General features: G+C 51.9%; 50 protein-coding genes and 1 tRNA gene. 27 read left to right on the top strand and 24 right to left on the bottom strand.

Going from position 1 to position 51340, the window contains the following annotated elements; genetic code table 11:
• Window positions 1-544: GtrA family protein (locus KIS30_02030; GenBank protein ID MBX8645524.1), on the top strand; the 544-nt coding region annotated here is incomplete at its 5' end.
• A gap of 7 nt (window positions 545-551) precedes the next feature.
• On the opposite strand, the gene KIS30_02025 is transcribed toward KIS30_02030, so the two are convergent.
• Complete coding sequence (locus KIS30_02025; protein ID MBX8645523.1) at window positions 552-2744, bottom strand: DUF2079 domain-containing protein; 2193 nt, start codon at window positions 2742-2744, stop codon at window positions 552-554.
• Window positions 2745-2914: 170 nt separating this feature from the next.
• On the opposite strand from KIS30_02025, the gene KIS30_02020 reads away from it, so the two are divergent.
• Entirely contained in the window at window positions 2915-4720 is a 1806-nt protein-coding gene (locus tag KIS30_02020) for a hypothetical protein (protein ID MBX8645522.1), read from the top strand.
• Here the strand turns inward: KIS30_02020 and gatB are convergent.
• From gatB to KIS30_02000, 4 genes are read right to left on the bottom strand one after another with little or no spacing between them, the layout of a single operon-like run.
• Window positions 4703-6091, bottom strand: coding sequence for an Asp-tRNA(Asn)/Glu-tRNA(Gln) amidotransferase subunit GatB (gene gatB, locus KIS30_02015; protein MBX8645521.1), 1389 nt, complete (start codon window positions 6089-6091; stop codon window positions 4703-4705). The two genes, KIS30_02020 and gatB, sit on opposite strands and share 18 nt — an antisense overlap.
• Window positions 6084-7430, bottom strand: coding sequence for an Asp-tRNA(Asn)/Glu-tRNA(Gln) amidotransferase subunit GatA (locus tag KIS30_02010; GenBank protein ID MBX8645520.1), 1347 nt, complete (start codon window positions 7428-7430; stop codon window positions 6084-6086). The genes gatB and KIS30_02010 overlap by 8 nt, the downstream gene beginning before the upstream one ends.
• Entirely contained in the window at window positions 7431-7706 is a 276-nt protein-coding gene (locus KIS30_02005; protein MBX8645519.1) for an aspartyl/glutamyl-tRNA amidotransferase subunit C, read from the bottom strand. It abuts the gene before it with no gap.
• A 6-nt stretch (window positions 7707-7712) separates the two neighbouring features.
• Window positions 7713-8144, bottom strand: coding sequence for an Lrp/AsnC family transcriptional regulator (locus KIS30_02000; GenBank protein ID MBX8645518.1), 432 nt, complete (start codon window positions 8142-8144; stop codon window positions 7713-7715).
• A 118-nt stretch (window positions 8145-8262) separates the two neighbouring features.
• Here KIS30_02000 and KIS30_01995 point away from each other — a divergent pair.
• From KIS30_01995 to KIS30_01985, 3 genes are all read left to right on the top strand, one after another.
• A tRNA-Asn gene (locus KIS30_01995) sits at window positions 8263-8334 on the top strand.
• 227 nt (window positions 8335-8561) lie between these two features.
• A complete protein-coding gene (locus KIS30_01990; protein ID MBX8645517.1) occupies window positions 8562-9371 on the top strand; it encodes a hypothetical protein in 810 nt (269 codons plus the stop codon).
• A gap of 82 nt (window positions 9372-9453) precedes the next feature.
• The gene (locus tag KIS30_01985; GenBank protein MBX8645516.1) at window positions 9454-10329 is read left to right on the top strand and encodes an NAD-dependent epimerase/dehydratase family protein; all 876 of its coding nucleotides are present in this window, start codon (window positions 9454-9456) and stop codon (window positions 10327-10329) included.
• A gap of 38 nt (window positions 10330-10367) precedes the next feature.
• Here KIS30_01985 and KIS30_01980 read toward each other — a convergent pair whose 3' ends face one another.
• Entirely contained in the window at window positions 10368-10859 is a 492-nt protein-coding gene (locus tag KIS30_01980; protein ID MBX8645515.1) for a hypothetical protein, read from the bottom strand.
• 191 nt (window positions 10860-11050) lie between these two features.
• Between KIS30_01980 and KIS30_01975 the strand changes: the two genes are divergently transcribed.
• From KIS30_01975 to glmM, 6 genes are all read left to right on the top strand, one after another.
• Window positions 11051-11854 carry an electron transfer flavoprotein subunit beta/FixA family protein gene (locus tag KIS30_01975; GenBank protein MBX8645514.1) on the top strand — a complete coding sequence of 268 codons (804 nt, stop codon included), beginning with the start codon at window positions 11051-11053 and terminating at the stop codon, window positions 11852-11854.
• 5 nt (window positions 11855-11859) lie between these two features.
• A complete protein-coding gene (locus KIS30_01970) occupies window positions 11860-12834 on the top strand; it encodes an electron transfer flavoprotein subunit alpha/FixB family protein (protein ID MBX8645513.1) in 975 nt (324 codons plus the stop codon).
• Between the two features lie 86 nt (window positions 12835-12920).
• Window positions 12921-13469 (top strand): DinB family protein, encoded by a 549-nt coding sequence (locus KIS30_01965; GenBank protein ID MBX8645512.1) that lies wholly within the window; start codon window positions 12921-12923, stop codon window positions 13467-13469.
• Window positions 13470-13554: 85 nt separating this feature from the next.
• The gene (locus KIS30_01960) at window positions 13555-14754 is read left to right on the top strand and encodes an acyl-CoA/acyl-ACP dehydrogenase (protein ID MBX8645511.1); all 1200 of its coding nucleotides are present in this window, start codon (window positions 13555-13557) and stop codon (window positions 14752-14754) included.
• Between the two features lie 2 nt (window positions 14755-14756).
• Window positions 14757-15980 (top strand): alkaline phosphatase family protein, encoded by a 1224-nt coding sequence (locus tag KIS30_01955; protein MBX8645510.1) that lies wholly within the window; start codon window positions 14757-14759, stop codon window positions 15978-15980.
• Between the two features lie 276 nt (window positions 15981-16256).
• Window positions 16257-17603: a phosphoglucosamine mutase gene (glmM, locus tag KIS30_01950; GenBank protein ID MBX8645509.1), complete on the top strand. Its 1347-nt coding sequence runs from the start codon at window positions 16257-16259 to the stop codon at window positions 17601-17603.
• 12 nt (window positions 17604-17615) lie between these two features.
• Here the strand turns inward: glmM and KIS30_01945 are convergent, their stop codons facing one another.
• The 8 genes from KIS30_01945 to KIS30_01910 form a co-directional block, all read right to left on the bottom strand.
• Window positions 17616-18602, bottom strand: coding sequence for a sodium:calcium antiporter (locus tag KIS30_01945; protein MBX8645508.1), 987 nt, complete (start codon window positions 18600-18602; stop codon window positions 17616-17618).
• A gap of 44 nt (window positions 18603-18646) precedes the next feature.
• Window positions 18647-21043 carry a thermopsin gene (locus KIS30_01940; GenBank protein ID MBX8645507.1) on the bottom strand — a complete coding sequence of 799 codons (2397 nt, stop codon included), beginning with the start codon at window positions 21041-21043 and terminating at the stop codon, window positions 18647-18649.
• A 156-nt stretch (window positions 21044-21199) separates the two neighbouring features.
• Entirely contained in the window at window positions 21200-21586 is a 387-nt protein-coding gene (locus tag KIS30_01935) for a translation initiation factor IF-5A (protein MBX8645506.1), read from the bottom strand.
• Between the two features lie 60 nt (window positions 21587-21646).
• Entirely contained in the window at window positions 21647-22666 is a 1020-nt protein-coding gene (locus KIS30_01930) for a ribosomal biogenesis protein (GenBank protein MBX8645505.1), read from the bottom strand.
• Window positions 22667-22754: 88 nt separating this feature from the next.
• Entirely contained in the window at window positions 22755-23519 is a 765-nt protein-coding gene (locus tag KIS30_01925) for a 2-phosphosulfolactate phosphatase (GenBank protein ID MBX8645504.1), read from the bottom strand.
• 5 nt (window positions 23520-23524) lie between these two features.
• Window positions 23525-24526, bottom strand: a complete 1002-nt coding sequence (mtnA, locus tag KIS30_01920) for an S-methyl-5-thioribose-1-phosphate isomerase (GenBank protein ID MBX8645503.1) — start codon at window positions 24524-24526, stop codon at window positions 23525-23527.
• Window positions 24527-24551: 25 nt separating this feature from the next.
• Window positions 24552-24770: a hypothetical protein gene (locus tag KIS30_01915; protein ID MBX8645502.1), complete on the bottom strand. Its 219-nt coding sequence runs from the start codon at window positions 24768-24770 to the stop codon at window positions 24552-24554.
• A complete protein-coding gene (locus KIS30_01910; GenBank protein ID MBX8645501.1) occupies window positions 24767-24979 on the bottom strand; it encodes a hypothetical protein in 213 nt (70 codons plus the stop codon). Before KIS30_01910 ends, KIS30_01915 begins: the two co-directional genes overlap by 4 nt.
• A 268-nt stretch (window positions 24980-25247) precedes the next feature.
• Here KIS30_01910 and KIS30_01905 point away from each other — a divergent pair, with 268 nt between their 5' ends.
• Together KIS30_01905 and alaS are read left to right on the top strand one after the other, a co-directional pair.
• Window positions 25248-26366, top strand: coding sequence for a DUF763 domain-containing protein (locus KIS30_01905; protein ID MBX8645500.1), 1119 nt, complete (start codon window positions 25248-25250; stop codon window positions 26364-26366).
• A gap of 35 nt (window positions 26367-26401) precedes the next feature.
• Window positions 26402-29083: an alanine--tRNA ligase gene (gene alaS / locus KIS30_01900; protein MBX8645499.1), complete on the top strand. Its 2682-nt coding sequence runs from the start codon at window positions 26402-26404 to the stop codon at window positions 29081-29083.
• A gap of 17 nt (window positions 29084-29100) precedes the next feature.
• On the opposite strand, the gene KIS30_01895 is transcribed toward alaS, so the two are convergent.
• Complete coding sequence (locus KIS30_01895; GenBank protein MBX8645498.1) at window positions 29101-29442, bottom strand: VOC family protein; 342 nt, start codon at window positions 29440-29442, stop codon at window positions 29101-29103.
• Window positions 29443-29558: 116 nt separating this feature from the next.
• Here KIS30_01895 and KIS30_01890 point away from each other — a divergent pair, with 116 nt between their 5' ends.
• The 5 genes from KIS30_01890 (at window position 29559) to KIS30_01870 (ending at window position 33058) form a co-directional block, all read left to right on the top strand.
• Window positions 29559-30620, top strand: a complete 1062-nt coding sequence (locus KIS30_01890; protein ID MBX8645497.1) for a carboxypeptidase regulatory-like domain-containing protein — start codon at window positions 29559-29561, stop codon at window positions 30618-30620.
• A gap of 23 nt (window positions 30621-30643) precedes the next feature.
• Window positions 30644-31291, top strand: coding sequence for an HAD-IB family phosphatase (locus tag KIS30_01885; GenBank protein ID MBX8645496.1), 648 nt, complete (start codon window positions 30644-30646; stop codon window positions 31289-31291).
• Entirely contained in the window at window positions 31288-31926 is a 639-nt protein-coding gene (locus tag KIS30_01880) for a hypothetical protein (GenBank protein MBX8645495.1), read from the top strand. Before KIS30_01885 ends, KIS30_01880 begins: the two co-directional genes overlap by 4 nt.
• A 63-nt stretch (window positions 31927-31989) precedes the next feature.
• A complete protein-coding gene (locus KIS30_01875; protein MBX8645494.1) occupies window positions 31990-32466 on the top strand; it encodes a hypothetical protein in 477 nt (158 codons plus the stop codon).
• Complete coding sequence (locus KIS30_01870; protein ID MBX8645493.1) at window positions 32444-33058, top strand: methyltransferase; 615 nt, start codon at window positions 32444-32446, stop codon at window positions 33056-33058. The genes KIS30_01875 and KIS30_01870 overlap by 23 nt, the downstream gene beginning before the upstream one ends.
• On the opposite strand, the gene gatE is transcribed toward KIS30_01870, so the two are convergent.
• Window positions 33003-34871, bottom strand: coding sequence for a Glu-tRNA(Gln) amidotransferase subunit GatE (gene gatE / locus KIS30_01865; GenBank protein ID MBX8645492.1), 1869 nt, complete (start codon window positions 34869-34871; stop codon window positions 33003-33005). The two genes, KIS30_01870 and gatE, sit on opposite strands and share 56 nt — an antisense overlap.
• On the bottom strand, window positions 34861-36153 hold the full coding sequence (gatD, locus tag KIS30_01860; GenBank protein ID MBX8645491.1) for a Glu-tRNA(Gln) amidotransferase subunit GatD: 1293 nt from the start codon (window positions 36151-36153) through the stop codon (window positions 34861-34863). The genes gatE and gatD overlap by 11 nt, the downstream gene beginning before the upstream one ends.
• A 132-nt stretch (window positions 36154-36285) precedes the next feature.
• On the opposite strand from gatD, the gene KIS30_01855 reads away from it, so the two are divergent.
• Window positions 36286-37020 (top strand): M48 family metallopeptidase, encoded by a 735-nt coding sequence (locus KIS30_01855; protein MBX8645490.1) that lies wholly within the window; start codon window positions 36286-36288, stop codon window positions 37018-37020.
• A 4-nt stretch (window positions 37021-37024) separates the two neighbouring features.
• Here KIS30_01855 and KIS30_01850 read toward each other — a convergent pair whose 3' ends face one another.
• Window positions 37025-37894 (bottom strand): DMT family transporter, encoded by an 870-nt coding sequence (locus KIS30_01850; GenBank protein ID MBX8645489.1) that lies wholly within the window; start codon window positions 37892-37894, stop codon window positions 37025-37027.
• Window positions 37895-37994: 100 nt separating this feature from the next.
• On the opposite strand from KIS30_01850, the gene purD reads away from it, so the two are divergent.
• From purD to KIS30_01835, 3 genes are all read left to right on the top strand, one after another.
• Window positions 37995-39341, top strand: a complete 1347-nt coding sequence (gene purD, locus KIS30_01845; protein MBX8645488.1) for a phosphoribosylamine--glycine ligase — start codon at window positions 37995-37997, stop codon at window positions 39339-39341.
• Window positions 39280-39957 carry a haloacid dehalogenase gene (locus KIS30_01840; protein ID MBX8645487.1) on the top strand — a complete coding sequence of 226 codons (678 nt, stop codon included), beginning with the start codon at window positions 39280-39282 and terminating at the stop codon, window positions 39955-39957. The genes purD and KIS30_01840 overlap by 62 nt, the downstream gene beginning before the upstream one ends.
• A 73-nt stretch (window positions 39958-40030) precedes the next feature.
• The gene (locus KIS30_01835; protein MBX8645486.1) at window positions 40031-41815 is read left to right on the top strand and encodes a PDZ domain-containing protein; all 1785 of its coding nucleotides are present in this window, start codon (window positions 40031-40033) and stop codon (window positions 41813-41815) included.
• Window positions 41816-41882: 67 nt separating this feature from the next.
• Here the strand turns inward: KIS30_01835 and KIS30_01830 are convergent, their stop codons facing one another.
• A complete protein-coding gene (locus tag KIS30_01830) occupies window positions 41883-42347 on the bottom strand; it encodes a GNAT family acetyltransferase (GenBank protein ID MBX8645485.1) in 465 nt (154 codons plus the stop codon).
• Between the two features lie 112 nt (window positions 42348-42459).
• The gene (locus tag KIS30_01825; GenBank protein ID MBX8645484.1) at window positions 42460-43218 is read right to left on the bottom strand and encodes a serine hydrolase; all 759 of its coding nucleotides are present in this window, start codon (window positions 43216-43218) and stop codon (window positions 42460-42462) included.
• 60 nt (window positions 43219-43278) lie between these two features.
• On the opposite strand from KIS30_01825, the gene KIS30_01820 reads away from it, so the two are divergent.
• Window positions 43279-43911: a class I SAM-dependent methyltransferase gene (locus KIS30_01820; protein ID MBX8645483.1), complete on the top strand. Its 633-nt coding sequence runs from the start codon at window positions 43279-43281 to the stop codon at window positions 43909-43911.
• Window positions 43912-44054: 143 nt separating this feature from the next.
• Window positions 44055-45563 carry an RtcB family protein gene (locus tag KIS30_01815; GenBank protein MBX8645482.1) on the top strand — a complete coding sequence of 503 codons (1509 nt, stop codon included), beginning with the start codon at window positions 44055-44057 and terminating at the stop codon, window positions 45561-45563.
• Between the two features lie 31 nt (window positions 45564-45594).
• Here KIS30_01815 and KIS30_01810 read toward each other — a convergent pair whose 3' ends face one another.
• Complete coding sequence (locus tag KIS30_01810; GenBank protein MBX8645481.1) at window positions 45595-46869, bottom strand: HD domain-containing protein; 1275 nt, start codon at window positions 46867-46869, stop codon at window positions 45595-45597.
• Window positions 46870-46995: 126 nt separating this feature from the next.
• Between KIS30_01810 and KIS30_01805 the strand changes: the two genes are divergently transcribed.
• Window positions 46996-47718: an RAD55 family ATPase gene (locus KIS30_01805; GenBank protein ID MBX8645480.1), complete on the top strand. Its 723-nt coding sequence runs from the start codon at window positions 46996-46998 to the stop codon at window positions 47716-47718.
• Window positions 47719-47720: 2 nt separating this feature from the next.
• Here the strand turns inward: KIS30_01805 and sepF are convergent, their stop codons facing one another.
• From sepF to KIS30_01790, 3 genes are all read right to left on the bottom strand, one after another.
• Window positions 47721-48095: a cell division protein SepF gene (sepF, locus tag KIS30_01800; GenBank protein ID MBX8645479.1), complete on the bottom strand. Its 375-nt coding sequence runs from the start codon at window positions 48093-48095 to the stop codon at window positions 47721-47723.
• A 242-nt stretch (window positions 48096-48337) separates the two neighbouring features.
• Window positions 48338-48955, bottom strand: a complete 618-nt coding sequence (locus tag KIS30_01795; protein MBX8645478.1) for a hypothetical protein — start codon at window positions 48953-48955, stop codon at window positions 48338-48340.
• A gap of 109 nt (window positions 48956-49064) precedes the next feature.
• Entirely contained in the window at window positions 49065-49580 is a 516-nt protein-coding gene (locus tag KIS30_01790; protein ID MBX8645477.1) for an RNA-binding protein, read from the bottom strand.
• Window positions 49581-49692: 112 nt separating this feature from the next.
• Here KIS30_01790 and KIS30_01785 point away from each other — a divergent pair, with 112 nt between their 5' ends.
• Complete coding sequence (locus tag KIS30_01785) at window positions 49693-50607, top strand: DUF973 family protein (GenBank protein ID MBX8645476.1); 915 nt, start codon at window positions 49693-49695, stop codon at window positions 50605-50607.
• 526 nt (window positions 50608-51133) lie between these two features.
• Window positions 51134-51340: hypothetical protein (locus KIS30_01780; GenBank protein MBX8645475.1), on the top strand; the 207-nt coding region annotated here is incomplete at its 3' end.

The following is a 51340-nucleotide window of genomic DNA, read 5'->3' as shown; positions in this document are numbered from 1 at the left end:
GAGCGTAACATCCGGCAGCTACAAAGTGCTGCTGGAAATACTCGCGACAGCGAACCTTAGCGTATCTGAGATTCCTTTCTCATTCGGAACCAGATACAGCGGCAGAAGCAAACTTGGATTTACAGAACTGCTGAGATACATAGGACTGGTTCTCCGCCTCTCGGACTACAGAGTGGCAAAATTCATTGCCGTAGGTCTGGCCGGAATGGCGGTAAACGAAGGATTGCTGTTCCTGCTCGAGCCTCATGCACCGCTGCTTCTTGCCTCAGCGGCGGCCGTCGAAGCGTCGATTATATCGAATTTCATAATGAACAACTCGTGGACCTTCAGAAAGAAGGTTAGCGGCGCGATACTCAACAGGCTTGCCAAATACAATGCGGTGATGATCGCCGGAGCGTTGCTTAACATAGGCGTACTGGGCATACTGGTCTTTCTGCATTTTGAATATCTTGCTGCGAACTTTGTGGGCATAATCTTCGCGTTCGGCGCCAATTATCTTGGAAGCGAGAGCGTCGTCTGGCGCTTCGAACTTCCGCTTGGGTGATGCAGTCTCATGCAGAATTACGCTGAACGAAGATGTAATTCAGCAGTATGCTTCCGGCAGGAACGCCGCCACGGAGCAGCAGGTATCCTCTGAACTCGGTTAGTGAAGCGGGCTCGGTGCAATTGAAGTGAAAGGTCACATTGCCGAAACCGCCTTCCGGAATCGAGGATGAGCTGAGATTCGCAGAATAGTAATCTGAAAAGCCGAAACTGTTGCCGTTCATGTAAAGCACCGGGAGAGAGACATTGCCGTTGCCTGATTCTATCATCATGTTGAACGTGATATTGTAGCTGCCTGGGAGCAGCGTCATATATGGACCGTACCAGATGTTGCGGCTGTTTACGTCCGAGGGCCGGATGGCATAACCGTTTCTGCTTCCTATCACGCTTCCGGACATGCTGCCCGGATATTTTTCAACAAAACCTGAAAGGCCGATGCGTAAATCATGATAATCCAGTCGGAAAGACGAATTGAACGTCGATGCCATGAAAGTATAAGCATGGCCTGCATAACCGCGTCGGAACAGGTAGACCGTGCCGGGATATCCACTGCTGTAGACATATGCAACGAGACCGTAAACACTGCTGTTGAAGATGCTTCTGACAATGAACGTGGGCATGGATGGCAACTGCGAACTGTCCGCAAAAACATATTCCGGAAGCGTGGTGGCATTGAACGGGAGATAAGGCATGAGCGAGCGTGAAAAGGGAATCCACAGTGCCGAGTAGGCGTGAAGATTCGAGTCCACCAGCGGAAAGAGATTATCCGAGGCGAGGACCGTGGACCCCTCCTTTACCATCGATGCAATCCTGGCTATGTCATGGAACGAAGGGTTGGAGGAGTAGCTCAGATTATAACCGGAGTTTACGCCGAAATTTGATGTGTTCAGCGGGCCCATGACGAGATTGAAAAATAGTATGGAGAGAAGCAGGGGTACGAGAAGATGCCGGCCATGTGCGAACATGCTCGGGCCCTGCCTGCTCCGGTGCTTCGGAGTGATCTCCTGATTGATCTCCTTCCTGAAATAGGCTATAAAGAGTATTACGCAGGCAAGGAGCACCGGAAGGGACAGCACATATCCGTTCTGACGCAGGAAGACTGCGGACATACCAGGCAGCAGCGAAAGCGATGCAAAAACGATGATAAAAGGCAGGAGCAGCGTCGATCGGCGTGTGTCCTGCTTCAGCCTCTCAGCCCCCAGGACAGATGAGACAATCAGCGGAGGGAGGGCAATAAATGCGTATTGATAACCAAACATAATTGAGAACTTGGGATAAAGGAAAACAGACTCTATGAACCAGGGAAGGCTCATAATAAGTGATCTACCGGAAAGCAAGGGCAGAAATGCGACGGACGCCAGGAGAAGGAGCCAGTAGACCGAGGATGCAAAAAATATCTGAGGCAAAAGAACAGGATGCACGAAATAAGAGGATGCAGTCGTGCCGCTGCCGCCCGGGGCCATGCCCAAGGTCGCATTAATGACGGTCTTCTGCAGGACTATTATAAAAATAAATGAAGCTGCGCACGCCAGGAGGAAGTGAACAGGCCGTTTTCTGAAGAACGGAATTCGGGTTGCCGGCGCAGGGTGCGGCGCCATTGCGCAATACAGGACTACTGCCGCGGCAAGAAACGGAAATATCTCGAGCGTAGCGCTGCCGAGCGCGAGAATCGCTGCGGCGTATCTGTATCTGCCCGAGGAATAGAGCAGGTAAAATGAGAAGAATTCAGCAGGGATCATCGATTCCCAGTGGAAATCATAGAAGACACTGGAAAGTGTGCCCATACCGAAGAGGAACAGCAGAACGAATGCAAAAGCGGCCCGCCGCCCGTGTCCGCTGCGTAGAGCAATGAAATAGAGCGGAAACGAAGCAAGCGCGACTGCAAGCGACTGCACGGTGAACAGTGTGACCGGAGACTGATACAGAGCGTAGATGAACGCGACGGGCAGAGCAACATAGGAACTATTTATTTCCAGATATGACAGAAAACCGCCGGTGGAGTAGTCAGCAGTTTCGAACAGCAAATGACCGTGCAGGGTGGACCACAGCATCTGCTGCATTATGCCGAAGTCCCAGTTCGATGTGAAGAAATTGTAATATCTCAGCAGGCTGAGATATGAGATAACCGCAGTGTACGACACCGTCAGGAGGACTAGCGGCAGGAAATCATTTCTCCGCAGGAAAGAGAGGAAACGTCTCATTTGCAGCGCTTCTCCTTATCACTGAACACTATTTAGCTCTCGTGCGAATGTGCGAATCGGCATATAGGAACAGTGTGCTCGCCGGTGCTCTAACTTAAGTACCAAGAAAAATTGATTCATCAGCGCGCAGGAAACAGAGTTCGGCTCTCATGCATGGAGTGTTGCACTCATTGAACGGTAGAAGGAAGAAACTCATGGCGGCGGCTGTCGCGGCAGTCGCGATAGCATCAGCAGCAGGTATTTTCGTGACTCAGTTCGTCGAACATCCGCAGCTGAATGTGTTCCCCGGCAGTGCGCTCGCGGGTAACACAGTGAAAATATTCCTTGGCCTTCCGCCTGCAACACCGATGAGCACTTTTAAACTGTATTCAATAAACTACGGGGACGGAAACACAACACACAGCATCAACTCAGAGCACGTGTACAGCAGACCCGGCATATATACAGTTACGGCGACCTACGCCTGGAACGGTCAGAGAGGAGAGAGCACGACACATGTCTACGTCCATCCTTCATCCTTTACGGCTGAACCTGTCCGCCTCGGCGACACGGCAGCATATGCGATTCATGGCACTCTGACAGTATACAACCCTTTCGGCATAGCGACAATACCGTTCAACATGTCCGGCGTTAACAGCACCCTTACCGTTGACAGCCTCTTCATGCGTCTCAGCGGCAATGCATCATATGCTGTTGAGAACGGTATCGTGACGGTGCATGACGGACTGGGAGTCCCGCACGAAACCTATGTCATTGATGCCGACAGCAACATGACCGGAAAAGGATATGTGAAAGGAACCGCCGCCGGGCTTCCGGTGAATTTCACGGTAATTGTCACGACCGGCTATGACGCAAAGACTTTCAACAGCATTAACGGCAACTATACCGTAAAGCAGGACGCCGGCACATCGACCAGCATATCACTTCAAATTGGAGGGAAGCTTGTACGGCTCGGAGGGGGGCAGATGCTCGCTACTGACGCTTATGCCAACCTGACCGGAGGTATGCCGTGGCAGAACGAAATGCTCTCGGCCATAGGTGAAAACGGTTCGTTCGTCATGACCGCGTCACAGATGTCGAAATACTCCCGCGGCTTTACGGGAGATGTGGAAATGGGCCTTAACGGATCATATCACGGATTCAGATGGAGTGCTGCCCTCTTTGATCCGTCGCTCATCAATCCTGCAATCAATGTGAATATCACATCCGGAAGCTCGTTTTCCGAACAGCTGAAGCTCGACAGCCTTTCAGCTTTTCCGCTGTTCACAAACAACACCTTCCGCTCAGTGCACAGCGGAACGACTGTGATATCTTCATCGGATGCGGCCAGAACCAGTGTGTCAAACGGGAGTGTTCCCGCGGCGGCAGGCGGCGTGTACTGGAGGGAGCAGGACAGGGGTCAGTATACGCGCTGGAACGGCAGCGCTCTACCCATGATCGGTACGACAGACGGCATACTCAATATTACGAAGGCATATGATTTTGCGCTGAACGGGACATCGCTCGGAACGTACATCAGAACGGCTGCCGGGGCACGGATGGTCAGCGCGGAATATAATTTCACACGATCGTCGTGGTACATGCAGTTCGGAAATGCGACTGGAAAAGGGTATGCCGTGACCGTCACATCAAGCAACGGTACAATGACAGCCCGGGGACTGAACGATACAGTGAACATGTCCGGAGTGTCCGCATTCGGCACGAACGTGCTGACGCTCGCCTCGGCAATGCAGATCGTCAACGGAAGCTCGCCCGGTCGTTACTTCTTCAGCAGCTCCGGCACTCCGGAGATGAGCAGCATATCGATTTCATCAGCACCATATCTTCCGCAGACATCTGTCTTTCTTCCGCTGCCTCCTTCCAGCACTGCATTCGCATATACATTTACATCAGCGACAGGGCAGACAGTGGCAGTGGACGGCACAGACGGTCAGATCATGTTTTTTGAGAGCGGAACATCAGTTTCTCTGCTCTGAGCCTTCATCAGATTCACCTTCTGCCTCGTCCAGTACGCGTTTCAGGGCGGAGATGATATCCGCAGACGTGGCCTTTCCGCGCGTCTCCTTCATGCACAATCCGACGAAATAGTTTATCACTTCGGTATTCCCTTTCCTGTATTTACCGGCTGCTTCCGGATGTCCTGAAACCACGTTGGCTGCCACAGCATCTATCGCACTCCTGCCAAGCCAGCCTTCCGACAGTTCCTCGATTGCAGGATGGATGCTTCCGCCGTCGAACAGCGTTCTCAGCAGGGCAGTAGCGTTCCGGTTGCTAAGCCTTGAAGAACTGTACGCAACTGCAATTTCCAGCAGCCCTCCGAGCAATGGCCCGATAGCAGACGAATGCAGCTTCCTGTAGTTCAGCTCTGCCTTTATGTCCCTCGCGACAAAAACAGATGAAAATCTTGCTCCGCATCGTGCCACCAACTGGTTGTATGCATTCAGAAGATGTCTGTCGACAATGATTGTTCTGGCATCTGCCTCGGACGACCCCTCACTTCTCAATCCGGCGAGTATCAGAAATGGATTTTCGTGCCGCTCATAGTTTACACTGCCCGGGTGTACAGGGCGTATGTCCGGATCGGGCAGATATCTGTAGTCCTCCACCGTCTCCTTATATCGTAGCGGGGCAGTGGACCCGTTCACTGCATCAAAATGCCGCGTTTCCTGCAGAACGGATGCGCCGCGGGAAAGTAATTCCGACTGGCGGGATGCTTCAAAATCCAGCGCCTTTACTACTCCGCTCAGCGAATTTATGTTTTTCACCTCCACCCTTTTTCCGCCCCCGGCGGAGATGTTGGTGTCGACTTTAAATGGCATTTCCTCCCTCGAAATCTGAAGATATTCAAGCGCAAAGAGCACATCCGTAAGCAGCGCCCTGGCTTCGGCACTGCTCTTCAGATCCGGCTCGGTGACGAGTTCGAGAAGCGGAACGCCGGATCTGTTGAGATCTACGATTCCTTTAGCAAGATCGTATTGCCCCGGATCCTCCTCAAAATGGATCTCACGGAGGCCGCACTTTCCTATTGCTCCGCCGTTTGCAAGCGGTTCAGCGGTACGCTGATAATTACTGGGAAGGTCAGGATAGAAGTAATGTTTTCTCATGGTCACAACAGGTTTATTGGAAATCTCCATACCGAAGACGTCGGCCAGCTGCATGCCTGCCCGCACGGCTCTAGCATTCGGAGGCATCGGTTTAGCGCCGGGCTGCCCCGCACATACAGGACAGACATTTGTGTTTGGCGGTGCCTCGAGAAAAGAAGCGCTGCATCTGCAGAACATCTTGGTTTCAGTCATTGGATAAATGTGTATCTCCAGCCCTATTTTCAGGTCCTTGAAGTCACTCACGCCGCACCACCCCCGAAAGCACATTCATTGCTGAGACTACCTTCTCATCGCTGTTGCGTTCACCGATCAGCTGAAGGGAAACCCCACCGTTCAGCGGAATGCTCCCTGCCGGAAGACCGCACACATTAGGTAAAACGGTGAGTATGTCGGTTGCATACATCAGCAGCGGATCGGCCAGCCGTTCCCCCATCGGATAGGGCGTCACAGGCATGGCAGGAAGAATCATCAGATCGCATGTAGACATCACTGAGGCAACCTCTTCAATAATGGCGGCCCTCGCATTCATAGCCTTTTCATACCATTCGCTCTTTCCCTCAAGCGACGTGATGTAAGTGCCGAGAAGAATGCGTCTCCTCACCTCCGGACCAAGAACAGACCTGCTGCTCTTCATCACCTCTTCTGCACCGGAACCTTCGCCCCTGTAACCGAATTTCATACCGTCGTATCTCTGCATAGCGGAGGCGAATTCTGAATACATCGTGAGATAGTATGCAGGCAGCACAGTCCGTGCACTGCTGAGCTGGATTTCATCAATTTTTGCGCCAGCGCCTCTGAGTCTACCGACAGTCAGTGCAAAGGTTTCCCTGACGTCGGCTGCACAGAGATCAAGAAGGTTTGACGGAAGGGAAAGACAGGCTCCGGATATCTGGAAGTCATTTAATGACTTCACGCAATCTGTTCGTGCAGAGCCGTATGTGGCCTGATCGAGTTCGTCGTACCCTGAAATTGCATCCATGATGCCTGCAAGCAATGCGGTTCTGCCTTTCGGAACAACCGGTGCAGGAGATTCAAGGCTCATGGACATATCCACGAGTCCGTGCCGTGACACCTTTCCGTACGTCGGCTTAAATCCCTCAATACCGCAGAATGATGCGGGACATCTCACTGAACCCCCCGTATCGGAGCCCATTGCAGCATCTACAAGTTCTGCCGCAACGGAAGCTGCGGAGCCTGACGAGCTTCCGCCGGGCACCCTCCCCGGGAAAATAGGATTCTGCGTAGGTCCAAACGCCGATGTTTCTCCGGATGAGCCACAGGCAAATTCATCCATATTCGTTTTACCGAGTATCAGTGCCCCCCGGCGTTTCAGGCGCTCCACGACAGTAGCGTCGTACGGTGCAATGTAATGCTCAAGGATACGTGAGGCGCACGTCATCCTCTCGCCCCGGACTGCCATGTTATCCTTTATGCCGAACACAACGCCGCTGAGCGGTCCTTCGTTCGCCTGCGTTTCTCCGCTGCAGAGGCTTATGAAACAGTTCAGTGTATCTCTCGATGCGTTGGCCTTCATCTGCCTGAATCTGACGCCGTGACGCCCTTCTGCCGGTGCCGTTTCCATTCAAAGTCCCCGCGGCACGTTGAGGTTCCTGCCCTCTCTGGCCGGAAAGCCTGAAACAATAGATTCTCCCTCCGCAGCGTTTGTTGTGCAGCCGCCGTCTTCCCTTGGCTGCTGACCTTCCCGGGGGGCTGATCTGTGAGCGGGATAGTCCCTTACAGAGGAGAAGAATTCGAGTATTGCATTCATTTCGGAAGAAAGGCGCTCAGCTTCGGGCGCTTCAACATGCAGCATCGAAAGCCTGGCGATTCTCTCCACATCCTCTTTTCTGATGACCATGCGGCCTCATCCCTTCACGTAGCTGAATATCGAACACGTTTCCGTACCGCTGACGCCCTTTATGGAGCGGAGTTTGTCTATAACAATGCTGCCGATGTCTTCGAGCGTGGTCGCGTGGATTCTTGCAATCATGTCCCAGCTGCCCGATATGAGATACAGTTCCTCGATGCCGGGTATCGCTGCAATGCTGTTTGCCACATCGCGCTGAGACGACGTTCCGGGCATGAAAGAGATGAGCACGAAAGCTGAATGTGATTCACCGATCTTGCTTTCGTCCACTTCAACAGTATAGCGTCTTATCACGCCCAACTTTTCCAGCCTGGTGAGTCTCTGCCTGATGGTGCTCCTGCCGGTGTGCAGCTTTGCCGCCATGGCCGAAATCGGCATTCTTGCATCCTGCCTGAGCAGAGAGAGCAACTCGCTATCTTTTCTGTCCATTATTAGATCAACCTGTTGAAAGGAGGTGCATGCACAATACATTTTGACTCATTTCAACGACAGAATATTACAAAGGTAATTAATATTAGTGCTCTCTGCTTCATGCTGAAAATGCAATGGCTCCGTAGTCCAACGGGCAAGATATCTGGCTGTTAACCAGGTGATGACCGTTCGAATCGGTCCGGAGCCGCATGGCATTAGTATCCCGGGCAAATAATAGTCCGGGACCGATGGCCTTCAGAAGCGATGCCTTTCATGGCATCTGTTCTTTCCTTCGTATTTTGTAACTCGAGTGTATTTAATTCGATTACCGAATTTTACGGTTGTATAAATATGTGAAGTTCATATTAGCTGGCATCAGTACAAACGGCTTCACTATCACGGGGGCATTACAAAATAGACGAGGTGCGAACGATTGTGCTCAATAGACTCGGCCTGACAAAGTATGAGAGAGAACTCATTTCGGCACTCGTTAAACTGGATTATGGGACTGTGAACTACCGGGACGCGATGCATCTTGCACATATACCTTACGGCAAGGTTCACGCCGTAATGAATTCGCTCAAGGAAAAGGGTTTCCTGGAAGAAACTGGCGGGAGGCCAAAGGAGTACAGACTCAGACACATAGGTGACGTCATCGAGGATTACATCGTGAAACCGTTGATTTTCGACCTTTACGGTTATCCGAGGGACGAAAACACCTTTCAGGACATATGGGTAAAGGAGATTTGCTCCTCTATACCGGTCATCAGAGTCAATCAGGACGGTGCAGAAGAGCCGATTGAGATGTTGTCCGGCTTGGAGGAGATACGAAAAGCTGAAATCAGGGAAATAGAGAATGCAAAGGAGGAGGTGCTGATGTGCTTTCCAAGAGGATATTTCCTCGACAGAAAGTTCAGCGATTACGTTCATACCGGTTCCAAAGTCAGTATGGAAGTAATCACACCTTTCACTCCAATGGAACTCATGGGACACACATTCCAGGCTCAGTCGAGAAAGGTGAGGAAGATGCTCAACAACGATGCTTCAAAGTTACGGTTACATTATTTCCTCAACAGAAACGTCAAAGACAGATTCATTGTTGTGGACGGCAATTTTGCGGCAGTAGGAAGCGAAGTGTCTCCTGTGCTCACTCACATATACTCGAAAGAACACTGTTCAGCGCTGAAAGAGAGATTCCTCGAGATAAGGAAATATTCGAAAGAGATCAACCTCTGGCCGGCATAGGATACGGCCGCCGGAACAGGCAGGATATTAGCTGACGGTGCCGTGCAATAATTTTAATGACATGCGCTCGATGCCTGATAGTATGGAAGAGAAGATTTTCATCACGGGGATATGCGGGTTCATTGGTTCTCATCTCGCCGCCGAAGCAATCAGACAGGGTTACGAGGTCTCGGGTCTTGCGCATTGCGACAAACCTGTTCCGGGTGCCACTGTGACTGTCGGCGATATCAGAGAGCGCGAGCTGGTGCGAACTGCCTCCAGGGGAGCCGATTATTTCCTGCACCTGGCGGCCGTGACTTCAAATCTTGAATTCGAGTCGAAGACCAATTACAGTTTTGACGTCAATGTCGGCGGATTCTTTTCTGCTATTGAGGCAGCAAGGACAAACAGGTGCAGCAAGTTTCTGTATGCATCAAGCGCAGCCATTTACATTGATTCATTTTCGGAGAAGAGCGCAATACCGTTCGATGCGCAGAAGAACCATTATGCAAAGACGAAAATGATGAACGAGATGATCGCGGAATCGTACACAAAGGTGGGAGGTTTGAACACGTTGGGACTGCGTTTCTTCAATGTCTACGGCCCGGGCGAGAATGATAAAGGCAATTATGCCAGCATAATTTCACAGTTTGTGTCTGCATCGAAAACCGGCAAGGATCTCGTTATCTACGGAGACGGCAGCCAGGCACGGGATCTCATACACGTGAACGACGTGGCAGCAGTGACGTTGAAACTGATGAAATCTGACGCCGGCGGGGTGCTTAACGTGGGCACGGGCAAGGCGACATCATACGAAGAGATTGCCGGCATGATAAACGGTGCGAAGAAGGTTCATGTGAGGAATCCGCTTTCGAGTTACCAGCATCTGACCAGGGCCGACACGGCTGAGCTTCTCCGGCACATAGGACGGCACCGGTTCATCAATGTAAACGATGGAATAGCGACAATGCTTTCCTGATTGAAAACGTGGCCTGCATCCGTTCAGTTGCGTTTCCTTTACTTCGCTGTCCCGTTCGTAGTGCCTTGTGCTGCAGCCGGAGCCTTGATAGCAGAGGATGGCTGCGGCTCGGCAGTAGTCTTGACCTGCGTGGGTGCTGCGGCCGGCTTGGGCGTTGATGGTGGGACAGGCGGCTTGTTCAACAGGTTCAATTTCGACTCGAAATCGTCCAGTCCAAGATTCGCAACCCAGTCGATTAGCATGCCGATCAACCCTCTTGCACCGACGATTAATCTCACATTTGCAGATCTCAGAGCTGATGCTGTCTCAGGATAAATGCTGTCTGCAACAACAGCATCGACGTTGAGCTTTCTTATGATATCCACCCACTTCTGAGGGGTCGGAGGAGTTGCAAAACCCTTCCTGATCTGCGTAAATGAAACTGTGTCGTCTATAATCTCAGCAATGGTGTAAAATCTGGAAGTCTCAAAGACCTTTGGCACGGAGCTAATAGTGCCGTTATCGTTGTCCGAAGGAAGTAACAGCTTCATCAGATATGTTCCTGCCCTGCAGTGATGCAATCGTATAATAATGCCGGAGTTTACTTAAATTTGTCGTGCGGATTCTCTCACCTGCATTATGGCCCTGTGCAACCTTGCGGCATGAATGTCATTTAATAACAGAGACAGACAGGCAACCCTATTTAAGCGCGCCATTCTTACAGCGCGAACGGTGATGCTGTTTGAAGATTGTCGTCCTTGTGAAGGCAGTTCCGGAAGTCCGGAATGTGCGGCTCACGCTGAAAGACGGTGACATAGATCGCAACGAACTCAACTACGTCATTAACGAACAGGACGATTATGCACTCGAAGCGGCTCTGCAGCTGAGGGAAAAGAGCGGAGGAGAGGTCATCGTTCTGTCCATAGGAGACGAAGCAGGCAGAAAAGGCATCACACAGGTGATCCGACAATGCTATGCAAAGGGAGCAGACAGGGGCATTATGATGCTCGACACATCATACGGCGACTGGGATGATGAGGTGAAGGCCGGAATTGCATCAAAGGTCATTTCTGCGGAAAAGCCGGACATGATCATCGGCGGTTCACAGTCGTTTGACACGGCAAGCAGCAGATTCGGTCCGATGGTTGCGGAGCTGCTGGACATGCCTCATGCAACACTCATCACGGGACTCAGAATGGAAGAGGGCGGCCGCGTCACAGTATACAGAGATCTTGAGCAGGGTATACAGGAGATCGTCGAACTGTCATTGCCCTGCCTCGTCACTGCTCAGACTGGCATAAACACGCCGAGGTATGCTTCACTGAACAAAATCATTGCCGCAACTAAGAAGGAGATAAGCACTCCCGGCCTGCAGGAATTGCAAATCAGCAGAGAGCAGATAGAGGAATGGAACAGGGTCAGAAAAGTTTCCGTTGCGTTTCCTTCTGAAAAAGCATCCAGCACTGTGTTTATTCAGGGAAAACCGGAGGAAGAAGCTGCTCAACTGGTAAGACTCCTCGGTGAAAAGGGACTCATACAGAGGTGATGACAGTGGCCGAAATACTCGTTGTGGCGGAACAGAGGGAAGGAGTGCTGAAGGATGTTTCGCTTGAAAATATTGCGCTTGCAAGAGAGCTTGCAGGCGAATCAGGGAAAGTCGCTGTGCTTGCTCTGGGCAGCGACATAAAGAGCGTCGGGGAGAAGCTTTCGCTGACGTCCGCCGACACCGTATTGATTGCAGATGACGCGCATCTGAAAGACTACACGTACGACGCCTACAGGCACGTGCTCAAGACGGTCGCCGGCGAGAGAAAACCATCCGTCATCATTGGGGGCCACACATCCCTTGGCATGGATTTCTTCCCGGGCGTCGCCATTGCGCTTGGCCTACCCGTGGTCACGGACTGCGTGCGTGCCGTCAGGGACGGCAGCAGGGTGACAGCAACAAGACAGCTTTATGGAGGGAAGCTGGACGGTGAATTCTCTGTTGAAGGTCCATGCATCATTACCGTGAGGCCGGGAGCGAACAAGCCATGTGCAGAGGGAACAGCCACGGTGTCAGCCGTCGGCATAGATTTCAGCAGCATGAAGAACAGAACAGCGGTCAGGGGTTATGAAAAACCTCCCAGAGAAGACGTAGACATAGAGAAGGCCAGGATCGTCGTTTCGGTCGGAAGAGGTATTGAGAAGAAGGAGAATCTGCCAGTATTCGAAGACCTTGTGAACAGCCTGAGCGGCGCGGTTCTGGCAGGCTCACGCCCCGTGATAGACAACGGCTGGCTGCCGAAAGGAAGGCAGGTCGGCGTTTCTGGAAAAACTGTCAAACCCAAACTGTATATTGCACTTGGCATCAGCGGCGCCATACAGCATCTGTCCGGCATGTCCGGCAGCGATTTTATTGTGGCGATAAACAAGGACAGGGACGCTCCGATATTCAAGGTTGCAAACGTAGGCGTGGTGGATGACATATTCAAGGTTGTTCCGGCGATGGTGAAGGAACTGCATAACCAGGCGCAGACAAAATGAAGTGTGATGTGCCCGCGACGGCCGGAATATGGTTAAAGTGAATCATATCGCGAGTCTAATTAAGGCAGCAAAGCACTTGTGGGAGCATGACTGGTCATTCCAGGGATTCAGTTTCAGTGCATCTGACTCCGTTGCAGGCACGCAGCCTCTTTGCATACAACAGACGTCTTTTTGAACGGTATACCAGACGCATCCGCCGTCTACCGTGGAATGATGTGAGCAGGCACAGAGGAACGGGACATCAGTCGCTGTTCGCAACTCTCGTCCACATTCTCAACGCTCATGAAGTGTGGATTGGGTATATCCTGCAGGGCCGGAATAGTGATCAGGAGCTCGAACAACTCTTCAGAGACACAGTAAGGAAACCAGTGGACTGGCGTGGATTCAACACTTACAATAGTCGCGTCTGGACTATAGTAGATGCGTACATCGGCGGACTGAAACCGCATGATATGGCACGGCCCGTTCATGCATTCTGGATGGCGGGAAAATATACAGTGTCGGATGGTTTGATGCAGACCACGTTTGAGGAAGCGCATCACATTGGCGAAATCATAGGTGTTCTATGGCAGCAGGATATTGAGCCTCCGCACATGACATGGATAGAGTTAGGACAGGCGATTTCGGGCAAGTAGACGCGAGCCATAACACCACTTGCACATGCCTCTCGATCGGAAAAGCATTATAATCGGCAGCATGTTTGCTGGTCCGGTAGATTAAATGGATTTTTCGCTTTCAGATGAAGAGCAGTTGTTTCAGAAAACAGTTCACGATTTTCTCAGGGACAATCTGGCACCGGTTGCAAGGGAGATTGACAGCAGCCATCGCATACCCGAAAACCTCCTCCGAAAGATGGGCGAAATCGGTTTGCTCGGCACAACCATACCAGAAAAGTACGGCGGTCCAGGCGGTTCAATCACCATGGCCACACTCGGAGCGATGGAGATCGGAGCAGCGGATCCGAGCATGGCCACTGCAGTTTACTACCTCCTTGTGACGGGATGGAGTCATCTCACATCGAAGCTTGGAAAGGAGGAACTGAAACAGTCTCTTCTTCCGAAGGTGGCCGGCGGCAGGGAATTCCTGGGCATAGCCACAACGGAACCTGGTGGCGGTTCTGATCTCGCGGCTATGAAGACGAATGCTAGGCGGGAGGGAAAACGTCTCATCCTGAACGGCGAGAAGATTTACATCAGCGGCGTGTCGGAAGCGAAGCGCATGGGCGGTGGCCATCTTACGCTGATGAAGACAGATCCGTCTCTGAAGCACAAGGGTCTAACATTTGCCTATGTGCCGATAAACTCAAAGGGCATAGAGACAACGATTCTGGACAACATGGGCAGGATGGGAATATCCACCGGGATCATATCATACAGGGAAGTCGATGTGCCGGAGGAGCATATAATCGGCGAATACAACAGGGGATTTTTCCACGCTATGGCCGGCTTCAACTATGCGAGGACGCTCGTATCGGCGGCATGCGTAGGCGCAGCACAGTGGGCTCTTGAGACAGGTGCCGAGTACATCAAAAAGAGAAGCGCTTTCGGTTCCCCGCTTGCCAAATATGAAGGCGTGTCTTTCGAATATGCAGATCTCGCAGTGCAGATTGAGATGGTCAGAAACCAGGTACTGAAGGCCGCCACACTGCTGGATGCATACGACAGCGGTAAAAATGTGCCTATAAACGAGATAAATATAGCAGTCTCGGCTTCAAAACTCACCGCTCCGCCTCTTGCACTCGAAACAATAAAGAAAGTTATGATGTGGCATGGCGCGCTGAGCTACACAAAGGACACCTATCTGGAAATGGCGATGAGGGGCATCCTCTCATACATGGTAGGGGCGGAGGGAGCGCTGAATATCATGCGTCTCGTCATAGTGAGGGATTTGCTTGGACCGGAATTTCTGCCGTACAGGTGAGCATGCGCGGAAATTATGATAGAATGCTGTCCGCGGTGGACAGTAACGGATGGTTGAAACCAGATTACAGGAGCATGTGCCTGTCAAATCTGGCAGCCTATGTCAGTGCGATACTTACGCGAAAAGACGGAAAGCTTCCGGAAGAACTGAATGGTCAGAAAGGAAAGAACAATGTCATACTGGTCATTGCAGACGGGATGGGTCTCCTCAACATCGGTGACAGATTGAAAGAGCTTCCGTTTCTACGAAATTTGACCGGGGAGGGCAAGGTACTGCCTATGACTTCGGTATTTCCCTCAACGACCGCGGCATCCCTTGCCAGCATTTTCACCGGACTTGAGCCCGTGACGCACGGTCTACTGGAATGGAACCTGTTTCTGGACGAAGCCGGCATGATAATCGAGACACTGCCATTTAAGGCTCAAAACCCCGCAGAGCAGGAACAATTTCTGCGTCTGAACCTACAGGTGAATACACTGTTTGAAGGAGAGCCCGCCTCCGCGCGTCTCCAACGTGAGGGCATTGATTGCACAACCTATCTGCCTGAAAACATAGCGGATAGCCCGTTCTCCGTTGCGGTGCAGGACAAAGCTGTCAGGAGGGGATATGACAGGCTGGATGATACAATCTCCGAGCTCGTTCACAGGGATGGAGAAAGGACATTCAAGACAGTTTACTATCCAGAAGTCGATACAGCGGGCCATGTTTACGGCCCTTCGTCGTCAGAATATCTGGAGGAGATGAGGACGGTCGACAGTTTCCTGTCAGAACTGGCTGCCGCAAGCGATGACGATACGGTCGTACTTCTGACTGCAGATCACGGTCAGATTGAGATTGAACCGGCAGACACACTGTACCTTGATGAACTGGAGTGGTTTGACGGCATGCTAGCGTTGCACAGCGGCGGCAAAAAGATAGCACCTTATGGTTCACCCCGTGACGTGATTATTCGTGCAATCGACGGCAACATGACATGCTCCATTCTCAACGAAAAACTAAGTGAGTTTGGAGTTGCAAAGACAACGGGCTGGATGACAGGAGAAGGATATTTCGGCAACGGAAGGAAGGCGCGTGAGTTTGAAGCCAGAGCCGGAAGTGCATGGTTTATTCCTCATGCCGGGAAGACTGTGTGGTACAGGCATTATGACAATGAGCGCATGGCGTTCAGGGGCATACATGGAGGACCAACTCCCGGAGAAATGATGGTCCCGCTCGCAGTCATTTGACGACAGGGGTTATGATTTATGTTACAGAAATTGAACATGAGCTGCACCAGGCAGCAGATAAATACACCGAACACGTCCGGGACGCGTCAAGTTTTGACGCGTAATCAACAGACATAATCGTGTAATCGCAAAACACTGAGATCGACCAGATTTAACCAGGTGAAGGATCTGCACTTCTGCAACACTGAATCTGACTTAAAAATCCAGGCGACCCAACGGCGCTGCATCCGTTAAATAATAGATGTTGCATAATTTGCACCCGACATGACAGCGAGAATGAAGCTCTTTGGAACAAACGGAGTAAGAGGAGTCGTCAACGAGTTCCTGAGTCCCGATTTTGTCATGAAAATTGGCAAATCCATCGGCACAACGATGAAGGGAAATATTGCTGTCGCCACTGATACACGAACTTCAAACATTATGCTCAAAAACGCACTGGTCTCGGGCATACTTTCCACCGGCAGTTCGGTAGTGGACACAGGCGTTGTTCCGACGCCCGCCCTCCAGTATCACGTCAAGACAGGCAGATATGCTGGCGGGGTGGTTATCACGGCATCACACAATCCTCCTCAATTCAATGGCGTCAAGGCCATAGCCGCGGATGGAACGGAATCGAGCAAGGAGGAGGAGAACAGCATCGAAGACACATACTACTCCGAGAAATTCAGCAGAGCCGCATGGAATGGAGTAGGGTCGTACAGCGCACATGAGTCGTGTTCTATGGATTACATCCATGCGATCGTTTCGAAGGTGAAGAGAGAAGCGATAAGCAGCATGAAATTCACAGTGGTGCTGGACTGCTCAAACGGGGCTTCATGCTACACCGCACCATATCTTATGGAATTGCTGGGTGTCAGAGTCCTGACGATCAACGCATCGCCGCAGGGAAGCTTTCCCGGACATGAAAGCGAGCCCACCCCGGACAATCTGAAGGATCTTGTCAGGATGGTTAAAACAGCAGGCGCCGACATGGGTATAGCACATGACGGGGATGCAGACAGAGCTGTATTTGTCGACGAGAACGGGAGATACATACCGGGCGAGCTGAGTCTCGCCCTTACAGCGAAAGAGATGGTGAGAAAGAAAAAGGGCGGCATCGTGGTCGTTCCGGTGAGTACGCCGAGCGTTGTGGAAGAGGCAGCGAGGGAGTTCGGAGGCAGGACAGTCTACACCAGGGTCGGTTCGCCCGTTGTTGCGAGAAAGATGATGGAAACAGGTGCGATAATCGGCGGCGAAGAGAACGGGGGCATAATAAATCCGGACATGCAGTACTGCAGGGACGGGGGCATGACCTCCGCAAAGATGCTCGAAATTGTGGCAGAACACGGGACACTGTCGAAACTCATAGACGAACTGCCCAGATTTTATACGGTCAAGCTGAAGGTGGAAGTGCACGGAAAACAGCTTGACACAGTGATGGCAGAAGTGAAGAAAAATGTCCGTTCTGCGAAAATAGACGAAACAGACGGTCTGAAGATATTTCTCGACGACGGATGGGTGCTTGTAAGGGCTTCAGGCACGGAGCCGCTGATAAGAATCTTTGCAGAATCAGTGGATGAGAAGAAGGCCGGGATGCGTGCCGATGAATACCGGAAACTAGTTGAAGAAATTGTAGCGCATTAGCCAGATGCCGGGTCAGAATATTGTAATGACGCTCACGATGTAGGCGATGAAGAAGGGAAGACCTATTGCCATGGCGTAGAACGGCATTTTTCCGCGCCTGGAAAACAGGAAGAATACCAGCGACACAATGGTTGTGGCCAATACACTGAGATACACCTGCGCATCGAGCTCCCACGGAATGAAGAACATTGCCATTCCGGGGTAGAACGTGGCATAGAGAACCTTTTCTCCGATGATGGAGCCGATGGCGAGGCTGTTTCTCCCGCGGTATGCCCAGATCATTGCTGAAAGCGTTTCGGGTATGGCAGTCGCGACGGGTATGACAAGAATGGCAACCACCAGCGGAGAAACGCGGTGTATGCCGGATATCAGCGTGATCGCCTGAACCATCAGATTCGCACCATAGTAGAGAAGAAGCGCCGAAACCAGAAGCTGCAGAGCCGCGAGGCCCCAGTGGTTGCGCAGATGCATAAAGTATGGAATCTCTGTACCCTCTTCCATGGCAGCCGATCTGCGGCCGGCCATTGTCCTCACGTACATGAGGTAAAAAAAGAGGAAAATGAAACCCATGAGATACTGCAGGTAGACAGAGTGAATGATGCCCGGCAGCAACGCGAACGGGAAGAGGAGGAGGACAAAGACGAACGGTATGCTCAATGATCTGTCCACATCAATGCTGTGTGTTTTCCTGCCGGAGAGTGTGAAGGCGGCAAGGATCGAGCAGAAGACCAGGAAATAGGAAAGAGAGGATGTCATGAAAGGCTCGCCGAATATCATGCCCAGGCCAATCAGGTGCCCGGACGTTCCACCGTGAATGAACACGGCGATGATGAAAAGAGCGAGCTCAGGTATGGATGTAAACAGAGGAGCAACTATCGCACCTGTGAAACTGTGCGACCAGTTCAACCTGCTTCCCGCGTACTCTATCGCGTTGACGAACATCAGCGAAGAGAAGAATACGGCTACGAGGCTTGCGGCGAGCAGCAGCGTCGCGTCCATGCAGCTTCAAGACGGACGGTCTTTAAATTAATTGCCCGCAGCATTCAAAGTGAGGCCATATCAGGCATGATGACACTGCTGTAGCTGCTTGAGTTCGGAGCGCCAAGGACGAGCGGTACGTAATCGCCTCCGTTGTGAATCCATCCACCGTCGTTGAACGGCAGCATCAGCGATCCCCTTGGATTGTAATTCCACCAGTAGTTGCCGCCCATGTATCCGCCACCGATTATGCTTGACGGATTAAGGGATATGCCGTTGAAAACAACTGTGCCTGCACCGGAGAGTTTTGTGAATGAAATGTTCCATACATCGAGATAACTGGCATTGCCGAATGTGTAAATGTTGAAGGCAGGACTGATCGCGGGCAACTCGACGATGAAGGCATTATTGTAAATCGTGTCGGCCGATGAAAAAACAGAGAGTCCCGTTGGCACGGACGACGGATATATCGGTGCAAGTTCGAAGCTGAAGTACCTGGTCGGTGATGCAAGGCTGATGCCCGCTATCGAATTCTCGGCAAACACGTTCCCCCAGACCAGTATGTTCGTGCTGTTGAATATCAGCATTGAGCTGCCCATGCTAGAGAAATAGTTTCCTGCAATCAAATCGTGCGTGGAGTTCCAGACGATCAGATTCGCGAGAGGTAATCCATAAAGGAATACCGGAAACCATCCGCTGATGTACGGCGTGTTGATGACACTTATGTTTGAAGCGTTATAGAATTCCAGCTGCATGTAGTTGGATGTCGGGAAGCCGAAATATTGCAGAACGGGAAGTATGTCCGGCATGTAATTGAAGAAGAATGACGGGAGTCCAACGAGCTGCATGTGCTCGCTTGTGTTAAGGAACAGCACACCGGGGAAGACCGGGTAGAGGTAGTCGTTGACTTCCGAGAAAAGCGAATTAATCGGCACATTCTGCGTACCGCTGATTACATACGGATCTGAAGAAGAGCCGGTGCCCGACGCCGACAGGGAGGATGCAAGAGAGCTTACACCGGAGTTGCCCAACGCAAACAGCGGAGTGTAAATGCCCATCGACGCGTTCGGTGCAAGCGCAATCTGCGTGCCATGTCCGAGAGTGAAGTTAGTCACGGAATAATCACTGAACAGACCTTCTGCGGCGTAGTTGCCCGGAGGGAGCATGTAACTGAATGAACCGCCGTCTCCCACAGGTGCCCATGCGGCAGCGGATGCGTTGAACTGCGAACCGCTGTTTACGAACAGAAACGCGCTGGAGGGATTCAGCGTCCCTGAATAGGATACTGACCCTGCCCGGCTGCTGCCGCTAACATTCCACATACCGTACAGCAGGGAAGGTCCGGTGACTAGATGTGCGACTGCATTCTGCGTCCAGTACACAGCAGCACCCTCGGAGGTTTCTCCTGTATCAGTGCCGAAGTCGAATGCTGAGGGAACATTTGCATAGGAGCCGCTCGTCTGATCGAGATACTTGAGCGTCATTGCCCCGCTTATGTTGTATATGGATGTGGTGCTTCCGCCTCCGGGGCCGCCTATCATCAGCTCGGCATCATACAGCAGGTAGCCGGTGGGCGTCAGTGTCGTGCCGCTCACGAGGTAGACGGGTGGCTTAGCGGCAGGCTGATCTGGCAGCGTGGAGTTGAAAACAACCAGATCATAAGAGCCGGATTTTACATGCGAAAGTGTGGGGGAACTCACTGAGTAGTTGAAATACACAGCACTCCTGCCGCCAATAACGCTTGAGTTGAGGTAGAGGTTCACGGTAAACGGATACGGTACAGTAATGGTTGGACCGATATCATAGTAGAAGTATGGTACGACTATGTTGCCGTTTTCCGAATAAAAACTGTTCTTTGTAAGCGTAAATGAAGAGCTGGAAAAATTCCATACGTTGTCTAGGAACGTTAGCGAGTGCGTCCTCGCGGAATAGAAGAAGACATTCTGTGTCCAGAACACATAATTCGGAGAGCCGAACAGCGTCACGTTGTTGAGTACGGTATTGAGCTGAACCGTGACACTATAAGGCGCGTCGTCCAGCAGATAAAATGGATTCAGGCTGTTCAACGTAAGGCTGCCCTCAAAACTCGAAGTCGACAGATTATATCCGACCATCCCGTGCGTCGTATTCCTGAGACCGAAATCGCCAAGACCCATTGGTGCCGGAGAACCGGAGTAGAGCGGTTGAATGGTGCCGCTCTTCACGGACGTTTTAGCATTAAAATTGGGCAGATAAACATATTTCGACGGTATGCCCCTAGATTTTAAAGCGCTGAGCACACTGCCCGCAGCAGTATTCGCGCTTGATGAAGGATGCGAGACAGCATTGATTGCAGACTGAGCCTGCTTGGAAACGCTTCCGGCATGATAAAAATACCCTCCCGGAGTAACTAGCACCACCAAGGTCGAAACAATCATCAGCAGACAAACGGCGGCAACAATGGTCTTTACCATCTTCACCATATACGACTCCCCATGGTCAGTCTTACCTAGGACGCTGTGACTATTAGAACTTTTTTCGAAAATTAATCAATCTGTCCAGTGGCGGCTGAAGCCGTCAGCATGGCCGAGAATGTCTGTGCGCTGCGACAGCGGTCTTACGGTGATTGCGCAGAGCTATCACAATTCGAATATCTTTCGCATGCCCATGGATGAAACATACAGTGTTTCGGACCCGGCAACCAGTTTTTTTCTGAGTTCCTCGTCAACCTTCAGGTGGAATGTTTCGAATGTTTCAAGATCCATGAGCTGCACTTCTTCCCCGCTTGTCGAAAGAACCTGTGCCTTGCGCTTGTCCATCTGCGGTATCTGGATCTTATGCTTGACCGGATGCACCAGACTCCTTTTCTGACCGTCAAAAACACCGACAGCATCTATACGCGCCTTGGCTTCACCATGCTTCCCTGGTTTGGAAGTAGTGATGCTCAATATCTTGCACGGCTGATCGTCAATAAGAAGGTACCTGCCTTCCTTCAGTTCCCTAACTTCGGCCTGCTGCCACGCCATAACTCATCAGATCAGACCATGAGGCTGTAAGTTAAATAGATTTTGCCTTCTCCGGCCATGTCATTTCGAGCCATGGGCCCTGGAGGATTCTACGAGTTTGTGCGCCTTCTCCTCCACTTCCCTTCTCATTGCATCTCCCATCATTTCGCCGCCGTACATGTCAAGCCTTGCGGCAATCGCCGCCTTGGCGGCAAGCGTTCTGGAAATTCTGCCCCGCACTTCTCTAGGAGAGGAGTGAACGAGTATATCCTGGAATATTATGCCGTGCTTTGGCGGTTTCTTTCCCCTGTTCAGGTGCCTGAAGAGGGCCTTCTCCGCGCCGATCAGCTGTATTGTTCCGGCAGGCATTGAGCTCAGCCGCTCCAGTCCCCCTGCCCCTCTCACGATCCTCGAAGCAAGTTTGGGACCGAGCAGTGCGGTGAGATTCGGAAAGGCCATGGCTGCCGTATGGTCTACAAACGAGCCGAGTTTCTCAGCCGTGCTGTCTATCTCGAGAGCTAGCGATGCTACAGACATGAGCATTTCCTTCTCACCCTCTATCAGATTTATGCCAATAGAACGTTCGGAGAAGCCCTTTGCGTTCTGCAGTGCTTCCCTGTCTCCATACTTGCTCAGTGCATCGAGATAGGCAGTACCCTTCAGTCTGTCGAACAGTTCCGGATAATGAAGACCGTACCATGAGTGAAGGCGGACGTCGAGAGAGTTGACAATCTCCTTCAATTCGTCGAAAGAGGATATTGCCTCTGAAATATGCCTGTCCGCACCCAGCTCTTCCTTCGCCCTCTTCTCTGCCAGAATGAGCAGCGCCGATCGAAGGAGATTGTCATCATAGCTGTATTTTGCGGGAACCACGAACGATGTATCGGAAACGGTGAGTTTGCCCAGCGATATCAGCCTAGTCTCGAGCACACTCACCTTCTTCTTTGCCGCCAGGACGCGTTCCTCCTCGAGCACTCTCCCCTTCTGTATCTGCAGGAGTCTGTCGGCAATTTCACTCTCGGTCCTGGGAAAGAGTATCTGTGTGACGACCCTCTTGTCCTGGACAAGGAATGTGCCGAACCACTTTGTTACGAGTATCACGGAGCGAGATAACGGGATCATCCGTTAAACCGTTATGCCTCAACGGAGGACAATGTCGTTGTCCGTGCGGGCAATCGTGATGATGTGATCAGGCACGAATTAGGGATGTGCCGTCCGCCACGGCAACAACATCGAATACATTCAGCCTCGAGCAGAAACCAATGTCCTCTTCCTGGCCCACTTCGATGATCTTTGCCCCGGATCTGGTGTTTCGCAGAAGGTCGGGAAGATTTTCTACCGTCGCTCCCTTGAACGAGAGGAATGCGGAGGAAGCCAGTTCATTCATGCGCACAGACCGATCGGTTTCACGAAGAGATGCGAGCAGAGCTCCTGCGGCGATTTCATCCTCAAGAGCGTATAGTTTGTCAATATATCCGGAACATATGATAGTGAGTCTCTCGTCTTTTCCCGCATTGAGTGACAGAATGTGCCTGGCAACTGCGGCCGCATCGAGCATTGAGCACGTCATTATTCTGTATTTTGCTCCGTCTCTCTTTGCCTTGAGAGCGGAAGAAATAGATTGCGTACCGGCGGAACTTCTGTGGACAACCGTTGCTCCTTTCAGCGAACCGTCTGTTGCACTCCTGAATATTTCCGAAGGCGAATTCCCGTATGCGAAACCGGGCGGCATAATGCCGCGCTCCTCCCCTACAAGCACAAGCGAAGGATCCTCAGCTTTCATCGTCAGGGCCTCGTCCACGTTCGCAACAGGTATGATCCTGCTGACACCGAGATGTATCATGGTGGCAACCATGCTGGTGGCCCTGAACGCATCGACTATGACAAGATAATCGCTCGATCTGGAGGTAAGCGCGCTTCCTGAATACCATTTGATTTCCGCGGAAAGCGTCATGACAATCACAGCCTGCCCTGAAGCGATTTTATCTCGCCGGGACTGAAAACACCATATTCAGTGATTATGCCGCTTACCAGCTCGTGCGGCGTGACATCAAAAACCGGGTTCCTTGCAGACTCTCCGGTTCCGGCTATGCGGATTCCGCCAATCGCCGTCACTTCTTCCTCACTCCTTTCCTCTATTGGTATGTCGCCGCCACCTGCGATACCGAAATCGAAGGTGGAGACGGGAGCAGCAACATAAAACGGCACATCGTTCGCCCTGGCGACAACCGCCTTCTCGTAGGTGCCAATTTTGTTCGCGAAATCACCGTTTGCTGCAATCCTGTCCGCACCTACAATCACGCAATCCACATCCCTTCTTATGAAGTGGCCGGCGGCATTGTCGGCAATTATGGCGTGCGGTATCGATTCATTTGTCAGTTCCCAGGCGGTTAGCCTGCTTCCCTGGAGCCATGGCCTGGTCTCGTCAACATAAACGAATATCTTTTTCCCCTCGCCGTGGGCAATCCTGATAGGCGCCAGTGCCGTACCGTAGTCAACGGTTGCAAGTGCGCCTGCATTGCAATGTGTCAGTATGACATCGCCGTCCGAAATCAGTCTGCTTCCGTTCTGCCCGATGCGTCTGCACTTATCGACTATATCTGCAGCGTACTTTGTCGCAGCCTCAACCGGACCAAGGCGTGGAGCCATCTCCACCATCCAGCTGACGGCATAAAACAGATCGTGCGCAGTGGGTCTGGTTGCTTCAAGCGCTTTTGAAGCTTCCCCGACATTCTCGTGCTGAATCATAGCGAGAGCCATACCGTAGGCGGCAGCACAGCCTATGGCCGGAGCTCCCCTGACCACCATGGTTTCTATTGCAAGTGCAACATCACGATAATCGCGAGCTTCGAATATGTCCAGCGCTGCCGGAAGCTTCCTCTGATCTATGAAATGAGCTGCGCCGTCCTCGTACCATACTGCCAGCATTTCAGTCTGCTTGCCGTTCCTTAATACCTTCATATTAGCACGGGTCGGGCTTAAACAATCAGAGAGACCTTAATATTCTTTTCAGGCCCGGTGGAGACATTGCCCTCTTCATCGACGAGGCCAGACGCCTGTAGTAGCTCAGCTGCTTTCTGGCATCAAGCAGTGAAGATTTCAACTCCTGTTCATTTTCCTCAAGAAGCAACAGCTGCTTCTTTATTTCGGATATCTCGTCTGCAAGATGCGATGTGTTGAAAAATATTGGTTCGCCTGGCATCATCTCATCCCGTCAAAACGCTGTGAAGTGTTCCTGGTGCCGGCACCTTGCGAGTCGGCAATGGCAGAGAGCGTGAGTTCCAGAGATCTGAGTTTTTGCCTGAGTTCTGCCTTTGCCGTCCTGACATCCGTTAGCTGATGCTCAAGATCGGAAGCTTTTTTCTCCCATCTGTTGAGCTCCTTGAGTGTTTCAACTATGCTTGATGTCTTCAATGTCAACCGCCTCATTCTCACGACACAGATATAAAAGGATTATGAACAACTTATCATTTAATGTTTGACGTTTCGGCGCTTAAGCGTTGTTGTACACAGCACGAGCAGTGTTTGATAACTTGTAACGTGACACAGATCATTTTCATGAAATGCGTGAAAGATAAACACGCAGCAGCCGGCCCCGCGTCTGCCCGTCAACATCTTCCGCATGGGTCTTGCGGTCAGCCGATTGAAAATATTAAGAAGCAGGCGAATGGTTGGTCACATTGTGGCAAGACTGTGCGGCATCGCCGATTTGCCCCTGCATTCAGGAAGCGCACCACCATGGCTGTTCCGCAGGATGAGAATGCTCGGTGGCTCTATCGCCGAGCTGCTGTTAAAGGAGTTCGGGCAGAAGGAGGCCCTCAGGCGCCTGACAGATCCGTTCTGGTTTCAATGCGCCAGCTGCGTTCTTGGTTTCGACTGGCATTCAAGCGGAACGACGACAGTTACGCTGGCGGCGCTGAGGGAGGGCATGGACGAGAGGGGACTGCCATTGCATATATTCGGAGGAAAGGGGAAATATGCAACATCGATGAAACAACAGATTTCGGCTTCAGACAGCGAGTATGCTGTCGCCAATTCCGATGTGCTTTTGCGCAAAAGCAGAGAAGCCGCCAGAGTGGACACGGTTGCGCTGCAGGACGGTTACGATCTCTATCATCATTCGATAATCTTTGATGAGGGAGGAAACTGGGCCGTCATTCAGCAGGGAATGAACGACGGGACACACTACGCAAGACGTTACCACTGGTCCTCTGACGAGCTCCGGTCCATGGTTGTTGAACCGCATGCCGCGATCCTCGGAACGCCAGGGAGCGGGATACTGAACCTTACAGCCGCGGACGCGTCAGAGGCGAGAGACGCAATTATGGATATAATTACGGACGACAGAGCTGGAAAGCTTCCACAGATTGTACTGTCGGCAAGGAGGGCACAGAGAACACTGGATGAATTTTCTGTTTCGGCAGTCCGCATGCTTAAAATGGACACAATGGCTGGTTGGAGAAGATTAACTGAGAATTTCAGACGAATCGCCGACGCCGTACCGGATTCCTTCGAGGATCTAATAATGATGGAAGGTGTGGGAAGGAAGACCGTTCTCGCTCTCGCTATGGCCTCGAACCTCGTTTACGGCGCAGAGAGCAACTGGCGCGATCCGGTCAAATATTCCTTTGCGGTAGGTGGAAAGGACGGCATACCATATCCAGTCGACACCCGGCGAATGGAAAGAATGTCCGAATTGCTTGATCAGGCCGTCAGGGAAACGGAGATAGGCGGGGAGGAGAGGAGAAGAGCGCTCGGCAGACTTTCTCGATTTTTCGACACCGCGCTTATGTCTTTCTGACTCCGGCACAAAAGTTATTATTTGCTCCGCGGACATTGGAGCGCCGGGTTAAGATGGACAGCAGGGAATACGATCTTGAGTATTTCAGGAACGCAGGCTTCCGCAGGAAACAGTGCAAATCATGCCACAAGAGCTACTGGACTACGGGAAACGGAGAGTACTGCGGCGAGCCTCCCTGTGTCGATTATACGTTCCTCGGCAACAGCCCGATGAAGAAGAGACTCGGCGTCAGGGAAATGAGAGAGGAGTTCCTTTCCTTCACGTCGTCAAAGGGCCATACAAGAATCAACAGATATCCCATAATGGCAAGATGGCGCACGGACGTATTCTTTGTTCAGGCATCAATATACAATTTCCAGCCATGGGTAATCGGCGGCACCGTGGAGCCGCCTGCCAATCCTCTCACAATGTCACAGCCATGTCTGAGGTTCATAGATATAGACAATGTTGGAAAGACAGGCAGACATTTCACGCTCTTTGAAATGATGACACATACCTGTTTCAACACGCGCGATCATCAAGTTTACTTCAAGGACAGAACAGTGGAGCTCTGCCATGAATTTCTTACAAAGGACCTCGGCGTCGACGGGGGACTGATAACATACAAGGAGGAGGAATGGGCCGGAGGAGGGAATTCCGGTCCCTGCTTAGAAGTGCTCGTCGAGGGAAGTGAGGTCGCGACACTGGTTTTCATGATGTACAGAGATGCGGACGGCGGAAAGGTTCCGATGGACATGACGGTTGTCGACACAGGCTACGGCCTGGAAAGGCTGGCTTGGGTTTCACAGGGTTCACCTTCAGCATATGAGGCAGTGTTCGGCACACTGCTTGCCAGGATGAAGGAGGAGTTCGACATACAAGGAGACGACAGAATGCTTTCAGAGTACAGCAGAGTAGCAGGACTCATGGATGCAAAAACGCCGGGGGCAATCAGCGAAACGAGAAGAACGGTGGCGAAAAACATCGGCATATCGCCCGAAGAGCTTTTGAAGAAACTTCTTCCGCTGGAGAACATGTACGTGCTGCTTGACCACACGCGTTCACTGGCCATGATGCTCCATGACGGAGTAATGCCGTCCAACGCGAAGGAGGGATATTTTGCGCGCCTGCTCGTCAGGAGGGGTATCAGGGCGCTGAACAGCCTCGGCGGAGACATGAGGCTTTCGGAGGTTGTCGGACGCCAGATGGATTACTGGAGCAGTGATTTCCCGGAACTCAGGGAGGAGAGAGAAGACATACTGAAACTCGTCGAGGTTGAGCAGGACAAGTACGAAGACACGGTATCCCGCGGAAGGACGATCGTTTCAAAGATGGAGGCGTCGAGCAAGAGCAGGACACTGGGCATGGAACAGCTCACAGAACTCTACGAGTCACACGGACTGAGTCCGGAACAGGTCGCAGAATTCGCATCAGGACCGGTGGATGTACCGGACGACTTTTATGCGCGAATAGCCGCTGGCCACTCCTCGGCTGCCGAACCTTCGGAGGAGAAGCGCGAGGAGCTCAGCATACCAAAACTTGCCCCGACTGTACGAGCATATTATGATTCCCAGTACACGCTGGAGTTCACGGCGAGGGTGCTTTTCAGCGGCGAGGGGATTGCCGTGCTGGACAGGACGTATTTCTACCCCGAGGGAGGAGGACAGGATCCGGATAACGGCTACATAGACGGAAGGCGCGTAACCGACGTGCAGCTCGTCGGGAATGTAATCGTTCATTTCTTTGAAGGCAGAAGACTGGAAGAGGGTTCGGAAGTAAGGTGCGCAATCGATAAAGAGAGAAGGATGAATCTCATGCGCCACCACACCGCCACGCACGTGCTCATAGCAGGAGCGAGGAAGGTGCTTGGAAACCATGTCTGGCAGGCAGGTGCCCACAAGCAGAGCAATATTTCAAGACTGGACATAACACATTATGCGCAGCTCACCAGGAAGGAACTTGAGGAGCTGGAGGAAACGGTCAACAGGATCGTATTCGAAGACAGGAAGATTACAGTCGAGGTCATGAACAGAATTGTCGCCGAGAGCAAGTACGGTTTCAGACTATACCAGGGCGGCGTCGTGCCGGGCAGAGACATAAGGGTTGTGACCATTGATGGATGGGATGTCGAGGCCTGCGCCGGAACACACTGTGAGCGCACAGGTGAGATAGGCACGGTGAAGATACTGCAGACGCAGAGGATACAGGACGGCGTGATAAGGATCGAATTTGTCGCGGGGCTGCCCGCCCTGCGCGTGATGCAGGAAAGGAGTGCGCTGCTGGAAATGCTGCGAGAACGGCTCAATTCAGACGAGGAGCACATAATACATTCGGTGGAAAAGCTATCGTCGGATCTCAGAAGAATGGAAAGAAGTCTCAGGGAAACGGAGGCATCCGCTCTCATCGCTCTCTCCGGACAGTTGCTCAGGGAGGCTCATATCAGGAATGAGACCAAAGTCGTTTTCTGGTTTTCCGGCAAGGATGCGAAGACTGCACAGTCACTTTTGAAATCGCTCACTTCGTCGGGCAATGTGCTTGCGGTGCTGGTTGTTCCTGGAGAAAAGAGCAGGATACTGATAGGAAAGGGGCCGACATGCCCGCTTGACTGCTCAGCGCTGTTCAAGTCTATCACGGCCGCGTTTGGGGGCGCTGGTGGCGGAAGTCCGGATTTCGCACAGGGTGTTATAAGAGTGTTCGACGAACACAGGCTGAGGGCCCTTGTGCAGGATGCTGTCTGAAGCTACTCGCTGACCAATTACTCGTTGCCGAGGAGCCAGAATTCGTTCCCCGATGGATCGCGGAACATCGCAAATTTGCCCCAGCCTTTGTCTTCAGGTTTGCTCGTGAACTCCACACCTCTTGATGTGAGTTCTTCGTACGTACGATCAATATCATCACTTGAAAATGCTATTCCGGTGTTTCCTGGTTCGAGTTTTCCCTCGCACAGGTGAAGAACAGTCTGCGATCCCTCTGGCGCGACAGTGATCCAGTGTCCCTCGCTGGACACTGTCTTGAATCCCAGTTTTTCACTGTACCACTTTGCTGCGGCCGCAGCATCGGAGACCATAACGGCCATATCGACTATTTTCTTAATCATGAAGAAGCATATCTCAGATTTACTAAATAAGCAGAATCTGTAAAGCGCTGCCGGCCGTTCTCAATCAGCAGCTCACAGAGTCATTAATATAGCTTATAAGTTAACTTAACCCTGTCATGAACAGATTGGCCGTTGGGGTGACAGCAATCCTGTTGCTTACGCTTGTCTGTGCCGGTGTAATAGCGCAGCCTGTACACGCGTCCACGGAATACTACGTTCATGCGAAGGTAATGACAGCGGGAGGTTTGCCGCTAGCCGGCGTGACAGTCACTGTAAAGAATACATCGAGCAGCGTGGCTGCGAGCTATTCATTGAAGACGGGTGCTAACGGTACAGCTTCTTTCGCCGTAACGCCTGGCCTGTACAACATAACTGCCACGTTGAAAGGGTATGCAGCAAACACGTCCTACACAAACACGAGTCTGCGGTCCGGTAATTTCAGCGCACTCTTTACCATGATTGCAATTCATGGAAACCTGACAGGTTTTGTGACAAACGGCGTCATCCCGGTGGCCAATGTAACAGTCACATTGAGCAACACGACATCTGGCAATTCTACTATTTCATACTCCACACATACATCGGCGCCGCTTGGAGAGTATATCCTGACAGGCATTCCCGCAGGCAGGTACAATGCGAGTGCAACGAAAAAGGGGTACGGAGTCAGCGAAACGTCAATATCAATTTCGCCGGGATCAGATAATTTGCTGAACTTCACACTGAAACCTCTGCTCGGTGAGATCGTCGGTTTTGTAAACGTAACTACGGGTTCAGGAGCGGCGAAACCGCTAGCGTACGCAAATGTGACCATTACTGGAACGGGCGGAACTTTTCAGGCAGTTACAGATGCAAACGGCATATACGAAGTGAACAACATACCTCAGGGAACATATACAATCAGGGTGCAGAAAAACGGATATCTGCCCGGACAGGGGAGCGTAACCATTGCAATATCTAAAGTGACGTACCTGAATTTCACCGTGGTACCTCTAGCCCATGCGACGCTTCTGCCAATTTCCGGTTTTATCGGGTCGCTGGATCTCGACCATTCGCTCATGTTCGTTGCACTTGCCATTTCCATCGTCATAGTCGCGGGCACCATCACGCTTCTGAACAAGAGCTACAACTGGAAGGAAGAGGGGAAGGAGAAAGACGAAGATAGCAACAAGGGCACTTAACACCGGGCGGTGGATTGCCGTAGATGTCTCTTAAACTTGTCCTGTTTGACATGGACGGCGTTCTAGTCGATGCTACCAGCTCATGGGTTACCATTCACAGACATTTCGGTGTCAGCAATGATGAGAATGCCAGGCGCTTTTTCGACAACGATATCGACGAAGCGGAGTTCATGAGATCCGATATCAAACTCTGGAGAAACGTGAAACCCGATCTCTCCGTCTCTGACATAACCGGCATACTGGACGCAGAGCCGCTGATGAACGGTGCTGTTGAAACAGTAGCCGCGCTGCGAGAGAGGGGCATCAGAACGGCAATCATCAGCGGCGGCATAGATGTACTCGCAGAAAGAGTAGCTTCACTCACAGGCATAGACTGCGCCATTGCTAACGGACTCGAAGCCGATCGAGAGGGCATGCTTACCGGCGAGGGAGTGTTGAGGGTAAGGATAAAGGATAAATCCGAATGCGCGTTGAAAATCATGAAGATGTTCAACGTCGGCAGGTCAGAGTGCGCCGCGATAGGCGACGGCCCATCAGACATTTCGCTCTTCAGTTCGGCAGGCATCAGCGTCGCCTTCAACGCATGGAACAGAAGCATTGAGAAGGCTGCAGACCATGCAGTCAGGAAGAAGGATCTGACGAGAATAATCGATTTGGTGGTGAAGGAATGATGAGCGAACAGGAGGATTTAGAGGTTGAATGCCCGGTATGCAGGAGGGCAACATCGCATGCAATTGTGCATGCGCAGAAGGGCGTCGGAAGAGAGGGCACTGAACTCACACTGAGATGCCTCGAATGTTCACACGTGCACAAGAGGGCATTCGTGGAGGAGAAACTGACGGACGTCCAGTATGTCCTGAGCTCCGAAGGCACATCCGTTCGCGGAACAACGAAGCTGTTCATGGATGAGATTGTCAGAACGGGGGAGGAAATCTATCTCGGAGATGCGAGGAGCCTCGTAACAGCCATTGAAACTGCAAACGGAAGAAGCAGAGAAGCGGCGGGTTCGGATATCAGAACGATATGGGCAAAGTCTACAACCAGAAAGCTGGTCAGAGTTTCAGTAAACCGCGGCTCAACGACTTTTTCGATGAAGATTGAAGCGCAGCCCGAAGAGGAGTTTTCAATCGGAGACATCATCGAAACGGACAGGGGCAATGCAGTTATCACGAAAATCAAGACGGAGAAGAGGATGATCAATCAGGGATCTGCGGATGCTGCAGACATCATCAGGGTATATGCGAAGATGATGCGGGAATCCACCGGTCACCATCAGCGCCCACACGCGGAGAGACGCAGGCAGTGATCGTCAGATGCACCACCCCATACTGGAAGATGCGGACAGCAGAAGAATACGGGATGTGAGCCTATGCGTATAGCGCTGAGAGCCATGGCGGCGGCATCGGCATCAGAGCTGTTCAGCTGGTGGACGGACTACGGGCCTGATGACAGCGTTACAAACAAATACATGACGGCCGAAAGAAAGATACTCTCCAGGGATGGCAACACGGTGACGATGGAAGACACCTTCACAAGACCGTTTAAATTTGTTGACAGAACCGTTGCACACATCATACCGCCCGGAAGAGTGGAATTCGAATCGCGCAGCAGGATATGGAATGTCAGGGGAACGTACACGATGACGGACGAGGCGGGAAAGGCGCGGATCGATGCGCTCATCGTGCTGGAACCTAAAGGATGGTGGAAGATTCCACTTTCATTGCCTCCAGCGAAGTGGAGAATAAGAAGGGCAATAGAATTCGATATGCAGGAACATATGAGACAGTTTGCCGAGTACATCCGCAGCGTGGGCGGAGAAACAGATGGTGCGCATAAAGGGCATTGAAATCGACAGATGGTCAGACGACACATACTTCCCCTCGGAAGACACTGAACTCCTGCTAGACGCGCTGGACTCGGGGGAAGGCAGTTTCATCGATGTAGGGACGGGGACAGGCATTATAGGCATCAGGGCAGCCATGCTTGGATACGGCGTTGTTTCCACAGACATCAGTACTGACTGCCTTCATGCGGCGTCGCACAATGCGCGGATGAATGGTGTTGTCATTCAGACTGTGAGATGCGATTTGCTCACGGCGCTAACCGGCAGGCACGATGTGATTGCATTCAACCCGCCCTACCTTCCTGATGCCGGATATCCGGACAGATTGCTGACCGGAGGAGAGAAGGGGTATGAGCTTGCCCAGTGTCTGCTGTCCCAGGCCGAAGACATGCTGCGGAAGAACGGCAGGGTGATGCTCGTGCTCAGTTCGCTTGGCGGCATGAGTGAACTCCTCGGTACAACCGGGGCGGCGTGGTCGTTCAGGAAGCTGAAACAGTGTAAACTGGAATTCGAGACGATAGCCGTCGTGGAGGCACGTCTCACGGGCCGCGACCGGCGAGCGCATTCCTTATTTCAGAAAGAAGGAGTGAGCTGATGTCCTTCCCGTCCATCCTTCCCCTGAGCTCCTTCATTGCCAGCCCCATCAGCGGGCCGAGCGACGCCTCGCCCCTTTCCCTCACCATTTCCATATGGCTTTCGATTATGCCGGCAATTATCTTCGCCGCGTCCACGCCCCCGGAAGATGAGGATGCCTCCGCAATGCAATCTGACGCCCGCTTTCCGCCCAGTATGCATGATATCACTGAAGGAACGCCTTCTTTGGCAAATCGTCCAGCCGCAAGCGCCTGCATGATCTGCTCAATCGCCTCACGATCATCGAACGTCTTGCCTGTGTTCCTCTCCGCCTCCGGTATGTAATTTAGCAGGATTCTGGCAAGAACCGACGCATTACCATAAGCACTGCATACGGCTTCGAAGAAGGGCGCCAGTCCCTCCTCTGCTATCTGGACAGCCTGCTGCATGTGTATGGAGAAGGTCTGTGAAAGGCGTCCGGCCTGCACTTCGAACGGCTCCGGCAGTTTCTCCGCCACGGCCTTCAAGAAATCTTCAGTTATGACAACAGGCAGAACATCCGTCTCAGGATACATCCTCGCTCTTCCAGGAAGGGGCCTGCTGTATGCAGTACTGCCGTCCTGCATCGCGTCCCTAGTCTCTTCCGGCACTCCCTCAATTGCCTCGCCCGCCCTGCGGAAAATCTCGTCGAAAATACGATCCATAATGCCTGAAGGCGCAGCGGCAATGACAAATGCGTCGCCTGCCACGGCTGAAAGCGACCGTGCGACGGATGCTTTTTCCTCACTGCTTATGCCGTATGCGGGCAGCTCGTCGGAATGCATGACGCCGCGGACGCCAAGGGGACGCACACGCTGCGCCAGTTCAGTGCCCACAACACTCACGCCGTCTGATGACAGTACGCCGTTAAATGATGGCAGCAGGGCACCGCCTATCACATTCCCGGCTGAAAGAGCGTTCCTTATGACTGACGAGTTGCTCGATACAAACAGATTGGTGATGTCCTTCCACGCCTGTCTGTGTTTCTTTGCTCCCCTTTTCCGGAGTTCCGCTGCGGCGTCGGTAAGACGCTTCTGCCGCATTGCTTCCATTGATGCTATTTTGGGCAGCATGTCCAGCTCCTGAACGCCTTTGATTTCCACCCTTGCTCCGCCCGCGATCGAAATATTCAGATCCTCCCTTATAGTTCCTATTCCCCTTTTCACCCTTCCGGTTGCCCTGAGAAGCTGCCCTATCCGTTTCGCTATTTCCTTAAGCAGTTCCGGCGAGTCGATGTCCGGCTCGGTTGCTATTTCAAGCAGTGGAACGCCAAGTCTATCGAGCCTGTAAACAACGGTGTCCCCCTTCAGTTCCATCCTGCGGCATGCATCCTCCTCGCAGCAGATCGTCTGTATGCGCACATGCTTTTCCCCGACTTTGACATAGCCGCCGGTGGCAATGAGAGCTGTGCGCTGAAAACCCGTGGTGTTGGAACCGTCTACGACAATCTTGCGCATGAAATGCACTTCATCCACAGGTCTGGAATGAAGAAGCATTGCCATTTCCAGTCCGGTGAAAATTGCTTCCGAATTGACTTCGTGCGGCGGTTCCTCGTCGAGTTCGACAAGGCAGCTGTTGTCCGTGACTTCATACCTGAAGAGCCTGTCCATGGAGGATTGCCACTCTGCTGCCCGATCTATCTCACCCATTTCCGATCTGGATACTCTCAACTTTCTGAAGACGCTGCCGGACACCGTATCGCTCAGTATCGACTGACAGGAGCAGAACAGCTTGTTCGTGTCGAGCTGCTGATGTATTTCGAGACCTGCCTTTATGCCTGCACCGTCATTCGGCATCTACCGTTCCCTCCCTTCTATCCGTAAGTTCGCCGGCAAGATTCGACATCATTGCATGCCTGATTGAGTCATTTGAGCGATGATGTGCAAGCACATACCGGAGCTTCACGTACGCGACCTCCGGAAGCATGTCGCCCCCAGGTATAACTCCGGCTTTCAGCATATCTCTGCCGGTGGAATATACATTCAGATCCGTTGTGCCATTGAGGCACTGTGTGGTGGCGACGACAGCGACATTCTCCGAAACCCTCATAGTGATCGATTTTACGAGCTCAGAGCTCACGTGTCCCAGTCCCGTTCCGGCGATCACCACGCCTCTCTTTCCCTCCGTCAGATCAAGGAAATCCTTCTTACCCATATCGGGGTAAAATTGCACGAGAACGACTTCCTTTGACATTGATGTCTCGGCAGTGACAGTACCCGGGGAAGCCTTCCTGTATGCGGAAGTGCATCGGACGCCCCCGTTGACGAAACCGATGGGTTGCGCATTTATGCTCCTGAACGCATCTCTTCTGCTCGAATGCATTTTTCTGACTTTTGTGCCGCGGTGTATCGTGCACCCTCCGTCCGATGAGTTGGAATGCATGACGACAACTACTTCACCTATGTCACTTTCAGCCGCGACCCTTGATGCGCACAGCAGATTCAGATACCCGTCGAATGAGGGCCTGTCGGGTGAGCGCTGAGCACCGACGAGCACCACCGGGCCCGTCAGGTCATGCAGCATGAACGAGAGAGCAGCGGCGGTATATGACATCGTGTCTGTGCCGTGAGATATCAACACCCCGTTGTATCCGGCATTCAGCCTGGAAGCGACTTCCTCGGCCAGCGAAGACCATTCTCTGTGACCGAAATTTTCACTCATTTCTGAAAAGAGATTCCTGCCCTCCAGCGAACAGATGCCGGAAATCTCCGGCACCAGCGATACAATACCATCAGCATCATATGCAGGGAACACGCCTCCTGTCCTGTAATCCACGTAACTCGCGATTGTTCCTCCAGTTCCGATGAATGCAACTCGTTTTCCTGAGCTGCTGCCACGTCTTTGAGCCGAGGCGTGAGGCTCCGGGACTGGCGCTGACGCGATTTTCTCCACCTGCGTGTTGTCGTCATATCGTATGCCTGTATTGTAACCGGATGAAAGTTTGATAGTGAAAACATCCCTCCGGCTGAAATCGTGATGCGGCAGGAGTATGCCCTTCATTTCGCCGGCACCGTTCCTGACACGCACTTCATCCCCGACGGAGATGCCTCCACGCCGGAGTCTCTCCATCGCGTCCATTTCCTTTGGCGGAGATCTCATCGGCAATCGCATTGAATACAATCTTAAAACACTTCTGTCTTCGCCCACGGAGACCATAATCAGTCGGAGATGAAAAAGTCGAAATAGGTGCCGCTGCTGTCCTCACCGCATATGGGAAACTCTGCGTCAGTGGAGCATCGCATAAAAGTCAGCGGCGTGGATATTTACTACAGCATTTACACGAGCAGGCGGACCCGCAGACTTGGTATCGTCGTGGACGAACACGGCGGCGTGAGAGTAAGAGTACCGCCGGGCACTTCGCTGAATGCGGCGGAGGGGTTTCTTGCTTCCAACGCACGATGGGTCGTGAAAGCCAGAGAGAAAATGATGGAGAGGCGAAGGCGGGTGGTTCAGGCAAGGGACGGCACATCTGTTCCTCACTTTGGAAGTGAAATTGCATTGCATCTGACTTCCGGCGTTTCTGAACCTCATCTGATTACAGCGAATGGGGCGAAGACACTTGTTTTGCCCTCATCGAGGCAGGATGGCAAAGAACCGCTTGATTTTCTCAGGGCATTCTACATGGGGGAGACAGCATCATATCTCTCCGGAAGGATCGCTGCGCTTGAAAAACTGACGAAGTTGCACTCACTCAGATACGAACTGAAGGAGTTCCGAAGCAAATGGGGGAGCTGTTCGCCCTCGGGAACAATCAGGTTCAATTCGAAACTGTCAGTTTTCCCTGAAGACGTCATCGACTATGTCATAATACATGAACTGTGCCACCTGAGGCACAGAAGCCACGGTGATGCATTCTGGCAGCTTGTATCGTCATTCCTGCCGGATTATCGGGAAAGAAAAGAAAAGCTCAGACGCATCGCACTGGAAACAGCATTTGAGTGGTAGCCTGTCACTGAGTGCCCATCAGCACGATCGCAATAAAAATCAGCGATGTTCCAGCGGCGGCTAAAACAGTAAACGCTTCTCCGAGGAACACGACGGATAGGGCCACACCGACTACCGGTTCAAAAAGCGTGATCACAGTGGAACCTGTTGCCGAAAGTGAACCGAGACCTCTGAACCAGAGAATGAAAGGCAAGGCTGTGCAGAAGAGAGACAGGTAGATCACAATTGCTGAAGTGGTATAACTGTTCCAAAGAGAAAGTGAAACATTGCCTGACAGGAGCGTGAACATGAAAATAAAAAGGGATGCGAAAATGAATGAGCCGAGTATGATATCGAGCGGCTTGACCACGGCAACATTCTTCTTCGAAACGACAATGAAAATGGAAGTCAGCAGCGCACTGAACAGCAGCTCGATCGTTCCGATGACTGGATAACCACTGTTCCCGTTCGCTGCAGCGATGCCTGACATCAATACGACACCGACTGTGCCGAATACCACGGCGGACCACTTCTTTGCATTGAGACGCTCCTTTATGAGCGCGTACCCCAGCATAGGAACCATCACCGGACTGGAGTTGATGAGTACCGCTGCTTCTGAAGCTGTCGTTCCGACCTGGCCAAGATACTGCATCAGGAAGGAGAGAGACATGACGAAACCCATCGTAACTGTTTCGGGCCGAATCAACTCATTTATGCTCGTTCCTCTCAGCATCTGGACAATCAGCAGCACAATTGTTGCGAGAAAAAACCTCCACATGAGAAAATTAAACGGATTGACGTATTCGAGTCCGACCTTAACAGCCGGAAAGGTTGTTCCCCAGAGCGCGGCGGCGCAAAGTGTTAGCAGAACTGCGTGTAACTTTCGCCTATCCACTTCTGCGCGACTTGCGTAAGCTCCTGATAAACTTTTGGTGAAATCGGAGGTCAGATGTGCGTCATCACATCACGGCGACAATTTTTAAGGAGTGCGGACAATGACAAAACGCATTCAGATGAAAATTCTCGTAGTTGGTGGAGGCTGCAGGGAGCATGCACTTGTCAGCAGACTGAAGTTCGAGGGCAACTCAATAATCGCTGCGATGAAAAACAGGAATCCTGGGATAGAGGCACTTGCACAAGCGGTAATGCAGTGCGATGAAACTGATGCTCTCGCCATTTCGGCATTTGCCAGTAAGAACAATGCGGACTTTGCTGTGATAGGGCCCGAAAATCCGCTTGCCGCAGGAGTGGCCGATGTCCTTGCAGATGCGGCGGTCGCCTGTTTCGGACCCGTAAAGAGGGCTGCGGAAATCGAGTCGTCGAAATCATTCACGAGGGGACTGCTAAAAAGGCATGGAATACCCGGCAATCCCGTTTACGCATCGTTCGACAATATTGCGGAAGCGGTTGAGCACATAGAGAAGTGTGATTATCCGGTAGTTGTCAAACCGTCCGGTCTTACGGGTGGAAAGGGAGTGAAGGTCGTAGGCGATCAGCTCGCTGACAATCGTGAGGCATGCACATACGTGAAAGAGATATTCTCCTCCGCCGGGGGAAAAACGGAAGTAGTCGTTGAAGAGAAGCTCGTAGGTGAAGAGTTCAGCCTGCAGGCGATTTCAGACGGCACACGCCTCCTCCCCTTCCCGCTCGCACAGGATCACAAACGTGCGTTTGAGGGCGACAGGGGTCCAAATACAGGAGGCATGGGCTCATACACTCTGGCAGACGGACTCCTCCCCTTCGTCGAAGAACCGGACAGGGATTCCGCGCTGGACACGATGCAGCGTGTAATAGACGCCATGAAGAGCGAGGGAAGGGAATTCAGGGGACTCCTGTACGGCGGATTCATACTAACTGCGGAAGGCATCAGACTGCTTGAATTCAACGCCCGCTTCGCCGATCCCGAATCCATGAATGTTCTTGCCGTCACAAAAGGTGATCTGGGATCTGTGCTGCTTTCGGCTGCGGAGGGAAATCTCAGGAACGGCCTTTCATTCGAGCGTTCGAGCACCGTCTGCAGATACTACGTGCCGACAGGCTACGGCGAACGGCCTATGCCAAACGCTGAAATATTCATAGATGAGAAATGCATTGCGGGAAGCAATGCCACCCTGTATTACGGCTCGGTAAATGCGGGGGCCGGGAAGATTCTAACGACGACTTCACGGTCATTTGCATTGCTGGCAAAGGCAGATCAGCCGTGGCAGGCCGCATCGGCAATTGATGCAGCAGCAGTGTGTGTAAGGGGGAATCTCTATAGCAGGAGGGATATAGGCACGATTGAAGAGATTGAAAGGAAGAGCGCTTCCGGAAGGAAACTGCATTATCGTGGTGCTGCCTGAGGATGAAAAGATGACGGTTGAAAAACTTGACACGGTAATGTCGGAAGTGGAGCGGGAACTCGACGAAAGAGACGAGCTTCGCGAAATTGCACTGAAACGATGCAGAGAGATTGTGCGCCTATCGTCGGACCTCATTTACAGGATGCAGAAGGGGGCAGCATCCAGAGAGGTGGTGGACGGATTCAGGAATCTCAAATCTGTCGTGATGGAGCTGAATACACTCCTGACCGGCAACTATGAAGTCTATTACAGCGGTTTTGTGGAGGAGGCTCTTCAGGAATACGTCGAGGCAACGCTGCTGAGATGCGCGGTGAGCGGAAAGGATTTACCGACGCCTGCGCAGCTTAAGGTCGATGCTTCCACATATGTACTCGGATTGTCTGACCTGATAGGTGAATTCAGGAGGATTGCGCTCAACAGCATGATCGAAGGGAGAGTCGAGGAAGCGGCCCACTGGGTGAACGAAATGGAGCGTCTGTTTGTTGCGATCTCGAGGCTGCATTACCCGTCCAAGCTCGTGCAGATCAGAAAGAAACAGGACACCGCACGTGCGATGCTGGACAGGACGAGAGGGGAACTAGCCACGACGATGGCATCGCATGCGTTGAGAAAATGAGGCCCTTCCGACGGTCTGAACAGTAAAATCCTTTCACGCACGCAGCGATAAGAGAAGAGATTGTGTGATAACGATGGAAGAAAAGATAGAGTATACAGTTGATGCGAGAGACAACAGACTGAACTGCCTCAACGTTGAGATGTCTTTCAGGCCGCAGAAGGGCGTGGTGGACATATGCATGGCAGCATGGGCTCCTGGCTCTTACCGTATCGAGGATTTTGCCAGGCACATTGTGAACATATCGGCCGTCAACGCAGACGGCAGGGCAATGAAGATGGAGAAGAAGGACAAGAGCACATGGACATTCAGGGCGGACGGCCGGAAAGTTGTCGTGAGGTACAGGGTTCATGCACACATGATAACGGTGCACCAGAGTTTCGTCGACGACACTCACCTGACGCTCAACGGCGGAAGCTCGCTTCTTTACGCAAAGGGTTACGAACACCTTCAGGCGGTGCTCAGGATTATTCCCCTGGACGGGTGGAACAACGTTTCCACAGGACTCGGCAGAACCGAAGACAAATGGACGTTTACGGCCCCGGATTTTGACATACTCATTGATTCGCCGGTCGAAGCAGGCAACCATATTTCCACCCATTTCAAGGCAGCAGGAAAGGATCATGAGATAGCAATTTACGGCTCAGGCACCATTGATAAGGATACATTCACGTCCGACGTTGAAAAAATTGTACGTGCGGAAATAGACATTATGAAGGACGTGCCGTACGACAGATATCTCTTCATCTACGACCTGCTGCCTGGTGCCTCGGGAGGACTGGAACATCTAAACTCGACGCATTGCCTCGCCGATCCTTTTTCGTTCAGGATCAGGGAGGACTATCTGGCCAGACTGAGCACGATATCCCACGAGTTCTTCCACCTGTGGAACGTCAAGAGACTCAGACCGGTACCTCTTGGTCCGTTCGATTATACGAAGGAAGTATACACCGGGCTGCTGTGGTTTTCGGAAGGTTTCACTTCATACTACACATACATCGCATTGAGACGCGCCATGATCGTGACGCCGGGAGAACTGTTAAGGAGCTTTGCTAGAATGGCCGAATCATACATGAACACGCCCGGTCGGAATTACCAGAGCGCGGATGAGTCCAGTTTCGACACCTGGATAAAACTCTACAAACCGGATGAGAACTCTGTGAATTCGGGCATATCATACTATACGAAGGGGAGTCTCATAGGCATGCTCCTCGACCTGCACATCCTGGATGCCACCGACGGAAGGAAGAGACTCGACGACGTCATGCGCCTGCTCTACAACACCACCTACAGGAAAGGCAGGGGATTTACCGAAGAAGATTTTGTCGCGGCCTGCGGCAAGGTGCTCGGAAGCGATGCATCACAGCTCTGCAGGAGTCTTATCAGAGGCAGGGGCGATTTGCAATTCGGCAGATATCTCGCGCTGGCGGGCCTGGAAATGAAAAGGGAAAGCGAGCGCAAAGAGGGATGTGCCGGAATACTGATGTCCAGAAAGACGCCAGAGACTGTGGGCAGCGTACTGGAAGGCATGCCTGCCGCCGAAGCAGGCGTTTTTCCTGGAGACGAAATCATAGCGGTGAACGGCATGCGCGTTATGCCGCCCGATTTTGCCAGCAGAATAAGGGAACTCTCTCCTCGGGAAGACATAACGCTCACTGTTGCGAGACACGGTCAGCTCAAGAGCATTTCGCTCAGACTTGAAGAGAGGCCGGGCAAGCTGACATTTGTGCAGATGAAAAGAGCGAGTGCGAAACAGAAGCGGACTTATGAGAAATGGGCCTATGCCAGATGGAAGGACGGCGTGAGCTACGAAGGAGTGAATGACTCGAGCGAGTACAGAAAGCGTTTCGATATCATATGAAAGAATGCACCTGAAATGAGCGCGCCGGCGTGATCGGCGGCCGATACCTGATTGCTGCTCTGCCGTCCTACGGCGGATTGAGCCATTTGTCCATGAATATCAGGTCAAATCTGCTGTAGCCCAGGGCCTCATAGAACGCGCAAACACCCTCGTTGGATCGGAGGACATGCAGATTAACCTTCGAGCATCCCTTTGCCGACAGGCGTTTCTCCAGCTCCCTGACAAGAAGTCCTCCGATGCCGTGCGAGCGGTGTGACGGGTCTACGGCAAGATGATGTATCCATCCGCGCCGGCCATCAAAGCGGCCGAGGACAACGCCCACAACACTATCATGCGTTTCGGCCACAAGGAACAAATCCGGATCGCGTTGTCTTGTCCGTTCCAGTTCCTCAACCGTGTCCGAAGGGCCGACGTGGATTCCTGAGACAGTCCAGAGGCGTATCACACTTCTGAAATCTTCCGGCACATACTCCCTGATGCGAAGGGATTCGATTTCTGAATTCAATCCGCCTGCAGGTTCGTACGAGTCCATGGATCTTCAAAGCCAAGTAAACTATTTCACGGCAGCGATGGTCTCTGACATCCTGCGGTGGTTAAACTGGTGGGGCGCACCCTCCATCGTCCGTCAGATTATGTGCATCACGCTATCTAGAAATCGTGCGGTAGAAGAGTAGTGACAGCTTCGGTATGAACGTTCTTGCCACGGCCGCAGCGGCGTCACGGGTCATGAATCCAGCATAGGAAAAGCCTCCTGCGGCAGAGATGAATGCCACATCGCTGTACACGTTGCCCAGACTTCCGCTCTTCGATCCTGTCACGCCTTCCGGAAGCAGGAGGGCGATCCTGCTTCTGTCATGTTGAAATCTCATCATATTCAGAAAAGTGCGGCTCTTTGTGCTTGACTGATTCAGTGCATGCTGAGCAATTAGGTCGAAGACATCATCGAGAGTTGTTGTGTTCTCAAGCCCCGCTTCCCTTGCCTTGAAATCAAGCATGAATCTCCTGAGTCGGGTGCGCTTCCAACCTCTGGAGCGGATGTGTTCGTTGAGCCGCTGCATGCCGTATCGGCTTATCAGATAGTTTGTTGCAGCATTGTCGCTCACATCGATCATCAGCGAGAGAAGTGCCCGGACTGTCAGGGTGGAACCGGAAAAGAAATTCAGCATGCTGTCTTCCGTCATGGTAAGGGAAGACACCGGCACATGAACCCCGGGCCGCTTCTCATATTCCAGCGCGTAATCAAGAATGAATAGCTTGATTATGCTGGCGGAAGGGAACTCACTTCCGCTATTATGTCTGAAGGAAAAACCGGAAGACGGGTGCTCCATGAGCACCTGCAGTTCGCTTCCGTATCTTGAACATAAACTGCGCAGTTTTATCTCCAGTTTTGCGAAATCGGTCATGAGTACATGGATGACGGGCAATAGGATAAATATGTAGCACGGCGCAATATACCCTTGACAATGACAGCTGTCAATTACACTGCACATATTGCCAGACTCTTCGACACGGATATATCGCGCGTTCTCAAACTGTGTGAAGAGAGCCTTGCTGTACAGAAAATCGTTTCAGGGAAATTAAGAGGAAAGAATCTCTGGGCACTGACATATGATAAGAGGAAAGCACTGTACGCGATAACCCGGCTGCTGAGGCCATCCGTTGCGGTGGAAACCGGCGTGGGATCGGGCGTTTCGACGACATTCCTGTTGTCTGCGCTCAGATCCGGCATGCTTCATTCTATCGATCTCGGTGTGAAATACGGCGAGGAAAAGGAGGAGTATCCTGTAGGCTTTCTTGTGCCGGAAAGATTGAAGAAAAAGTGGCATTTACACAAAGGCGATGCCAGAGAGTTGCTCAAGCCATTGCTCAATGATCTGGGCGACATACAGCTTTTCTATCATGACAGCAGACACACGTTCAGCCATGTGAACTTCGAACTTGAGTGCGCCTGGGAACATATGGAGAGAGGCATTGTGCTGGTGGACAATTACGAATTCACACGCGCGCCAGAGAAATTTGCAGACAGGGTAGGCGCACCGATTGTGAGACTGAGCGGCAGGGCAGGCGGCTTCTGCGCAATACCAAAGGGATTCTGATGACGCGTTGCGTTTGATTTAAGGGAATAACTGCAAATCACCAGGTTTCGAGGACAGAGTTTCCGATTGTGAATTCGCTGTGAGCAAACGGAAACCATTGACTCCGTTTGCCGAGGAGATACGACGTGGCGTTAATTGCTCTCATGCCCGCAACTATTATAAGCACCGAGAAGTTGGAAAAACACGGGCTGAATACATTGGGCTGGAACGGCACATTAAACAAAATAGACGAGTTCAGGTACGAGATACCGGCATCCTACAAGCAGGGAATGAGAACGTCCGCGATCATTTATTCAGATGAAAAGATGATACAGTCGATAAAGCAGGATAACGCTCTTGAACAGGCCGCCAACATAACGATGATGCCCGGCATAGTGGGAAAGGCGCTGGCAATGCCGGACATACACTGGGGATATGGTTTCCCGATCGGCGGAGTGATTGCAGAATCGGAAGAGGATGGAGTCATATCTCCTGGTGGCCTCGGCTTCGATATCAACTGCGGAGTGAGAATGGTCAGGACAGCTTTGATGTACGCCGACGTAAAAGACAGGATTAAGGAACTGATGGATATGCTCTTTCGCCTTGTCCCCTGCGGTGTCGGTTCTGAAGGCAACGTCAACGCAAAAGGCAATGAAATTGACAGGGTCCTCGACAACGGGGCCAAATGGGCAGTGGAAAACGGCTACGGCTGGGAGGAGGATCTCGAAGTCACTGAGGAAAACGGACTTTACAGCAGCGCAGACTCTTCGAAGGTGAGCGTCAGGGCGAAGCAGAGAGGAAGAAAGCAGATCGGCACGCTGGGTTCCGGTAACCATTTTCTGGAAATCGACAGGGTGGAGAAGATCTTCGACAGGGAAGTAGCACACAAATTCGGCATCGAATCGGAGGATCAGATTGTCGTAACAGTGCACACAGGCTCAAGAGGGCTGGGTCATCAGGTTGCCACGGATTATCTGAAACTGATGGAAGAGAAGATTGCGGGTTACGGCTACAATCTGCCCGACAGGCAGCTCGCGTGCGCGCCAATTCATTCAAGGGAGGGAGAGGAATATTTTGCGGCCATGGCCGCGGCGGCAAACTTTGGCTGGGCCAACAGGCAGCTGATACTTCACCGCATCAGAGAGGCATTCAAGTCTGTTTTTTCCCGTTCGCCGGATGAGCTTGGAATGCACCTCGTGTACGACGTTGCGCATAACATAGCAAAGATTGAGGAGTATGTTGTCGAAGGCAGGAAGGTGCGTGCATATATACACAGGAAGGGAGCTACCAGAGCACTCCCCGCAGGGCATCCGCTTGTGCCCCGGAAATACTCCGCGGTCGGCCAGCCTGTGATCATTCCTGGTGACATGGGCACGGCCAGTTTCCTGCTCGTGGGTGCCGAGGGTTCCGTAAGGGAGAGTTTTGGTTCGACGTGCCACGGAGCCGGACGCATTCTTTCAAGGAGCGCTGCCACGAGAATGTACAATGAAGCGGAAGTGAGGCGCAAGATGTCCGACAGCGGCATATATCTGAAATCCGCAACCGTCGAGGGAATACTGGAGGAGGCGCCGGGAGCTTACAAGAATGTGGACGATGTCGTCAGGATAACCCAGGGTGCTGGACTGTCCAGGATGGTTGCCCGCGTCGTTCCCGTTGGCGTCATGAAAGGTTGAGAGCAGCATGCATTGGGTCAGAACGCAGCACTCAACCGAATATCGCATGCGAAGCTATCTTCGCAACCCTGCTCCTGATCCTGCCGTCGCAGACAACCATGAGTCCCCAGTCCTGGCTGGAATGCATCTGGACAGCACGCGCTATTGAACTCAGGGAGGTGAGCTTCCTCAGTCTGCCGTCATCATCGAGTATCGGCACCTCTGTCTTGCCCTTTCTGCCCCTGCCTGCCAGATATTCTATTGGAGCCGCGTCTATGATCACGCTTCCCTGATCGGCGCCTGCCGAGGCGGAGAGTTCGTCCTCTATCTTCGGGAGAGAGCCTCTCCGTGACAGGTCCATGATCCTCTTCCGCTGTTCACTGTTCATGCCATCGATGCTGAGCAGAAGAGAGGACTTGTAGAGTCTTCTGTATTTCAACCTGAGCGCGATTTCTCTCTGATAACCGCCGTGCACTTTGAGTCTTTCAGAAAGGGAGGCGTCAGTGTCCTTGAAGACGTCGACAAAGTGGTCACGATCGAGCATCGAAACCGCTTTGGTCAGCATCATCTCCGCTATTCTGACTGTCTTGTGGAAATAGACGGAGCTGTTCATTAGCACCCTTGAGACTGTGAGTCCCTCCACTGCAGACATGCCTCTCCTGCTGACTGCCATGGTGCCGTTCGAAATCACCGAAGTTTCGACTATCCTGTCGGCATCTATCCTCCCCTGAGCGACTCCGGTATAATGTGCATCACGCATCAGGTAGTCCAGCTGATCGACATCCACCGGACCGTGTATCAGTGATGTGAGATAAGCAGCCAGGCCGCCAACGCCCTCTTCCATCATGACGAGTTCCGCCACTTCACCGACATCCAGTCCCGATTTTTCGATACAGTCGACGATTCTTGGCTGATTGCGTAGAACTGTGGTTTCTCCCTCCGGAACGACGTCCACCAGCCCTCTTATAATCCTGGCTGTCAGCTCCATGTGATCTATGCCGAGTCTTCTCTTCAGAACGTCCTCAAAGGTGTGCGAGAAAGGCGGATGGCCGACATCATGGACGAGAGCAGCAACGCGCAGCATCTCGGCTTCATGCCCGGTGATACCAAGCGAGGAGCAGAATCTCCCGGCAAGATGGAACGCTCCGATCATGTGCTCCATTCTTGTGTGATTGGCCCCCGGGAAAACAAGGTTGGCGAGGCCGAGCTGATGAATCTGCCCCATTCTCTGCATTTCTGGTGTATCCAGCAAATCGCCGTAAAGGCCGTCCAGCCTTATGCTTCCATGAACGCCGTCATGCACGACGATGTGGTCTCTCCGGCCCATGATGATGAAGTAAAGAGTAATGCAATATTTGAGGACATTCAGGCCGCTGATGAAGAGTGAGTGAGAAAAGACGAGAATCGTGTCATCAGTTTTAAATCAAAACAGGTGAAGTAAACGGCGGTTTAATTGGAAACAAAGACAGCGGCTACAGACAGAGTTAAGACATTCATAGAGGGTTTTGACGGCAGGATCGACGGCGGGATAAGGAAGGGACACATCGTTCTTATCTTCGGTTCGCCGGGCACGATGAAGTCCTCGGTATCCATGAATCTCCTGTGGAACAATTCGAGAAAAATGGGAATGAAATGTCTGTACATATCGCTCGAGGAGACGAAGCAGAGTCTGATGGAATCCATGAAATCACTGGGTTTCTGGCCTGTAGACGATTCCTCCCTCACCATATCTGATATAGCAACACTCAGGCTGGAACATGAAGATGCGGACAGCGGAAGGGACTGGTTCAAGATACTTGAGGAATACATCAAAAAGAGGATCGAGGCCGCAGGTGTGGACATTGTGGTGCTCGATTCAATAAATGCGGTCTTCTCACTCAACCACGTTGAAAATCCCAGGCAGGAGCTCTTTCATTTCTTCGGTTTCCTGAGGAAGATGGGAATAACCTCATTCATAATATCCGAACTTCAGCCTGGAAGCGAAGAGATATCCGCATACGGGGAGGATTTTCTCGCGGACGGAACTATTGCGCTGCGGTTTCACCAGGTGGGAGAGGCAGACTATCAGCTGAGAATAAGGTGTCTGAAGCTCAGGCATTCCAAGGTAGAACACGGTTATCTTACGCTGATCTTCAAGGATGGTGCGTTTTCAGCAACTCCGCCAATATCGGAATGATATCAGAAGCCGCCTTTGATCTTGTTCCTGTCTACCTTAACGCCGCCGGGCGTGACTATGAAATAATTCTTTCCCAGGCCAGCCACGTCGCCGCCTACGTCCCTGGCAATGAGCTTCAAATCATTCGTTATGCGTTTCATCGCAAGCTGATCGCCGGAGAGAGCGGTGTAATCGAGAACGAGTATGTGCCCGTTGAAGACATGTGCCGTCAGTTTGCTCAGATCCTCATAACGGTATATCTCTGCAACTTTGACCAGTGTCTTGGCGCCAACCTGGTTTTCAGTCTCAAAATTCATCTGAGTAAGATCTATGAATTCTGTTGTTTCCACCGGAGACATGTCACCTTTTCCAAATTCCCTTTTCTTGAGAATTGCCATCCTATCCCTTAATAGCACATATCTGAATTCGTTATTTAGATGTTGTGGACGATGAATGTGAGCCGGTACCCCAGGCCGATGTCCAGTGCATTATGTGATTCATCCGGATGCAACACGGAACAATTGGTTGAGGAGTCGTAAAACAGCAACACTTCAAAAGATCCGAGACAATTCTGCTGGAAAATGCGTATATTGTCGTTAGCCGGGACCCTGGCCCAAATGCCTATGCATGGCGAAGAAGACTACTTCCTGATGTCGATGCCGATGAGAATATACGCAATACCGAATATGATGTTCACTACGCCCTTCAGTATTGAGACGACTTGTCCGAACCCGCCTATGTGGTAAAACTGGAGAACATCCGCGACTGGCATTACGAATATTGATATGAACAGTCCGCCCAGCAGTCCGAGCCAGAGTAGTGATTTGTGTTCGCTGGACGAGAGACCGTGTATGAATATGAAATACGAAACATACAGAAGCGTGCCTATGACCATGAGTGCAGCCATGCCGGTGACAAACTGCACTGTCGGCGCAGTGACTGCATGCCCGGAATACATCAGAGCAAGGTAAGGAGAAAACGACCTAACGGATACGCCGGATATGACGGACAACAGCGTGGCCACCAGGTACACGACTATGCCGAACGTAAGGAAGCGCTTCTCCACCTCCCGTAACCTGCCGTATTCCAGCAGAATGAACACTATTCCAATGAGGGTCAGAATGACACCGAGAAGTGAAGAGCCTCCGATCAGCAGTATGCCTTCGAACGCCGCGATGAGAAAAGTGACGCCGATGAGAACAAGGCCCAGCCCAACGATGTTGTAATCCGCACTAGTCCTTGCGTTACTGATGTTCAATCACCCAATCCCCGTCTTGCTACATACCACCAGTATATAAGCGCATCAACAAAGTGCATAAAAACAGGTGTTTTAACCGCATATATTGGTATTGAAGAGCGACTCTGATTCATATATGCTTCAGAGAATCATTGAATTTCCATAGCTTGTCGCCAACATGAAAGAGGGATTCGGCACACTTTCCTTTCTCCTTCCTGCCGAACGTACCGCCGTCAACGATGCTCCTGCCAATGGCAAGCGGCCTGCTGTACTTCTCCTCTCTGATCCACACAATCTGGCCCTTACGTACAGTTTCATCTCCGCCGACGACGCCCGGGCCCATTATGTCGGCGCCATTCACGACAAATCTGACAGCCCCTGAATCAACTGTGATGTATCGCCTTGAAGCGCCATACTTAAGCAATCCAGTAAGCGACAGGAACGGTATGCCCTCTATCTCCAGTGCTAGAATCTCGTCGTTTAGAATATAGACATTCTGCTCAAGACCGTAAACTTCGGCTGTTTCCACAGGATCTGAAGGGGAGAACGATGTGGTGCCCAGCTCCTCATTGAGAGTTGCAGTAAGGTTCAGAAGTTCCTTCTGTCTCAATCTGTGCCGATGTCTTATTCTGAGTTCATCTGTCATCGGTCCATGCATCTCATATTCTGTACTTAACTCATGCATCGACCTGGAAAAACAGTCAGGGAGAGAACACGTCGGCGTATGATTTATAGAAGCGGTCAATAATGGATAATACATGCCAGCTCAAAGATCCGCTAAATGTGCTGAATGCGGGACGGAAAACGAGAATGGCGCAGTATACTGCAAAAACTGTGGACATAAGCTGGCAGCCTCCCAGAGAACATGCAGAGTTTGTGGAGCGGTTGTTCCGCAGTATGCGGTTGCAATGTGCCCGGAATGCAGTGCGATCCTGAATCCGGTGACCATCCAGACGGAGTCAAAGAGCGCAGAGTCGGCACCGGCAAGTCACATGAAGTACGATACAGGCGGGACTCGGTACGCGGTACCTGCGCAATACAGCATGACTGAAAACGCGCAAAACGATGCTAATGTGTTCGGCAGACTCAGGCTGTTCGGTATACTGGGCATTACAGAAGCCGTCCTCAGTTTCTTTGTCCTGCTATCCGGTAACCTTATGATGCTGTTTGCAGCAGGAAGCGCTGGTATTCATGCAGCAGGCAGAGCGCTGCTAATTGATGTTACTTTCATGATTGTGGAGCTGGCAATCGTTGTCTATTCCATATTCGTAATCAGATCTGTCTTCAGGATCCTCTCGCAGACAGACATAAGGTTCCATACGCCGGCCAGCCTCGTTACCGTGCTGATCATAGGCCTTGTCATCATCTTCCCCGCCATCATAATCATAATTGCTGCAGGAAGCACCGTTTCCACTATCGCGCTCTCCACCGGACTGCTGCTGGCCATAGGATTCATGACCATAGTCGCACTTATACTGCTGTTGCTGGGCATAATCGGACTGCTCATTGGTTTGTGGAGGATTGGCACGAAATACAATGACAGTATGTACAAGATTGCAGCGCTATTCTATCTCATCCCGTTTCTTGGCATAGTATCCTCCATACTGATCTATGCGACTTCCTCCTCAGCCCTTAAACACGAACGTAACAGGCAGCGCCAGCCGGAGACGTAACATTACCTTCTGCTCTTGGTGCCGGCACATCTTTGCTGATTTTGAAAGTATGAAGCCTGCACCTGACCATCTGTTCCACATGGCGATCTTCCTGAACGGCAGGAAGATTGTGAAGCCAGGCTGGACATTTATCCATTCAAACAGATAACATTTCGGCTTATCGCACGGTTCTTGTATGCTATAGCCTCCTGCAATTGCATAGTGATGCATACGCTCACCCTGGCTGACGAGCCTGACCCTGTTCCAGGAACTGGAAACACAGGTATAGATGTAACTTTATCAGAGAAAGTGGCGGAGTTCTTCTCCCGTGATTACTGCACCAGCCGAAAGCTGATATGGCATGGGAGCTTTCCTCTCTTCCACATGAGCCATGCTGTTCTGTATGTTATGCCTTTTCCTTGCGCGCCCATTCAGATAACTTCATTTAACCATGAATGACTATTATAGCTCTTTGGAATGATCTTGCCTTATAATCTATTCTCTTTAATAATTAAATAGAAATAGACGATAGTGCATACACTGTCTGATGACTGCGAGGAACAGGGAGAGCAAAAAGAAAAAGGACATTTCAGAGAGGGAGTGGAAGAGGAGGAAGGGATATGAACTCCTTCGTGCGGGTGTGAGAAAAGCCGATATAGCGCGTACTCTCGATGTGGACTGGAAAACAGTCAAGAGGTGGGAAAGAAGGAGGGAGGGTGGCGGTGCCGATTCATGGAAGGATGTGAAGCAACCA

Source organism: Candidatus Sysuiplasma acidicola (assembly GCA_019721035.1).
Taxonomy (GTDB): domain Archaea; phylum Thermoplasmatota; class Thermoplasmata; order Sysuiplasmatales; family Sysuiplasmataceae; genus Sysuiplasma; species Sysuiplasma acidicola.
This window is presented reverse-complemented; position numbering and strand designations above follow the sequence as displayed.

Bases quoted from the DNA above. Each gene is read 5' to 3' on its own strand.
- KIS30_02025 (MBX8645523.1), bottom strand. From the start codon at position 2,744: ATGAGACGTTTCCTCTCTTTCCTGCGGAGAAATGATTTCCTGCCGCTA.
- KIS30_02010 (MBX8645520.1), bottom strand. From the start codon at position 7,430: ATGGAAACGGCACCGGCAGAAGGGCGTCACGGCGTCAGATTCAGGCAG.
- KIS30_02005 (MBX8645519.1), bottom strand. From the start codon at position 7,706: ATGGTCATCAGAAAAGAGGATGTGGAGAGAATCGCCAGGCTTTCGATG.
- KIS30_02000 (MBX8645518.1), bottom strand. From the start codon at position 8,144: ATGGACAGAAAAGATAGCGAGTTGCTCTCTCTGCTCAGGCAGGATGCA.
- KIS30_01985 (MBX8645516.1), top strand. From the start codon at position 9,454: ATGGAAGAGAAGATTTTCATCACGGGGATATGCGGGTTCATTGGTTCT.
- KIS30_01980 (MBX8645515.1), bottom strand. From the start codon at position 10,859: ATGAAGCTGTTACTTCCTTCGGACAACGATAACGGCACTATTAGCTCC.
- KIS30_01965 (MBX8645512.1), top strand. From the start codon at position 12,921: ATGACTGGTCATTCCAGGGATTCAGTTTCAGTGCATCTGACTCCGTTG.
- KIS30_01960 (MBX8645511.1), top strand. From the start codon at position 13,555: ATGGATTTTTCGCTTTCAGATGAAGAGCAGTTGTTTCAGAAAACAGTT.
- KIS30_01955 (MBX8645510.1), top strand. From the start codon at position 14,757: ATGCGCGGAAATTATGATAGAATGCTGTCCGCGGTGGACAGTAACGGA.
- glmM (MBX8645509.1), top strand. From the start codon at position 16,257: ATGAAGCTCTTTGGAACAAACGGAGTAAGAGGAGTCGTCAACGAGTTC.
- KIS30_01945 (MBX8645508.1), bottom strand. From the start codon at position 18,602: ATGGACGCGACGCTGCTGCTCGCCGCAAGCCTCGTAGCCGTATTCTTC.
- KIS30_01940 (MBX8645507.1), bottom strand. From the start codon at position 21,043: ATGGTGAAGATGGTAAAGACCATTGTTGCCGCCGTTTGTCTGCTGATG.
- KIS30_01935 (MBX8645506.1), bottom strand. From the start codon at position 21,586: ATGGCGTGGCAGCAGGCCGAAGTTAGGGAACTGAAGGAAGGCAGGTAC.
- KIS30_01925 (MBX8645504.1), bottom strand. From the start codon at position 23,519: ATGACGCTTTCCGCGGAAATCAAATGGTATTCAGGAAGCGCGCTTACC.
- mtnA (MBX8645503.1), bottom strand. From the start codon at position 24,526: ATGAAGGTATTAAGGAACGGCAAGCAGACTGAAATGCTGGCAGTATGG.
- KIS30_01915 (MBX8645502.1), bottom strand. From the start codon at position 24,770: ATGATGCCAGGCGAACCAATATTTTTCAACACATCGCATCTTGCAGAC.
- KIS30_01895 (MBX8645498.1), bottom strand. From the start codon at position 29,442: ATGATTAAGAAAATAGTCGATATGGCCGTTATGGTCTCCGATGCTGCG.
- KIS30_01890 (MBX8645497.1), top strand. From the start codon at position 29,559: ATGAACAGATTGGCCGTTGGGGTGACAGCAATCCTGTTGCTTACGCTT.
- KIS30_01885 (MBX8645496.1), top strand. From the start codon at position 30,644: ATGTCTCTTAAACTTGTCCTGTTTGACATGGACGGCGTTCTAGTCGAT.
- KIS30_01880 (MBX8645495.1), top strand. From the start codon at position 31,288: ATGATGAGCGAACAGGAGGATTTAGAGGTTGAATGCCCGGTATGCAGG.
- KIS30_01875 (MBX8645494.1), top strand. From the start codon at position 31,990: ATGCGTATAGCGCTGAGAGCCATGGCGGCGGCATCGGCATCAGAGCTG.
- KIS30_01870 (MBX8645493.1), top strand. From the start codon at position 32,444: ATGGTGCGCATAAAGGGCATTGAAATCGACAGATGGTCAGACGACACA.
- gatE (MBX8645492.1), bottom strand. From the start codon at position 34,871: ATGCCGAATGACGGTGCAGGCATAAAGGCAGGTCTCGAAATACATCAG.
- gatD (MBX8645491.1), bottom strand. From the start codon at position 36,153: ATGGACGCGATGGAGAGACTCCGGCGTGGAGGCATCTCCGTCGGGGAT.
- KIS30_01855 (MBX8645490.1), top strand. From the start codon at position 36,286: ATGGGAAACTCTGCGTCAGTGGAGCATCGCATAAAAGTCAGCGGCGTG.
- purD (MBX8645488.1), top strand. From the start codon at position 37,995: ATGACAAAACGCATTCAGATGAAAATTCTCGTAGTTGGTGGAGGCTGC.
- KIS30_01835 (MBX8645486.1), top strand. From the start codon at position 40,031: ATGGAAGAAAAGATAGAGTATACAGTTGATGCGAGAGACAACAGACTG.
- KIS30_01830 (MBX8645485.1), bottom strand. From the start codon at position 42,347: ATGGACTCGTACGAACCTGCAGGCGGATTGAATTCAGAAATCGAATCC.
- KIS30_01825 (MBX8645484.1), bottom strand. From the start codon at position 43,218: ATGACCGATTTCGCAAAACTGGAGATAAAACTGCGCAGTTTATGTTCA.
- KIS30_01820 (MBX8645483.1), top strand. From the start codon at position 43,279: ATGACAGCTGTCAATTACACTGCACATATTGCCAGACTCTTCGACACG.
- KIS30_01815 (MBX8645482.1), top strand. From the start codon at position 44,055: ATGCCCGCAACTATTATAAGCACCGAGAAGTTGGAAAAACACGGGCTG.
- KIS30_01810 (MBX8645481.1), bottom strand. From the start codon at position 46,869: ATGGGCCGGAGAGACCACATCGTCGTGCATGACGGCGTTCATGGAAGC.
- sepF (MBX8645479.1), bottom strand. From the start codon at position 48,095: ATGGCAATTCTCAAGAAAAGGGAATTTGGAAAAGGTGACATGTCTCCG.
- KIS30_01790 (MBX8645477.1), bottom strand. From the start codon at position 49,580: ATGACAGATGAACTCAGAATAAGACATCGGCACAGATTGAGACAGAAG.
- KIS30_01785 (MBX8645476.1), top strand. From the start codon at position 49,693: ATGCCAGCTCAAAGATCCGCTAAATGTGCTGAATGCGGGACGGAAAAC.